Raw genomic sequence first — 57671 nt, forward strand, 5'->3', positions numbered from 1 at the left:
AACTATTAATTTTAGAGAGGAATGGGTTTTTTGACTAAAAGCTTTTTTATAGCCTAATTTGAGATCCCCCCTTCAAAAACCCCCTCAAAATCTCAATTACTTCATCTTTTCGCTCGACCTGACCCATATGGCCGACACCATTTAATTCATGGTATTGTGTAAATAAGTGTTGCTGAATTCTGCTGGCTTCTATTTTGACCGCTCCGTCTTCCGTGCCTGCAATCATTAACTTAGGTCCTTTGAAGTCCTCTAGTATAGCTATTCTTGATTTTCGGTCACGCATCGCATGTGTGAAAGCGATAAGTCCGTGAAGGGTAGACTTTTTAGCCTGATCTACGGCAAGTATTATTTCTTTTTCAAAAAGGTTGCTGGTCTTTTGAGTAAATAGTTGGGGAACAAAAGCGGTGACGAACTTTTCTACGCCTTGCTTTTTTAGGAAAGCGATTGTCTTGTTTCGGGCTTGCTTTTTTTCTTCATCATCGGCCAATGCCGTGGAATGGATTAATCCGATTCCTTTGATCTGATTTCCCATAAGCTCTAAAAGGGCTAAAGCAACATAACCTCCCAAAGAATGACCGATTATAAATGGTTTTTTAATTTTATTCTCATCCATCCATTCTTCAAGCATCACTGCTACTTCTTCCAAAGTCATGTGATCTTGTTCTAATGGACTTCTTCCAAATCCAGGTAAATCCGGATAATAAACATGAAACTCATCAGAGAGAGCAGTGGCTATGCCTTCCCACATGTCTCCAATTTCACAGAAACCATGGATAAAGACAACGGGCTGACCTTTTCCGGTTTCAGAAAAATGAATTTGAGACATGTAATTTGATGGTTAAGCGATCTTTGAAACTTCCGATAAGTCTCGAACTGCTTCTGCAATTCCTTCAGGATCAAAGCCACATTCACGATGCAATTCAATCTGCTCGCCATGCTCAATTACTTCGTCAGGAATACCCAATCTTTTCACCTGGGCTTGATATCCATGATCAGTCATCCACTCGATTACTGCAGAGCCGAAACCGCCCATCAGACAACCGTCTTCTACGGTGATTACTTTTTTGAATTTACCGAAAATCTCATGAAGCAATTCTCCATCCAATGGCTTTACGAATCGCATGTCATAGTGAGCAGGATTTAAACCATCTTTTTCAAATAATTTATTTGCTTCGACGACATAGTTACCGATATGCCCTATTGTTAAGATGGCGATCTCCTCTCCTTCTTTGACGATTCTGCCTTGTCCAGTCGGGATTTGCTCAAAAGGCGTTCTCCATTCCGGCATCACTCCAGCTCCTCTTGGGTATCGAATGGAGTATGGTCCTTCGTGAAGGGAACCTGAATACATCATGTTTCGAAGTTCTTCCTCGTTCATAGGTGCAGCAACTACCAGATTCGGAATACATCTAAAATATGCAATATCATAAGCTCCATGATGCGTAGGTCCATCTGCGCCCGCAAATCCAGCTCTGTCCAGACATAACACTACCGAAAGATTCTGAAGACAAACATCATGAACTACCTGATCATAAGCCCGCTGCATGAATGTCGAATAAATATTACAGAAAGGAATTAAGCCTTGTGTAGCCAATCCCGCTGAAAAAGTGACCGCATGCTGCTCAGCAATTCCCACGTCAAAAGCGCGATCTGGCATTGCTTTCATCATGATATTCATCGATGAACCTGATGGCATAGCAGGAGTTACTCCCATTATTTTATTGTTCATCTCAGCAAGTTCTAATAGCGTATGACCGAAAACATCCTGGTATTTTGGTGCCTGTGGTTTGCTTGGTGTCTTCTTATATATTTCGCCAGTTACTTTATCAAAAGTACCTGGTGCATGCCAAGTAGTTTTATTTCCGTTTTCTGCTGGGGCATAGCCCTTACCTTTTACTGTAACACAATGAAGGATTTTTGGTCCTGGAATATCTTTTAGATCTTTCAGAATTTCTGCCAAATGATTCACATCGTGGCCATCTACTGGACCAAAATACCTCAGGTTTAATGATTCAAATAGGTTACTTTGATTGAGTAAAGCAGATTTGATTCCTCCTTCTACCTTTGAAATAACCTCCTGTGCACTGCTTCCAAACTTGCTTAGCTTGCCGAGTAGTTTCCAGACTTCATCTTTTACTTTATTATAAGTATGCGAAGTGGTGATGTCTGTCAAATAATCTTTTAGCGCACCGACATTTGGGTCGATGGACATGCAGTTATCATTCAGGATAATCAGCAAATTCGTATCACTGACACCGGCATGATTCATAGCTTCAAATGCCATTCCTCCCGTCATGGATCCATCTCCTATGACTGCCACGTGCTGAATTCCTGATTTTTTGTATTTGGATCCAACAGCCATACCTAGGGCTGCTGAAATTGAAGTACTGGAATGTCCTACTCCGAATGTATCGTACTCACTTTCTTTTCGCTTTGGAAAACCGGATAAACCGCCATAAATCCGATTGGTGTGAAACTGATCTCTTCGACCAGTAAGAATTTTGTGGCCATAGGCTTGATGTCCCACATCCCATACAAGTTGATCTTCTGGGGTATTTAAGACATAATGAAGAGCCACGGTAAGCTCAACCACTCCTAAACTTGCCCCAAAATGACCTCCATAGACAGAAACATTGTCCACTATGAATTGGCGCAGCTCATCACAAATTTGAACCAACTTTTCCTTGGGAAACTTTTTAAGGTCAGCCGGACTGTTGATTTGGGCTAATAATTCTCCTGGTTGTATCAGCATTCGGATTATTCAATTTCAAAAAAAGATAACATAACTATTGGAACTTTGTTTTTCCGCTAGTGTAAGTATCTACTGTCTTTGTTCTTTCAACAGTCATACCAATTAATTTTTACCTTTATTGGATATCTTTGACTGCAATGTGGCAAAATTAACCATTAATTTAAATATCCTTTGAGTTTCGAAATCAAATTACCCCTATTCGAAGGTCCTTTCGATTTGATGCTGTTCTTTATAGAGCGGGATGAATTGGATATTTATGATATTCCTATCTCTAAGATTACCAATGATTTTCTGGATTACATTCACCATTTGGAGAAAATGGAAATTGAAGTGGCCAGTGATTTTATCCTCTTTGCAGCAACCCTAATGAAGATTAAATCCCGAATGCTCCTGCCTCGGCCTGAGCTGAATGAAGCAGGGGAAGAAATTGACCCTAGGGAAGAGTTGATTAGAAATCTATTGGAATACAAGAAATATAAATCAGTAATTGAAGACCTTTCAGCAATGGAAGGAGAACAACTTTCTAAAGAAAAACGAGGAAATATTTTGGCAGAACTACGTGCGCTAAGCAGTGTAGATGATGTAGATGCTGAAATGCAGCATGTGGATTTATATAAATTATTGAAGGTGTTTCAACGAACTATGGCCAAATTGGCCTCGAGAGAAGACCAAACTACCCATACGGTAATTCAATATCCTTACACCATTACCCAACAAAAAGACTTTGTCTTGGAAAAAATCAGTTTTAAAAAGCAAGTACCTTTTACAGACTTCATTGCATATAAAGCAGATAAAATTTTTGTGATCTATACCTTCCTGGCCATATTGGAGCTTCTTCAACTGGAGATGGTAACCATTGTAATTGGTGAAGGCTTCAACAATTTTTGGGTAGAAAAGACTGAACCGTTGGCAATCGCTTAGGTATGAAGTTGGATAACAAAAAAATCTTTCAAACGCTCAATCCTAACAAGGTTTGGGTTCCAGTCATTATCGGCCTTGCAATTGTATTTGGGATGTTTTTCTTTGACCCCTCTGTCAATGCCAATAGTTTGAAGGGTATTTTTGATGCCTCAATTCCCTGGGTTATAGTTGCCGTCTTGTTTATCTTAATTCGAGATGCGGGTTATGTATTTCGAATTCGAGAAATTACCGGTAAGCAACTTACCTGGACTCGAGCTATTTATGTAATTATTCTCTGGGAGTTTGCATCTGCAGTCACGCCATCGGTGGTTGGGGGTACAGCTGTGGCGATGTTCATCCTGAATAAAGAAGGAATCAAGCTTGGAAGAGCAATTGCCTATGTAATGGTCACTGCTATTTTGGACAATCTTTTCTTTGTGATAGGAGCTCCAATTATTCTCTTTTTTGCACAAGGGAATATTTTTCCTTCGAGCAAGGTTTTGGAATCCCAGCTTGAAAATAGTCTTCAGGCAATATTCTGGATTAGTTATGCCCTTTATGCTTCTTACAGTTTGGTGATGGCATTGGCTCTATTCTATAGACCTCGTGTATTTAAGTGGTTGTTGATTAAACTCTTTTCGATCAAGTTTCTTAGTAAATGGAAACATGATGCTGATGAATATGGAAATCAAATTATCGAAGCCTCAAAAGAGCTGGCAGGAAAAAATCTTCGCTGGTGGCTTCCCTTAGTTGGTGCGACCCTATTGATCTGGTGCTCTAGGTATTTTATGTTGAATGCTTTGATTTCGGCTTTTGTCCCTTTATCAATCGAGCAAAATATTATTGTTTTTGCAAGACAAGTCATCATGTGGATCGTGATGATGATCTCTCCTACTCCTGGAAGCAGCGGAACTGCCGAGTTTTTCTTTGGGCAGTTTTTCACTCAATTCCTTGAGGGATATACTTTTATCACGAGTATTCTGTGGAGATTGCTCTCCTACTATCCATACTTGATTTTAGGTGCAGTTTTTCTGCCGCGGTGGATAAAGCAGGTGTTTTTCAAAAAGAAGAAGAAACAATCGTCGAAAGATGCTGAATAGTTTTAGCCTCAAACAGCTGGTGGAAATCACCAAAGGCAAGCTTATCCAAGGGGATAAGAGTCGAATGATTGAGCAGATTAGTATTGATTCAAGACAAATTTTCAACCCTGGGAAAACACTTTTTGTCGCTTTACAAGGTGCAAAAGCCAAAGGGGAAAATTTCATTCCAGCCTTGATTGAGCTTGGTGTGGAGGTATTTTTGGTGCCGAAGGAGTCAGGAGAAAAGCTTGCTGCTTCCTTTGGATCACAGGCATTCCTGGCTGTATCGGATACGAGGTTAGCCCTACAGCAGATCGCAAAATATACACGCGAGCAATTCAAATCCCCAGTTGTTGGAATCACTGGAAGCAATGGAAAAACTATCGTGAAGGAGTGGCTGGCTCAAATCCTAAGTCAAAGCTATGCTGTAGCAAAAAGCCCAAAAAGCTATAATTCACAGGTAGGCGTTCCGCTATCAATTTTTGGAATAAAACCAGATCATCAGGTCGCAATTTTGGAAGCAGGAATCTCCAAATCAGGTGAAATGGCTGCTTTGGCTGGCATGATCCAACCAAATTTGGGGATTTTTACCAACATCGGGACAGCACATCAGGAAGGTTTCCCTGATCTTAAAACCAAGCTTTCTGAAAAGCTCTCTCTATTTCAATCAGCGGAACTAATTATTTATTGTGAGGATCAGGAGTTAGTCAAAAGTGAAATGGAGGAACATTTCCCTCCTTATAGAAGAGTTTCTTGGTCTGATCACCCCGGTTCAGCTTACACCAGATCTCTGAAGCTTCAGGTAGGTCATTCGCGCCTGATTTTAGTGAAGGAAGACCTAAGTACTCATACTTTTCAACTTCCTTTTTCAGATGCGGCATCGGTAGAGAATATCACGCATGTGATCGTCGCTGCACTTACTTTAGGCCAGGATCCGGCACTGATCCAAAAAGGAATCAGTCATCTGAAGCCAGTGGATATGCGACTCACACTTAAGCCAGGAATCAATGATTCGCTGATTATTGATGATACCTATACCAATGACTTGGCAGGATTGAAAGTTGCGCTGGACTTTATGCAGCAGCAGCGGCCTAAGCGAAAAAAAATCCTCATCACTTCAGATATGCTTCAGCAAGGAAATGCCAAATCACTCTATGAAGAAGTTTTGGAGCTAATTGAGCGCTACCAATTTGATGAAGTTTATGGAGTTGGAGATGATATTAAGCTCTTGGAAAAAGGGCTAGCTTCTAAATTTAGGTTCTTCAATTCGACCGAAGAACTGCTTTCTGAGCTTGATCCAAATTCATTTGCCAATGATTTGATCCTGATTACTGGAGCTAGGTCTTTTGGCTTCGAGCGGATAGTAAATCGATTGCAGCAACGAATCCATGGAACTTCTCTCGAGATCAATCTCAATGCACTTACTCATAATTTCAACTTTTATAAACGGCAATTAAAATCCAGCACCAAGGTCATGGTCATGGTGAAAGCCTTCGCTTATGGAGGCGGGGCGGCAGAGATCGCCAATCACTTACAAACTTTGGGGGCGGATTACCTCGCCGTCGCATTTACGGATGAGGGAGTTTCCTTACGAAAAGAAGGAATACGACTTCCGATCATGGTTTTGAATCCTGCAGAGGAGTCGTTTTCCTTGTGTCAGGAATTTGATCTAGAGCCAGTCGTATTTTCTATTCCTTTTTTCCAAAACCTAGCGGCCTGGTGCAGCCGTCAAGATTCCTGGCTGAAAATCCATTTAGACTTGGATACTGGAATGCATAGACTTGGTTTTGAACCGGAGCATCTGGCTGAACTCGGCAGATTGATCCAAACTTATCCACAGTTGGAAATTGCCTCTGTTTATACGCATTTGGTCGGTGCAGATGAATCTATTCATCAAGACTTTTCGCTGAAGCAGTTTGCGGTTTTTAATGAGATGAAGGAAAAAATCTTTCAATCTCTAGCCTATAAGCCGATTTGCCATGCTTTGAATTCGGCAGGGATTATTGCTTTTCCAGATTATCAGTTTGATATGGTCCGCTTGGGAATAGGTCTCTATGGAGTGGAGGTTACCGGAAGATTCGATACTTCTTTACAACCAATTTCCACTTTAAAAACGACGATTTCACAGGTAAAAACCTTAGCTCCAGGGGAGACTGTTGGGTATTCACGAAAGGGGTCACTACCTAATGGAGGGAAAATCGCCACGCTTTCCATTGGTTATGCAGATGGGTATGATCGGCGATTTAGTAATGGCAAAGGCTATGTCCTTATCCAAGGAAAAAAAGCCCCAGTTATCGGTAATGTGTGCATGGATATGTTGATGGTGGACATTACAGAAATAGAGGCACAAGCAGGAGATGAAGCCATCATTTATGGTCCGGAGATTTCGCTCAAAGAACTGGCAGATCAAATCGGGACGATTCCTTATGAATTGCTCACCAATATCAGCACCCGCGTGAAGCGAGTCTATTACCTCGATTAGCAGAAAGGATAATAGTTTTCTAAATTAATGCTTGAAATCGAGTTTATCCCAAGCGACACATAGCAAGATCATCATCAACTTTGCGAGATTCTCCTGAGATCCATTGGGCAACTTAGAAAATCAAATTATTAACAAATGAAAATCACCAAAAAGCGGTTGGCCCATATTGTTTTTGAGTCGGATGATTGGGCATCCCGAACGTTTGATATCGTCTTGTTGATTTTAATTTTTGGGAGTATTCTCATTGTTATTTTGGATTCCGTAGCTAGTCTACGAATGGAATATGGAGATCTGTTTAAGACATTGGAATGGATTTCTACCATACTATTCACCATTGAATACTTACTTCGCGTCTGGCTTTCCCGCAAACCAAGGGGATATATTTTCAGCTTTTATGGCTTAGTTGATTTGCTAGCGATCCTTCCCACATACCTAAGTTTCTTCGTACTTAATTCTCAATTACTCTCTGTCGTGCGAGCGCTGAGATTACTCCGGGTAATCCGGATTTTGAAACTTGGAAGATATGTGGTCGAGGCAGAATACCTTACGCGTTCTCTGAAGGCCAGTTTTCATAAAATCTTGATTTTTATAGGCTTCGTGATCACTATTGTTTTGATCATGGGGACGCTGATGTTTATTATCGAGGGTCCCGAGCATGGATTTACAAGTATTCCTGTTGGAATGTATTGGGCCATTGTCACGCTGACTACCGTTGGGTTTGGAGATATTTACCCAGTGACACCTTTGGGTCAGCTGGTGAGTTCTCTGATCATGCTTTTAGGATATGCGATTATCGCCGTTCCAACTGGAATCGTCTCTTCGGAAATGGCTGCGCAAAAGAAGCGTCAAGATGCAGAAGCGGATATGCAATGCCCTTTCTGTGCAAAAAAAGGGATTTCCCACTTGGATCATTATTGCCGCTCCTGTGGGGAGCGACTACCTTAATAGCGGATAAAAATCTTCAGTGTTTTAAAGCTGTTTTCTTTTTGGCCAGCTCGAAATGTCTGCAAAAAATTTCCCTTCAAGATTCTGGGAAGAATAAATACTGGATTTCCCGCTGAAGAAGTAAGCAATCAGACATGCAATTCCCAGATAAATTCCAGACTCATAACCAAAAAGTTCCATACCCATTACGGTACATGCCAAAGGCGTATTTGTGGCCCCTGAGAAAACAGCGACGAATCCCATTCCAGCTAGGAGTGCGAGTGGCAGAGGAATCCAGGTCGTTAAAGCATTCCCCAAGGTAGCTCCGGTAAAGAAAAGTGGAGTCACTTCCCCTCCCTTAAAACCTGCTCCAAGTGTAAATCCTGTTAAACCGGTTTTAGCAATCCAATCATACCAAGGCAGTGGAGTCTCAAATGCCTCCAGAATTCTGGGAACTCCCAAGCCGATGTAAGTAGTGCTGTCCGAAAACCAAACAAAAGCGGCAATCAGTAGTCCGCCTATGACCGGTCTGAGCGGAGGGTATGAAATCCATTTGGAAAATTGATAAGAAAAAAAATGGGTAGTCTGGGCAAATAATCTACCGGATAATCCAAAGGCAATTCCCGCTGGAACGATCCAAAGTAAATTGATCAAGGTATGTGGGGCAACTTCTGGAATGGAATAGGCGGTATGACCTACCCCCCATAAGTACATGCAAACCCAATGAGCCACAAAAGCGGTCCATAATGCCGGAAAGAGGGATTTCCAATTGAATTTGCGATGGAGCATCCATTCTAATGCGAAAATCGCCCCAGCAAGCGGAGTTCCAAAAACTGATGCAAATCCTCCGGCAACTCCAGCGATTAATATTAGTTTTCGGTCGTTTTTTGCTAATGAAAAAATCTTGGTAAGCTGATCTGCCAAAGATCCCCCCATCTGCACGGCAGTACCCTCACGGCCCGCTGATCCTCCAAATAAATGAGTAAAAATAGTCCCAAAAAGCACCAAAGGGGTCATTCGAAGAGGAATTGGTGCTTGGCTTTGGTAGAGTTCTTCCAAAAGCAAATTGTTTCCACGCACTGATTTTTCGCCATATTTATAATATGTCCAGCCAATTACAAATCCTGCTAAAGGAAGGAAAGCGATGATCAAAAGATGATTTTCCCGATAATTTGTCGCCCAGTCAAGTCCAATTAAAAAAATTGCAGACGCAGACCCTGAAAGAAGACCTACAAGTCCTCCCAAGCCAAGCCAACGAAATAAGTATTTTATTAGAAATTGAAATTTCAATTCTTCTTTTTAAAAGTTTGAGACAAATTAGGAATAGAAATTGGAATTCATCAAACTGTGAATTGGATGGCGGAAAGGATTTGTCCAACTATTTCAATTCTTAGAAGTTATCACCTCGAATTTGAATACAATGAAAAATATCTTAATAACCGGAGGATCTGGACTGATAGGAAAACGCATAACCCAACTTTTGGAACAAAAAGGCTACAAGGTTGCTTGGCTTAGCAGAAGTCATCAAGGTCAAAAGTCTTTCTTATGGGATGTTGCCAAAAAACAGCTAGACCAGGAAAGCATCGAATGGGCGGATGGGATTATTCATCTGGCTGGAGCGGGTGTCGCAGACAAACGATGGACGGACAGTCGAAAAAAGGAAATTTTAGATTCTCGAACGCACAGCACCCAACTGCTTTATGACGGGATTGCCAAGGCAGCTTCCAAACCGGATGTTTTTATCTCCGCTTCGGCTGTTGGCTATTATGGCTTCAATACCGGGACGGCTTTGGTGGATGAGACAAGCAAAGCAGGCAATGATTTTTTAGCTCAGGTCGTGGTCGCTTGGGAAAATGAAGTGAAAAAAATCGAAGAGTTACACCTTCGAACCGTTTTGCTACGAATAGGAATTGTGCTCGATGCTCATGGAGGCGCATTAGGTGAAATGCTCAAGCCTCCAGTTGCTGCTCCCCTTGGCAAAGGAGATCAGTGGATGAGTTGGATTCACATCGAAGATCTTGCAAATCTTTTTGTTTTTGCAGTGGAAAAAACTACGCTTCAGGGAATTTATAATGCTGTATCTCCTAATCCTGCCACAAACTATCACTTGACAAAAGTAGCGGCCAAAGCAAAAGGAAAGCCTTTTGTTGGAATCGGAGTGCCTGGTTTTGGGCTGAAATTGATTCTGGGAGAAATGGCGGCGATGGTACTCGGAGGGAATCGAGTATCGGCCAATAAAATTCAAAAGGCTGGATTTGAGTTTGAATTTCCTGTGTTGGAGGGAGCTGTGAAGGAGATTTTCAGCTAAGACCACTAGCTAATCCTTTTGCCTCTTCCTACCAAGAACCACAGAATCGTTCCTAAGAACGGAACTAAAATTACTATCAGGATCCAGATCAACTTATCCGTATCGCTCGCAAAGTTGCTGATGACTACATCGTAGATCGTGTAGGCGTAGATTGCTAACCCAATTATTCCTATTCCAAACATATCAGTAAGTTAATTTTTTAGTGCTTTTTCCAATCACCAAATAGACTAAAGTGCCTATCAATTGAGCAAAAAGAATAATTATAATCCAGATCAATTTCATGTTGGGGTCTTTGAACTCAGACCTGATGATATCAACCAGACAATAAATCATAAGTATTAAATAAATGAAGCTGATGATGGATAATATGATTAAAAAACTTCCACCGATATTTTGAATAAAGGATAAGATCATAGACTTTTTGGTTTAGAAATTTTTGAAAAGTCGGGTTTGAAGCCTCGCTTTTTGTCCCTTCGGGAAAAGCCTAGATATAAAAAGCAGCCAAATGGTGCGAATAGGATAATTAATACCCAGACTAACTTGGAATTTTGATCTTTAAAATCCGCACGGACCAAATCAATTAAAGCATAAATCCAAAATGCGATATAGGCAAAGCCTGCGATTTGCCAATAAATCAACCCATATCCTGGTACTATCAAATCCATATCTGTTCTTCAATTATTTTTACCACTGAAACTAAAATAAGTGATTGGATCGGAAAAATGTAAGAATTTAGGAAAAGTTTAACTATTTATTTCTATGAAGCGCATTCTGTTCTCTTTGATTTTATCCCTCATGACCCTTGTGGGCTATGCTCAGGTGGATCTTTCATACTACCTACCAAAAGGATACACTTACAATCCTGCTATTCCTACCCCGGAGGAAGTATTGGGTTATCAAGTAGGTGATTGGCATGTCACACATGATCAGCTTTACATGTATATGAAGGCTGTAGCTGCTGCATCGGACCGGGTAATGATCCAGGAAACTGGCCGTACCTATGAGAAAAGACCTCAGGTGGTATTGACGATTAGTACTCCAGCCAACCTTGCCAAGCTAGATCAAATCAAAGCTGATCGGGCTAAACTCCGGGATCCTAATGCAACTGTAGATATTCAGAAAATGCCAGTGGTGATGTTTATGGGCTATTCTGTCCATGGTAATGAGCCTAGTGGCGCAAATGCTTCCCTTCTGGCAGCCTATCATTTTGCGGCAGCGAATGAGATTGAAGCAGAACTGGAAAACATCGTGCTGTTGCTTGATCCGGCGATTAATCCTGATGGATTGAATCGATTTGCTTCTTGGGTGAATTCGCATAAAGCTTACAATCTAAATGGAGACCCAAATGGTGCAGAATATAATGAGGCTTGGCCAAGAGGACGTACCAATCATTATTGGTTTGACTTGAATCGTGACTGGCTTCCCGTGCAGCATCCTGAGTCTAGAAACCGGGTAAAAGTTTTCCAAGACTGGCTTCCAAATATTCATTTGGATTTTCATGAAATGGGCACCAACAGTACCTTCTTTTTCCAACCTGGAGTACCTTCTCGTGTCCACCCGCTTACTCCGACGAAGAACTTTGAGCTAACCGAAAAGATCGGAACCTATCATGCGAAAGCCTTGGATCAGATTGGATCACTTTATTACAACCAAGAAGGCTACGATGATTTTTATTATGGCAAAGGATCAACCTATCCAGATGTTCAGGGCTCGATCGGGATTCTTTTTGAGCAGGCAAGTTCGCGTGGACACTTGCAGGAAAGTGCAAACGGGATGCTGAGCTTTCCTTTCACAATTCGAAATCAATTCACCGCAAACCTGTCATCCTATCAGGCAGCGAAGGAAATGCGCATTGAGCTTAATCAGTGGATGAAAGATTTCTACAAAGGAATCGCTACTGAAACTGCCGCAGATATGAATAAGGCATATATTTTCGGAAGCAAAGAAGACGATGCACGAAGCTTCCACCTTGCTGATTTGATTCTACAGCACAACATCAAAGTTTTCACGCTCAATGAGGATATTACACTTAACGGCACAGAGTTTAAAGGTAAAAATGCCTACATCGTCCCAGCGGATCAGCCGCAGTATCGCTTGATTAAGGCGATGTTTGAAACTCGAACTACCTTTCAGGATAGTCTTTTCTATGATATTTCGGCTTGGACTTATCCGATGGCTTTCAATCTGGACTACATGGCGTTGAATAGCAAAATTCTTAACCTCGCCAATGTCACTGAAGTAACCAAATCTTCCTTGGAATTAGCTCCGGGAAAAGTAATTGGAAATGCCGGCGCTTACCAATATGCGATGGAGTGGGCAGATTACTATGCTCCAAAAGCAGCCTATGACTTAATGGAAGCCGGATTCTTAGTTCGATTATCCAATGCTGGATTTTCTGTTCCAGATGGAAAGACCTTTGGAAGAGGAACACTTCTTATCGGCACTGGAGAGAGTAAATTGGATGCTCAACAAATGCATCAAAAGCTTACGGAAATAGCTCAGGTTGCTCATGTGGATATTTATGCATTAACTAGCGGCTATACTTCTGGAGCGAATCTTGGTTCGACAACCATTTCACCTTTAGAGATTCCAAAAATTGCGCTATTGGTTGAGGGCGGAGTGGATAGCTATGAGGCAGGTGAAATTTGGCACTTACTCGATCAACGGTATGAGATGCCAGTTACCTTGTTACCTATGGACGCGATTGGAGGAAATACTTTAGACCGATACAATGTGATTTTGATGCCGGATGGTCGCTATAATTCCTTGGGCAAATCCGGTGCTGCGACACTGAAAAGCTGGGTTTCTGAAGGAGGAACGCTCATAGCCAAAGGAGGTGCATTGCAATTCTTAGCGCAAAATGAAGTTGGTGATTTTACGTTTAGAGAAGGAGCACCGGCAGAAAAAGGTTTGCAAAAAAGCTATGCTGACTATGAAAATACCATGGGAGCGAAAGTAACCGGCGGAGCGATTTTCAATGCCAAATTGGATATCACCCACCCGATTGGTTATGGTTATGAAAGTTCAGCAATCCATACCTTCCGAAATGATAACCTATTTATGGAGCCTTCTGAAAACCCCTATGCAAATCCCCTCGTCTACACAGACAGTCCTTTAGCATCAGGATACCTTCACCCTTCTAATCTCGATGGACTTAAGAACGGAGGAGTTGTTCGAATTTCTGGTGTAGGAAGGGGAAGGATTATCGGATTCGCAGACAATATGAATTTCAGAGCTTTCTGGTTTGGTACAAATAAATTGTATGCAAATGCAATCTTTTTCGGTCAGACTATAAATGGAGGAACGGCTCGATAACAAATCAAAGGCTTCTAGATAAATAGAAGCCTTTTTTTCTATTTTTAAAGACTTAACCTAGACTATATGAACTTATTGAAATCAACAACGCTTGCACTCCTGGCTTTACTTTTGGCAAACCAAAGCATCGCTCAGGAAATGAGTTTTGAGGAGTATAATCCACCTTCTACATTGAAAGTGCCTGAACATATCGTTACTCGAGCCAAGTTTCCTTTTGTAGATATTCATAGCCATCAAGGCGGAATCAATAAGGAGCGAATTGATCAATTGCTCGGTGAGATGAATGAGATCAATATGGGCGTAATGGTCAATCTAAGTGGTCGTGGTTTTGGTAGAGGGGATAGCAATTCACAGCAAGAATATATTAAAGCCATGCTAGGCGAATTTGAAACGCATGCGCCAGGTCGATTTATGGTTTTTACCAACATCAATTTTGCTGGAATAGGTGATGAAAACTGGAGCCGTTTGGCAGTCAAAGAATTGGAAGAAGACGTAGCTGCAGGAGCAGTCGGTCTGAAAATATACAAGAGTCTGGGATTTTCGGTGAAGGATGTACAGGGGAATCGGGTACCCGTAGATCATCCTGCGCTTGACCCTGTTTGGGCGAAAGCCGGTGAATTGGGAATTCCGGTAATTATCCATTCGGCAGATCCTGCACAGTTTTGGCAGCCGATGGATGCCAATAATGAGCGCTGGTTGGAACTGAAATTAAACCCAAACCGGAAGCGATCGGATACCAATCCAGTACCTTTTGAGCAGATTATTGCGGAGCAGCATTCCGTTTTTGCGAAGCATCCTAAGACCATATTTATAAATGCCCACATGGGTTGGATGGCGAATGATCTGGACGCTGCCAGTGCCCATCTGGAGAAATATCCAAATGTGAATTTTGGTATCGGAGCAGTAATCGCCGAGTTTGGCCGTCAGCCGAGAAGAGCCAAAGAATTCTTCACCAAATATCAGGACCGCTTACTTTTTGGAAAAGATGCTTATAACAAGGAAGAGTTTTACACCTATTTCCGAGTGCTGGAGACCGAGGATGAGTATTTTCCATACTACAAAAAGTACCATGCTTTTTGGTCCATGTATGGCTTAGGCTTGTCCGATGAAGTCTTAAAAAAGGTCTATTACAAAAATGCCTTGCGAATCGTACCGGGGATGGATAAGACTTTATTTCCGGATTAAGTGTAAAGTTGCTTTACATACTTTAAGCTATATGTAAAGAAAATCGACAAATCTTTACATTGTTTCTCATATATGTAAAGAAAATGAGATTTCTTTAACAGACAAGGTTATCTTTGTAAAGAAAATCAATAAATCTTTACATAGCTATGAGCTGGAGCTTGGTGCCTTTACCTTATGATTTGGATTTGGAGAGCAAGTCTATCTTGAAGCGTCTTCCGGCTGCACATGCCGCTTTGGCTGAGCTGAAGGGTTTAGTCCATTCCATTCCAAATCAGCAGATACTTTTGAACACGCTTGCAATTCAGGAAGCAAAGGATAGCTCAGCGGTGGAGAATATTATCACCACACATGATGAATTGTACAAGTCTGATTTAGAATTTGAAAATTTGTCTCCGGCTATCAAAGAAGTTCAAAACTATGTATCTGCGATAAAGCAGGGCTTTGGATTAGTTGAAAATCAAGGATTAATAACCAATCAAACCATTCTAAAAATTCAGGAAACGCTGGAAGGAAACAATGCGGGATTTCGAAAAATCCCCGGAACAGCCTTGAAAAATACGCAGACAGGTGAGACCATCTATTTGCCACCTCAGGATCCGGCTGAGATTTTGGATTTGATGAGTAATCTGGAGCGATTCATCAACGAACCCGAATTGAGTGATTTGGATCCATTGGTGAAAATGGCGCTCATCCACTTTCAGTTTGAAAGTATTCACCCATTCTATGACGGCAACGGGCGGACTGGCCGAATTATCAATCTCTTGTATTTGATTCTTTCAGGTTTGCAAAAGCTGCCGATTCTCTATCTCAGCAGTCATATCATTAGAAATAAGCCAGATTACTACCGCTTGCTTCAAGGAGTTCGGGAGAATGGTGATTGGGAAAGTTGGTTGATTTATATGATCGAAGGCGTGGAAAACACAGCCCGGGAAACCATTCAATTGATTGAAGATTTAAAAGTTTTGATGGCGGACATGAAGATCCTACTCCGAGATAATTACAAGTTTTACTCACAGGAGCTGCTGAACAATCTCTTCACTCACCCTTATACCAAGATTGAGTTTATTGTCAGGGATTTGGGAGTTTCGAGAATCACTGCTGCCAATTATTTGAATAAGTTGGCCGATGATGGAGTCCTTCGAAAGGAAAAGCTGGGAACTGGAAATTACTATGTAAATGAGCGCTTGTATCACTTGCTCTCCAGCAGGTAAATAAATAAAAAATATGGTCTGTGAAGACACCGACCAGGTGGCATGGTAAAAAATGAAAAATTCAAAAATCTATACTTACAGAGATTCCAGCGCTTCGATCTCCGGACCGAGGCTACTAGGATTTATTTTAGCAGGTGCTGGGATATTGGTTTTGATCAGCCCATGGGTAATTGAAAGCGGGAGTTCGATGGAGAAGACGATTGCAGTAGGTATTACCGCAGGATTGATTGGGCTGATTTTGATATCACTATCCTCAGGAATTTTGTTGGATTTTGGGGGAAATCGGATCAAACATTTCCAGAATGTGGGCTGGATGAAGTTTGGAGATTGGGAGCGGATTCCTCAAGTTCTAGAGATCGAACTGATTCACCATTCGTTTCAATCCAAAAATATTCCGAATGGAATTACCCCGACGATGTCAGGCAAGATGACGATGTATAAATGCGTATTGAAGTCTTCGGATGAGGTTATTCTGAGTTTGGATTTTTCAAAAGAAAAGGAAGCGATCGTGGCTATGGAAGAAATCCAGGTGATGATCCAGTAATTAAAAGATGGGTCTGTGAGATCACAGATCAGCGAATTGAAACAAGAACCTTTCACGACCTAGGGATTTGATCAAATAAAAAGGCCTAGGAACAGCTTGGATATTTAGATAAAAAAGGGTTAGTTCAAATAATTTAAAAATAGCCGCAACTATTGCGCTATGTATGCCATATGGCATACATAGCGCAATAGTTGCGTGAAGCAAACCGTTGTGCGTCAGCTTAAAGACACCCCCTCGCAGAAAATACTACCTTGACAAGATAGAATTGATTTATGAAGGGTGGAACTTTTCAGGGACAACTTTCAGCATTTCAATAAAACAATCTTTCCATTGACTTGGAGATAGATTCACGATTTTTAAGTTCAAATTAATTCCAAGTTTTTCGGAAATTTCATTAACCTGACTTTTTCTGAATATTAATTTTAAAGCCGTTCTGACAGGTAAATTAGGTTTTTGTAACAGAAAAGATAGAAATTTTAAATATTTGACTTTCTGATTAAAATCAATATGTAAAGGTTTTCGTTCAATTTTAAGAAAAGCAGACTTAACAGTTGGAGGAGGTATAAAACTATTAGGATTTATTTCGTAAACTATCTTCAAACTATAAAATGTATGATATAGGATAGTGTAAGGATTAAAGATTTTGTCTACAAATAACTTTTTAGCAGGTTCTAATTGCAGGAAAATTGAACCGCCCTGAAAACTTTCCATATTTTCAAACATCAATATTTTTAAGATTTCTGATGTTATACCAAATGGTATGTTAGAAACAACCTTAAACGAAAAATTAGGAATTTTATAATTTCTGAAATCACATCCAAAAACTTGAATGTTTTGAGTTTGTTTAAATTTGTGTTTTAGATGCGTTATTAACTCAAAATCATTCTCAATCGCAATGACAAATTTAGCCTTTTGTAGTAGTTGTACAGTTAGAAATCCTTTTCCTGCACCAATATCTAAGACCGTATCGTTTTGATTAATTCTTGATTGTTTTATTGCATCTTCAATTAGCACTTTGTCAATTGTAAAGTGCTGACCTGTAAATCTTACAGGCAATTTATTTTTATTCATATCGTTTTGATTAATTCTTGATTGTTTTATTGCATCTTCAATTAGCACTTTGTCAATTGTAAAGTGCTGACCTGTAAATCTTACAGGCAATTTATTTTTATTCATTATGACTTCTTACAGGTGAATACTTGAATTCAAATCGTAGCGATGTGAAAGACAGTATTACCTGACAGAGCAACTATGACAAAGAAATGCCTTCATTAAAAATGACGACACACTAAAGCATAGACTGTTTGTCTTGCCAAAAAGATTATGGGAAATTTATTTGGGACTGTCTATCACTTAGATAGTCGTCCAAGGTCTGCTGTAATACATAATGAAAAAAATCTAAATAATTGAATGCAAAATTAGTAACTTTGCTTCAATTTACAATAAGAAAATGAAATAAATAAAAGCCGAACGCACAACACGCGGTATAGTTAATTGCCGGTGCAGTGCGTATTCGAGCGGCACAGCCCGTATCAAAAGTAGTTGTAACTTGACAGGAAAGTGCTTCGAAATCGGCAACTAACCATACCGCCATCCGTTATGCGGCAGCTTAACAGACGACACTATAGACAACTAACAAGACAATAAAATGGGATTTGGTTTTAATTTATTCTTTGTTTTTATCCTTGTTCCATTGACAGGTATTCTCTTGGTGACTTGGTTGCTGACAAGAAAGAAAATATTTGGAAAGACGCTCGGACTGATTTGGCTTGGAATATTTGGCCTTGCCTTTCTATCAGGTATTGCTCAGTGGCTATCTGCAAAGACACTTTTAGAAAAAAAAGACTATTACGGAGAGTATATCGTTAACCGTGACTATTTCCCTGGCAGACAAGCAGACTGGCAATACAACAATTTCAGATTTGAAATAAAAGACAACGACTCTATTTTATTTTACGTGACAGACAAGAAAAAAATATTAAAAACGTATCGGGGGACAATTACAACGACCAAACCTTATAGTTCGGAACGACTGATAATAAATATGGAGCAACCAACTCACCACATTATGACAAGTAACCCGACAACTTATCGAAGTGCTTGGAACTTTTATTTAGTATTTTACTCACCGAAATTTAACAATGTTTATTTCAAAAAAGGAAAGTGGACACCATTAGACAAATAGACAACAGAAAAGAAAGCCGACCGCATAACAGGCGTTTGGCTCAATGGCGGGTGACGTGGTTAATTGAACATTCTACCTCGCATCAACTTTTGTGGTTAAATGAAAGTTTTGTGCTCCGAAATCCGCCACTGCGCCAAGCGCCAAAACGTTATAAATTTTCCCCACAGATCTAAAAAATCTTTTACTACCATCAGTGCGGTAATACTATAAACTCCAGCCCATGAGGATACAGACCAAGGTTTAATTTAAAAAAAGCCGTTCGTATTTCACGAACGGCTCTAATCAAAAACCCTTAAAACTTCATCACCACACCCATCAGGAAGTTGGTACCGGCTTGCGGATAGTAGAAATTCTCGGTGATTAATTCTCTTCCGGAAGTTTCCCCCGGCACGAAATAGCTGAAGGTATAGCCATTCGGCTCATATAGCTCATTGAAGATATTGTTGATCATCAGATTCAACTCCAGACTTTTGAAAAATCGGGGTTGAGCTTTATAGCTGATTCGGAGGTCATTGGTAAAGAAAGCATCCAGCGATCGCGCATCATTCGAGGTATTATCCAAGAATTGCTGACCTACATATTTACTCATCCAATTGATCGAAAGATTCTCCACAGGTTTGAATTCGATGATGGCCGAGGCAACTGTATTTGGAGAGAATGCGATATCCGTATCAGTATACGTAATCGCTTCCTGCACAAAATCCGCTACACTGTAATCATCGATGTATTCTGTGAACTCAGCAATCTTGTTTTGGCTGAAGGCAATATTTCCCCCTAAAACCCAAGCTTTGGATAGCTGGAAAGCACCATCCAATTCGATTCCCGCCCGGTATGAATTGGCTACGTTTTCACGGATGTATGCGCCTACATCGTTGATCTGCCCAGTCAAGATCAGTTGGTCTTTGTAGTCCATGTAGTAAAAGTTCGCATTGTAGGAGAATCTTCCAGTTTTGGCTCGAACCCCCGCTTCAATGTTATTTAAGCGCTCTGGTCTTGGCACTTCTGTGATCGGATTGTCTGTGAAGTCCGAACGGGTTGGTTCACGATTTGCGATGGCATAGCTCGCATACCAGGTTTTACCATTCTTCTCATAGCTAAAACCAAACTTTGGATTGAAGAAAGTATAGGACTCCTGCCCATCCACAATTCGCCGGTCATCATTCACCCCGAAGAAGGAATAGTCGATACCCCTGACCTGAAGATCTCCAAATAGGTTAAGTCCAGAACTCAGTTCATAGGTTGCTTTGGCGTAGATATTTCGATCGTCTTTTACGGCATTGTTGTCATAGTAGCGATCTCGGATATTGGTAGCACCGGCCACTCTTGCCCAGATGATTTCTCCGAAGTGATCTCCATCGTAGCGATTGGCACCGCCCCCTAGGATCAAATCCAATTTCCCATTGTCTGAGATATAATTTACCGAACCCACAAATCCAAAGAAGTCATTATCCAGCCATCTTCGGCGGATGATATCAGTACTGCTGATGGTCTCTTCGCCAATTACTACATCTGGCAAACCATAACTTTCGAAATCATCATCTTCTCGATACTGCTCATAGTAGCCACGACCGTAAGTGTAATGTAGCGCCAGATTGGTCTTCCAATTGCTTCCTATTTTTCCAGTGTAGATGAGTTGGTAGTGATCCTGCTGATAGTTATCCGTTTCATTTTCGTAGGTATAGTAATTATCAGTCCGATCAGTTTCCAACTTCGATTCCGGAAGTCCCCACCAAGACTGGTAGGTTTGCTCTGCTCCCGAGAAAATGTTCAGCTTGATGACAGCGTTTTCCCCATAATAACCACCCGAAACAAAGAAGCTTTTCAAGTCAGAAAATGCCTGATCCACATAGCCATCCGAAGTGATCTTGGAAAGGCGCGCATCTACGGCAAAGCGATTATTCAGTAATCCGGTTCCTGCTTTCACAGTGTTTCGAAGCGTATTGAAGGAACCAAAGCCAGATTGAACTTCCGCATAAGCTTCATCCCGGCGGGTATCCGTTTGGAAATTGAGGCTTGCACCAAAGGTCGCCGCTCCATTGGTGGAAGTTCCGACTCCCCGTTGAATCTGCACATTCTCTACTGAGGAGGCAAAATCCGGCATATTCACCCAAAAGACCCCATGGGATTCTGCATCGTTGAGCGGAATTCCGTTTACGGTCGCATTGATTCGGGTTTGGTCCGTGCCTCGGATTCGGAGTCCGGTGTATCCAACACCAGCTCCGGCATCGGAATGGGTCACGACGGATGGGGTAAAATTCAAGAGAATCGGGATATCCTGACCGAGATTTCGCTTAGCGATTTCTTCTTTGGAGATCGTTTGGAAGGTAGTCGGAGTGCTTTCTGATGCCCGAGTTGCGGAGACTACAAATTCCTCAGTCAGTAAATCTCTTGCCTGAAGACTGACAAGCAGTTCTCCCGAAAAAGGAAGGATCACTGTTCGTTCAAACTCCTCAAATCCGAGATAAGAGACTTTGATTTGAATTTCACCAGTTGGTAGTTTTCCTAGCGTAAAAACTCCCTTTTCATCGGTAACAGCCCCTTTTCCGATTTTCTGGAACCAGACAGAAGCGCCGACTAATGGTTGATTGCTTTCTGCATCAAGCACTTTTCCGCTAAGGCTTTCTTGTGCCAAAGCTGCAAAACTTGCCAAGCAGAAGACGAGGCAAAGAATTAAATTTTTCATGGTACATATTCCCTTTCGGGAGATTTGAGTTAAACATGAGAAAACTCAAGGGAAGCTTTCCGTGATTGTTTACCCGATTTGCAGAATGAAAATAGGAGATAGCCGAAGGGTACCGCTTCGGAATTCTTATACTATTTTTATTCTACTGGTTCATTTCCCTTCGCCGGCATTACCCGGATCAGGTAGTATGGGTATGATCTCAGCCCGTTTTGTTAAGGCACCCCTTATGATCTGACAGCAAATGTAGGTGGGAAAAGTTTGAAATCAAGTAATCACGAGTTTTTTACCGCAAAGGTCACGAAGGTTTATACTAAAGAGACAAAGGCTATAAATCAGAAAGCTTAATTCAGAAATCTGAAAATTTCAACCACTGAGCAGTTGAAGGGTTTTACCGCAAAGTCCACGAAGGTCTCGCAAAGACACAAAGGTTTTTGGGACTAGGACAAAAAAATGGACTCCATCACTTCCTTATTTTTTCTTAGCGCTCTTAGCCGTAAAATGATTCCTAATAAAATTTCGATTCTTCCATTTCAGGATTTTGGCTAACTTCCAAATTAAACCTATCAATCCATGAAACTTTACAAACTCAAATCCGGAACACTTCTCCAATCTGATTCTTCTTTCAAAATAGGGCCTAGCTTCGACTGGGATCAGCTTTTGGGTCAAGAAGAGTTGAAAAGTTTTTTGGAAAATGAATCGAAAAGCTGGAAGTCAATTGCCGAGTCTGAAGCCAATAGTTTAATCCAATCCGAGCTATTTGCTCCGATGGGAAATCAGGAAGTTTGGGCTGCTGGAGTGACGTATTATCGAAGTCGAACTGCTCGAATGGAGGAGTCGGAGGATTCTGGTGGAGCCACCTTTTATGATAAGGTTTACAATGCAGATCGTCCGGAGCTTTTCTTCAAGGCCACAGCATCCAGGGTTTCAGCGCCGGGAGGAATAGTAAATATTCGTAAAGATTCGACTTGGGATGTACCCGAGCCAGAGTTAACTCTGGTGATTTCTCCCAAAGGGAAAATCCAAGGCTTTACCATCGGGAATGATATGAGTAGCCGAAGCATAGAAGGCGAAAACCCACTTTACTTGCCCCAGGCAAAAGTTTATGAAGGTTGTGCCGCCATCGGGCCTTGTATTTTGATTCAGGAGGAAATTCCAGAAAGCACAAAAATAAATCTCGAAATCCATCGTGACGGCAACCTGGCTGCAAGTGGAGATACCGATTTGACGCAATTGAAGCGCAAGCCTAAGGAATTGGCAGAATGGCTTTTTCGAGCAAACACCTTCCCAATCGGATGTCTGATGATGACCGGGACGGGAATCGTGCCGGATGGATTTACCCTAAAAGAAGGCGATCAGGTGAAAATCTCGATTGAGGGAATAGGCCTGTTGGAGAATACGGTGGGAATGATTTAAATAATTTGAATAAATCACCTAATTATGGGTGATAGCGAGACGTTGAGCTTAATAAGAAAAATGACACTCGAAGATTTAGGATATAATAATGAATTAGAAGAGGCTAGAAAAGCACGAGGCCTTGATTCCTTTATTATTGGTAGGGTTATTTTAAAGCATAGAGATCGTTTCTTTGTAAGAACTGAATCAGAAGAATATGATTGTGAACTTGTTGGGAATTTACGATTCACAGTTTCTGATCAGAGCGAATTACCTTTTGTTGGAGATTGGGTCGCAATTTCTGAATATGATGAAGGCAAAGCTCTGATTCATGCTGTCTTTCAGAGGAGCTCAATTTTAGAAAGAAAAGCAATTGGAAAATTTGGGCAAACTCAAATTATTGCTACAAATATTGACGTCGGTATTATTATTCAATCTGTTAATAGAGATTTCAGTATCAATCGACTTGAGCGATACTTAACTATCTGCAATACCTCCAAAATTGATCCAATTATCGTTCTAAGTAAAATAGATTTAATTGAAGAATCGGAATTAAAAGAACTGCTAACCCAAGTAAGAAAAAGAATCAAAAACGTCCCTATAATTCCCATTAGCAACCAAACTCATTTGGGAATTGAGGAAATCAAATCAAAACTAACGAAAGGAAAAACCTATTGCTTATTGGGCTCTTCGGGTGTGGGTAAGTCCACACTAATCAACACAATAGTTGGAAGAACATTGGTAAAAACAGGAGAGATAAGTGAAAGCATAGACAGAGGAAAGCACGTCACGACTCATAGAGAATTAATAGTCTTTGAAAACGGTGTTCTCATCGACAATCCAGGAATGAGGGAAGTGGGCATAACTGATGATCCTGAAGGGTTAGAAATGACTTTTGAGGAAATATTGAATCTTTCTCAAGAGTGCAAGTACAGTGACTGCACTCACACTACTGAAGATGGATGTGCGGTATTAACTGCTTTAAAAAACAATACCCTGAGCCCTGAATTATATGAGAATTTCCTCAAGATGGAAAAAGAGCGAATATATTTCGAGTCAAATGCTCTGGATAGAAAAAAGAAAGGTAAAGACTTAGGGAAATTGATAAAAAATATGAAAAAGAATAATAATAAATACTGAGCACCACTAAATCAAAAAGCAATGGAGCTCTGCAGGATGCTACCCCTCATAGCCAAATCATTAGGCTACAAAAAGTAGGACCTTCACTCATTGATTTTTCTCTCCAATCATTTTCCGCCTTAGAAAAGAATAAAACCAGCCCATTTGGGCTGGTTTTATTGCTAGAAATCATTATTGCTTTTAATACTATTTATAAATTAAATCAAACCTATCCAGTTTCATTACCTTTTCCCATGCCTTGACAAAGTCTTTTACGAATTTCTCATTTGCATTGCTGCCTCCATAAACCTCAGCCAAAGCCCTCAATTCGGAATTTGAACCAAAGATCAAATCTGCACGGGTAGCGGTGTATTTTAGCTCACCGGTTTTTCTGTCTTTCCCTTCAAACTCTTCTTTTGTGTTTGAAGTAGCTTTCCACTCTGTACTCATATCCAAAAGGTTCACAAAGAAATCGTTGTTTAACTCATCCTTACTAGTAGTAAATATACCGTGCTTGGACCCATCGTAATTTGCATTTAGTGCGCGCATACCACCTACTAAAACAGTCATTTCAGGAGGAGTTAGGGTGAGTAATTGTGCTTTATCGATCAGCAATTCTTCAGTGGATATAGTATACCGTGTTTTTAAATAATTTCGGAAACCATCCGCCATAGGTTCCAGCAATTCAAAGGAAGCCACATCTGTTTGCTCTTGGCTGGCGTCCATACGTCCGGGAGTAAATGGCACTTCAATAGGATATCCTGCATTTGCTGCTGCTTTCTCTACTCCGGTATTTCCTGCTAAAACAATCAAGTCAGCCAAGGATACTTTCTTAGCCCCTGATTTAGCATTGAAGTCACTTTGAATTTTTTCAAGTACTCCCAATACTTTTGCCAATTGTTTTGGATTATTTACTTCCCAATCTTTTTGAGGCGCCAAGCGTATTCTTGCTCCATTGGCACCACCTCTTCGGTCAGATCCCCGGTAGGTAGAGGCCGAAGCCCAAGCCGTAGAAACCATTTCACTTATAGAAAGGCCTGAATTTAAAAGCGATGTTTTCAAGGAAGCTATATCTCTACTATTGATCAACTCATGATTTACAGCAGGGATAGGATCTTGCCAGATCATATCTTCTGTCGGTGCCTCAGGTCCTAGATAAGTAGTCTTTGGTCCCATATCCCGGTGAGTCAACTTAAACCAAGCACGTGCAAAAGCATCATTAAATTTCTCTGGATGCTCATAGAAGTCCCTTGAGATTTTTTCGTAAACAGGATCAAATCTCAATGACAAATCTGTGGTCAGCATCGTAGGATTATGCATTTTCTCTGAATCAAACGCATCCGGAACCATCATTTTTGGGTTTTTAGCTTCCCATTGATGTGCTCCCGCTGGACTTTTTGTGAGCTCCCATTCATTTTCAAATAAATTAAAAAAGAACAATTGGCTCCACTGCGTAGGTGTAGAAGTCCAAATAACTTCTAGGCCAGAACTGATCGCATCAGCTCCTTTTCCAGATTTATAGGTACTCTTCCAGCCAAACCCTTGCTCTTCAATGTCTGCGGCTTCAGGTTCAGGCCCAACATTCGAGGCAGGTCCTGCACCGTGAGTTTTTCCAAGGGTGTGTCCACCAGCGATCAAGGCAACTGTTTCTTCATCATTCATTCCCATTCTGCCGAAAGTTTCCCGAATATCTTTTGCAGCAAGAACGGGATCAGGATTTCCATTTGGTCCTTCGGGATTGACATAAATCAGTCCCATTTGCACAGCAGCTAAAGGGTTTTCAAGTTCACGGTCTCCCTTGTAGCGCTCATCATCCAACCATTTGGTTTCTTTACCCCAGTAGACATCCATGTTGGGCTCATAAACATCCTCTCTTCCACCAGCAAAACCGATAGTTTTAAAGCCCATGGATTCCAGGGCAACATTACCCGTTAGAATCAATAAGTCAGCCCATGAAATTTTGTCTCCATATTTTTGTTTAATAGGCCAAAGAAGTCGCCTCGCCTTATCCAAATTCACGTTATCAGGCCAGCTATTGAGAGGTGCAAAACGCTGCTGTCCTGAGCGTGAACCTCCTCGACCATCACCCGTGCGATAGGTGCCCGCACTATGCCAAGCCATTCTAATAAACAAGCCCCCATAGTTCCCATAATCCGCAGGCCACCAATCTTGTGATTCTGTCAACACTGCACTAATGTCTTTTTTCAGTGCTTCGTAGTCTAGGCTATTAAACTCTTCGATATAATTAAATTCTTCTCCCATGGGGTTAGACAATGAAGAATTCTGACGAAGCATGCTTAGGTTTAACTGATTAGGCCACCAATCGCTATTACTGGTAGCTTTCATATTGGAAACGCTTTTTGTGGTAGCTCCCGAATAGCCATCTACAGTTTCACTTTTTTCTTGACATGCTGTAAACAGCGCGCTTGAGAACACGATCAAGAAGAATAAAATAAAATTTTTCATACACCTGGATTTTTAATTAATACTATAAAAGTCTATTAACTCACGGAATATAGGATAAGTGAAACAGCGATAAAATGACTTCTGTCACTTAATAGATAATTTCATATCATGCAGAATTTCTGATTCTTAGCGCATGGAATGATTTACTCTCTACTTATGTTCGTATATTTACGAACAATAGATTTTAACAGATTATGCCAAGCATTATCAAAACTGATTATTTCACCGCTGATCAAGAACAAACAGCCCGATTTGCTAAAGCATTGGGGCATCCTGTTCGCATCGCTATTCTGGAATTGCTCAATTCACAGTCCTGCTGCTATCATGGTGATATGGCGGAAGAACTTCCGATCGCAAAGTCGACGCTTTCACAGCATTTAAAAGAGCTTAAAGAAGCAGGACTTATACAAGGTGACATTACACCTCCAACAACCAAATACTGCATTAACCGGGAAAATTTCACTTTCGCTAAGTCCCTATTAAACAAAGTATTGGAATAACCTTTTTAAAATAAAATTCAGAATATTTCAAAAGCCAACTGAATATAAAACATCAAAAATATGACAGAAATAAAAGTGTTAGGCCCGGGATGCCCAAAGTGTAAAACCACCTACAGCAATGTGCTTGAAGCCCTAAAAAAAACCAACATGGAAGCCAATGTGGAAAAAGTAGAAGACATTGAAGAAATGATGAAATACAATGTGCTTACTACTCCTGTGCTCATGATCAATGGCGAGATGAAAGTAAAAGGACGTATTGCTCAGGTATCCGAAATTGTTGATTTCTTAAAAAAATAAGACCATGGAAAGTCAAACTTTAGTAAAAGAGATCTGCCCAACAACCACTCAAGAGTGGGTAAAAAAGGGAGCGCTGTTAGTTGATGTCCGAGAAAAAGAGGAAGAGGACCAATTGGCGTGCGATGTTCCAGCTATTCTCAATATTCCTTTAAGTGAATTTGAAGAACGCTTCCATGAAATCCCAAAAGACAGAGATGTGGTTATGGTTTGCAAAAATGGAAGCAGGAGTTTAAGAGCTGCTGGTTTTTTGATAAACCACGGATACGATAAAGTTGTGAATATGCAACATGGGATTACTCGCTGGGTACAAAAAGGATTTCCTACAAAAGGCGATACTACAATTGTAACTGGTAATGGCGCTAGCCCGAGTTGCTGTTAAAAGAATAATATATGTTTGATTGGTTACAACATTTTGCCGACTGGCTGATCTACTCTGTTTTCAATATCGGAGCAGAGACCCATTTGGGTACAGCCTTAAATTTCTTTGTGTACGACACATTGAAAATCCTTATTCTGTTGTTTCTGATTGTTTTTTTAATGGGAATTGTAAACGCCTATTTCCCAATTGAGAGGCTTAAAAACTACCTCAACCGAAAAAAGCTCTACGGATTAGAATACCTTTTTGCTTCCATTTTCGGAGCCATTACACCTTTCTGTTCCTGTTCTTCCGTTCCTTTATTTATTGGCTTTGTGCAAGGAGGGATTCCATTGGGGGTGACTTTTGCTTTCCTGATCACTTCACCCTTAGTAAATGAAGTGGCCATTGCGATGTTCATCGGCATGTTTGGCATTAAAGCCACTCTTATTTATGCTACCTCGGGTATTTTGTTGGGTACAATTGGCGGCTGGTTATTAGGCAAATTCAATCTTGAGCCTTTGCTTTCGGATTGGGTGAAGAAGATTTTGGAAAGCAAAATGCAGCAAGGCGAATACGAAGCGGAAAAATCGACTTTTCGCCAGCGTCTACCAGGGATTAGTCGTGGAGCTTGGGACATTGTAAAGGGTGTGGTCCTTTATGTGATTATCGGTATCGCCATTGGAGCAGTTATGCACGGGTATGTTCCGGATAACTTTTTTGGTCAATACTTAGGTGGTGGACAATGGTGGACTGTTCCATTTGCAGTAATTCTTGCGGTGCCAATGTATACCAATGCCGCTGGGATAGTCCCAGTAATTCAGGTTTTTGTTGCCAAAGGTGTGCCTCTTGGTACTGCAATAGCCTTTATGATGGCGACCGTCGGTTTATCCATCCCAGAAGCAACTTTGCTCAAAAAAGTGATGAGTATGAAATTGATTTCCATCTACTTCGGAATTGTCACACTCTTTATCATTCTATCAGGATTCTTATTTAATCTAATACTATAAAAAAACATCTATGCATCTCAACTTCAATTTCACTGAAAAGAAACCCTTGCAAACAAAGAAAATATTTAGTCCAACAGAAGGCTCAATAATTTCTATTAAACTGGAGGCTAATGCTGAAATGAAAGAGCATACCACTAAAACTCCAGCATTATTGATGGGGATAATTGGCGAGGTGATTTTTGAAAATGAAAAAGGTATTAAAGAAATGATTGGTCCGGGAGATTATATCGAAATCGAACCCGATGTAAAACATTGGCTATTTGCCAAAACTGACAGCAACTTAATCTTGATCAAATGATGAAAACGAAAGCTGAAATACTCCTTGAACTTTGGATAGAAGCGCGAACAAGGTTCACCAATCAACTGGAAAAGATTACTTCGGAAGATTTAAGAAAAAAACTGGGTGACTGTCCAAATTCGGTGGGTTTTCTAATTCGACATATCGGTGATGTTGAGTTACTTTTTGCTAAAAATGTTTTTGGGGACAACACCGTAAAAGTGACTGCCAAAACCGTGATTGATCAAAGAGATACAGGCGAATGGACAGATTTGGAAGTTTTAAAAAGCTACGTGACCGAATCCTTTGAAAAGCTTAAATCCATCGTGGAAAAACAAACCGATGAAGACTGGGAAATGACTATTTCTACCAAAGAGTTTGGCAGCAAAACCAAATCTGAAGCCTTCGGAAGAATCGTTTCACATACGACTTACCACGCAGGACAATTGGCAATTATTAAAAAATACGGTTCATAAAATGAAATCGAGCATGACGCAAGCGCCACATTTGCCTAATCCATAAGAATATCGGGATGACCCATAAAAATGAAATTATTGACAGATGAAATCGAGCATGACAATAACGTCACACAGTGGGATGTCCCGATGGCTATCTGGATCGAAATGCGAGATTCCATGTGGCCAAATAGAAAAATTATAAACACATGAAATCGAGCATGACTAAAAAGTCACACACTGGGATGATTAAGTGCTGCGAGATTCCATATGGCCTATAAAAATCAAAATATAATCATATGAAACTAATTACAAGCCTACTAGTATCGCTTCTTATTTCCTTGAATTTAGAAGCGCAAGTAATGCACTCAGGCTCAATGAGCCAGATGGGACAGAATGGGTTTTCTCCTAGCATCAGCATTGACAGTTTACTTACTAAAGATCATCTCTATGGAATGGGGCCGTATGGCAAAATGCAGGGTGAGCTTACCGTGTTGAATGGCGTACCTTTGATCGCTTTTGCTGATGAAGAAGGAATGCTTACAGTTAGTACTGACAAGCAAGCCAAAGCTCCATTCTTTGTTTATGCCTATGTGAAGGAGTGGAAAACTTTTGAAATAGAGATGAAAGCTGAAAGTGATGCAGAAATACAAGAAGCCATAGAAAGCTTGGCCATAGCACAAGGCTATGATATTGCCAATCCATTTCCATTTAGAATACTTGGGAAATTTGATGGACTAACTATCCATGTGGTTGCTCCACGCTCTCCCGAAGTATCCGGGTACAAAGCAGGTGTGCCTAGTTATAAATACATCTATACGGCTATAGACGGTGAAATCTTCGGTTTCTATTCCCAATCAGGCCAAGGCATTTATACGCACAAAGACAGTTTTGTCCATCTTCATTTTAGCACGGCGGATCAGTCAAAAATGGGTCACATTGACGCGATATCAATTAAACCTAAAAAAGTTAAAATTCTATTACCGGCACAACTTTCGGAGTATTGAGAACATTTGTCTAAAACCACAAATAGAATTCTCAAAAAGCAAGCTTGCGCGTAAACAGTAGGGAAATTTGGAGGGCCTGGAAAAATTTTTACAATCATTAATCTGATGGTTTGATATTCTAGGGCTTTGCCTTAAAATCAGCAATACTTGAATCCAAAATATTCAGCGAACAGATAATTTTAGACTTTTTCTGTTTCTCTAAATTTGGTTTAAAACCAATGCAATTGTATAAAACACGATAGAAAAGAAGGAGGAAAGCATTAAAGGGACTAGCCAAAAGAAGCATTTCAGTACTTAGGCAGTTTAGCATTACGAAATTCGCTTGCTGGCCATGTAGCAAGACGTTGTGGGAAACCTACGGATTTTTACTCCCTCCTTAAATTAATCGTATCTTCGCAGGTCAATTTCCCCAAATCTAATTGAAGGGCTGGTTTGCCATTGCAAGTGGACGTCAAATAGCCCTGATAAAAGACCATTCATGTCCAAATTACCAGAAGCGTACCAGTTCCTTGATTTATCAGATTACGGAAGACCAAGTGCAAGATGGATTGCCAATGCACTAAAAAACACCTCGGTGACACCCATTCAAGTCACCACTTGGTTTATTCTTTCAGGAGCTCTAGCGATAGCCTGTATCTTGCTTCAGTTTTATGCAGCAGCGGCATTTTTTCTGATTCTGAAGTCTATTTTAGATGCTGCAGATGGGGAGCTTTCACGAATAAAAAATACCCCATCTTATATTGGAAGGTACTATGATTCCATCGCTGATATAATCCTGAATTTCCTCTTTTTTCTTGCGTTTTGGCATATTACCGACGGCAAAATAGGGTACATGCTACTCGCTTTTATTGGGGTACAATTGCAAGGAACGCTGTATAATTACTACTATGTCATTCTTAGAAATTCGGTAAATGGTGACCAGACCAGCCGGATCTTTGAGGACGTAGCACCCATTGCCATGGAAGGAGAAAAACAAAGTACTGTCAACCGGTTTTATAAGATCTATGACCTACTCTACATTTCTTTTGACAAGACGATCTATCACCTCGACCGAAATGCAATGAATAGTGAGCCATTTCCCAGATGGTTTATGACTATGCTTTCAACGTTCGGGCTGGGTTTTCAACTTCTCATCATGGCAATTATGTTGTCTTTTAATTTGGAGGCATACATTATTCCATTTTTCATAGCATATTCATGTTTGATTTTAGTCTTTGTGGCTATCAGGAGGATTATACTGGATTAACGATTAAGAGGAATTATGAATAATAATGCGCCAAAAAAAAGAATAGCAATTCTTGGAGCAGGTGGACTTGGCGTTTGTACCGCCTTAGAACTAGCCAATCGAGGCTATCAGGTAGATTTATATGAAGAGCATTCTGCTCCAGTCAAAAAAGCAAGCTATGTCCAAGAAGGGAAAATCCACTTAGGCCTTATTTACGCTTTGGACAAGGAGCTTCATACTGCAAAGGAGATGATCAATGGAGCACTCCATTTCATCACTTACCTCAAACGATGGATTGAAATCAATCCGGAGGAAATTATTTCTACACCATTTTACTATGGCGTGCATAAAGGTTCCCTGATGTCGCCTGAAGAGGTAGCTGTTCATTACAAGCGGTGTAGCAACTATTTTAAAGAAGCTAGGGATCATTTCAAAAAAGATTATCTGGATCTCTTCGAGTCGCTCGAGATTTCCAGACTTTCAGATTCGGAAATAGAATCTGTTGCCAATCCTGAATACATGGAGGCAATTTTCAAAACAACAGAATATGCAGTTGAGCCTAGAATCATCTCCGAAAAGCTTACCGAAGCAGTACTGGCACATCCACAAATTAATCTGTTTTTAAATACCATGATCACAGCCGTTTCGGATCAAGGAAATGGATTGAAGGTTCATTTTACCCACGACCAAAACCCCGCTGCTGAAGTCTATCCTGAGGTCATCAATGCCACTTGGAATGGACTTCTTGCCATAGATAAAACCATGGGTATCGAACCTCCCCAAAAGTGGTCGCATCGGTACAAGTTCGGGAACAAGGTGTTTATTCCTTTAAAAAATGAAGATTTACCATCCTTGACAATTGTGCAAGGCCCCTTTGGTGACACTGTGAATTTCAGAGACCGGGGAATGTTTATGTCTTGGTATCCAATCGGCCGAACTGGCTGGTCTGAAGATTATCGAGCTCCCGAATGGGACAATCAATATTCTACAGCAGAGCGGATGGATGTATTCGAGAAAAGTTTGGAGGAAATCGCTTTACGTATTCCTTCTTTGCGAAATTTAAAATTCAAGCGGGAAGATATCAGCCCAGTAGGTGGAGTAATCTATGCACATGGCAATCAGGATGTGGATTTAGCTGATTCGAGACTCCATACTAGATTTGAGGTAGGAATGCGTTCGTTCGGCAATTACCATACTGTCAATACTGGCAAATACACAATTATTCCTTTGCTGGCAGTCAGTATTGCGAATCAGATTTCTGGAAAGACATTATTCTAAAGATTTTGGAAAACCCACTGATTTCAATCATTGTAGCTACTTACAACTCCAGTTATGTGCTTCGCTATGCCATACAAAGCGTATTGGATTCGGATTTTCAAAACTGGGAAATGATTATCGTAGGAGATTGCTGCACCGATGACACCGAGGCTGTGGTGCGGAATTTTGGTGACTCGAGAATATCCTTTACCAATTTGGACGAAAATAGTGGGCAGCAAGCGAAGCCAACGAATGTAGCCTTGGGAAAAGTAAAGGGTGAGTACATTACTTTTCTCAATCAGGATGATCTTTTTTTCAAGGATCATCTCAGTAGCTGTGTTGAAGAAATGCAAAAATCTGGGGCGGAGTTTATGGTTGTTCCAGGAATAAAAATTTCTCCCTCAACTCAACAGGAGCTGGAAACGAATTCTTTTGCAGCCGAGATGTATGCAGTGCACCCCAAAGGGAAATTTTCGCCCCATATTTTTAGCATTGCCTCTACTTGGTTTATTCACAGCTCTGTCCCTGAGAAAATAGAATTATGGAAAATGGAGAAAGATGTCTTTGTCACTCCATCTCAGGAGTGGCTTTTCCGGGCATACACACAAAATATCAGCTTTCATTTTCCAAAAAAAATAGGTTTAATAATTATACATAGCGCTGAACGAAAGGGGTTTTACACTGAAAATTCAAGTTATGAGCATGATTATTTTTTCCCAAGATTAAACACCTTGGAATTAAAATCAGACCTTCTGGAAAAGGCAGCTTTAAAAGCAGCCGGAGATTATAATTATTTAGTGTTCAAATCACCTCATACCCTATTCAGAAGAATTATAGGGGCTCCGTTCCACCGTATTTTGGAACGCTTAAAAATCCACCCCACCTCTTTCCGGCTTTATTTGAAATGGAGAAAAAAGGGAAAATTCATCAGCCATCTAAAAAATATTGCTGAGCAACCAAAAGAGGATTAGAACGGTTTTATTTGGATCATTTAATCGGAGCTATCTTTTCGATCATAGCCGTTTATTTTATCTTTAAAAAATAACCTAGCTCCTCACCTCAGTGATCAATTTTCTTCTTCGAAGCTCTGTCTATTTTCTTTTGATTTTCTTTTTTGCCTGTGAAGCAAAATCTCCAGAAAAGAAGCCCAACGTCATCCTTATTCTTACTGATGACCAAGGCTACGGAGACTTAGGAATTCATGGAAATACAGCTATAAATACCCCTGTTTTGGATCAACTGGGTAGGGAATCTGCACGGTTTGATCGTTTCTATGTAAGCCCTCTTTGTGCACCTACTCGAGCGAGTATTCTGACCGGACGCTATCATTTGCGGACTGGTACCATATCCGTTTCAAATGGATTAGAAGTTATGGATGCTTCAGAATACACGCTAGCGGAGCTTTTCAAGGCTAATGGCTTTTCCACAGGCATGTTTGGCAAATGGCATAACGGGCAACATTATCCCAATCATCCATTAGCTCAGGGTTTTGATGAATTCACAGGATTTTTGGCAGGGCACTGGTCTAATTATTTTGACACCCAGCTGGAAAAAGACAAAAAAACGCAGAAAGTCGAAGGATACCTTCCGGATATACTGACCGACGAGGCAATCGCTTTTATAGAAAAAAATCAGTCGAAGCCCTTTTTCACCTACCTCCCCTACAATACTCCACATAGTCCGCACCAAGTACCCGACAAGTATTTTGACCCTTACAAAAAACAAGGACTTTCAAATGAATTGGCCGCTATACATGGGATGGTTAGTAATATTGATTCAAATATTGGTCGCTTATTAGCCAAAGTGAAGGAGATGGGTCTTGAAGAAAACACGCTGATCATCTTCTTGACTGATAATGGTCCAAATGGGAATCGATACAACGCCGATATGAAAGGCATCAAAGGAAGTGTTCACGAAGGGCGAGTGCGGGTACCATCTTTTTGGAAATGGCCTGAGAAAATAAGTCCTGGTTTGAGGAAGGTTTCTGGAGCACATATTGACATTCTGCCCACTTTGGTCGAATTGCTTGGGCTTGAGTTTGTCGAAAAGAAAAAACTTGACGGAGTAAGTCTGGCTCCAACGCTAAGAGGCGAAGTTCAGGAAATCAACCGGGCGATTTATTCACAAGTTGCTTTCCCACAGCAAGAGATTACCGCAGAACCTGGAGCAATCCGGAAGGATTCCATGCTTTTGGTCCTTTTGAAGGAAGGAGTAGAATTATACGATTTGAAAAATGACCCAAACCAAACCCAAAATTTAGCTGAAAGCCAACCAGAAATAACTGCTGATTTGAAAGCTGATTACAGGACTTGGTGGGAAGATGTGAGTTCGGATATCAATCTTGACAGACCTATTCCGATTTCCAATGAGGCTCCACAAATCTTATTGGCCGGTTACGAGGCGACATTTTCCGGAGGAATCAAATTCTATGAAGGACATGGCTGGGCCCAGGATTGGTTGACAAACTGGAAAAATCCGGATGACAGAATTTCCTGGAATCTCGATGTAATCAACCCAGGTAATTATGATGTTATTCTTGAGTACAGTGCGAGCAAAGAACAAATCGGATCGGAACTCATTTTACAGCAGTCAGGAGAAGAAATTACCTTTGAAATTAGGGAAGCTTATGAAGGAAAATTGATTCCCAGCCCTGATCGAATCCCGAGAAAAGAAGCTCCTGAAAAAACCTGGAAACAGATTCCAATTGGAAAAATTGACTTAAAAATGGGGAAAACCAGATTGGATTTATTCGCTAAAAATATTTCTCCAGAAGGTGTAGGCGAACTTTATAGCCTTCGGTTGATACCTTCCAAAGACTAAATAATCCCAACTATGACCGAAAAAAAACACGAAAACCATACTTTGGATCCGGAGAATTGGGATGAAATAAGAGCTTTGGGTCATCAAATGATCGATGATTTAGTCAATTATTGGCAAGGGATCCGCGAAGAACCAACTTGGAAACCCATCCCAGAGGAGATAAAATCAACATTTGATACTGTTGTTCCAAAACAGGGTTTAGCTCCAGCCCAAGTTTACGAACAATTCAAAACAACTATTTTCCCTTACAACAAGGGAAATGTTCATCCTAGGTTTTTTGCCTGGATTCAAGGGACTGGGAATCCCATGGGAGTTTGGGGAGATCTACTCGCATCAGGAATGAATCCAAATGTGGCCATTGGGGAGCATGCTCCCATGTATGTAGATCAACAAGTGGTGAGCTGGTGTAAGGAAATCATGGGGTTTCCGGAAAATTCTTCCGGCATACTGGTAAGTGGAGGAAGTATGGCAAATATCACTGCACTGACCGTGGCTAGAAACTCTTTCAGAGATCGTGAGATAAGAAAAAAAGGATTGCAGCAAACCGCTGAAAAGCTACTAATCTACTGCTCAGTCGAAACACATAGCTGCATTCAAAAAGCAGCAGAGATCATCGGTCTAGGAACAGATGCAGTACGAAAAATCGGAGTGAATAAGCATTTTGAGATGCTGACAGATGAATTGGAAGATCAAATTCGCATGGATATATCTGAAGGATTTACCCCCTTTTGCATTGTAGGAACTTCCGGAACTGTAAATACCGGTGCGATTGATCCCATGGAGAAGCTTCTTTCACTCAGCAAAAAGTACGATTTATGGTTTCATGTCGATGGAGCTTACGGTGCGCTTTGCAAGCTGGACCCCATTTATTCCGATAGATTAAAGGCAATCGAAGAAGCTGACAGTTTAGCTTTTGATCTTCACAAATGGCTTTATGTACCTTATGAGGTCGGTTGTACGCTGATCCGGGACAAGAAAAAACACCGAGATTCCTTTGCCGTCAATCCTAATTATCTCCTTCAGGAGAGCAGAGGACTTGCAGGAGGGTTAGACTCGATCAATAATTATGGATTTGAGCTATCAAGGGGATTCAAGGCATTGAAAGTATGGATGTCACTCAAAGAGCATGGTCTGGAAAAGTATCGAAAGATGATCGCTCAGAATAACCGCCAGGCTGAATACTTAGCAGAACTGGTAAAATCTGAACCTCTTCTGGAATTGACTGCCCCTGTTTCGATGAGCATAACCTGTTTTAGAAGGATTGAACCTGGTTTTTCTGAGGAGCAACTTAAGGAGTTGAACAGGGAAATTTTACTTCGACTTCAAGAGTCAGGAATCGCATCTCCAAGCTCTACTATTCTAAATGGAAAATATACATTTCGAATTGCCAATGTCAACCAACGGACTCGCTTTGAAGACATGGATCTATTGGTAAAGGAAGTATTGAGAATAGGACATGAGATTTTGAAAACTGAATCATTCTAAATATTTAACGAATTAATTTCACCTAATTAATCTAAATCAATTGTTCCGATTCAATCAATATATGCCAAATAATCAACTTTAATATTCTAAAAATCAAGGTTTAATTTTTATTTTGATAGGATTAACCAATTTAACCTTAATCAAAATGAAAAAACTTGTAGCAGAATTTATCGGAACGTTCTGGCTGGTGCTAGGAGGTTGTGGCAGTGCGGTCTTAGCAGCTGGCTATCCTGAGCTAGGAATTGGATTTGTAGGGGTTTCGCTTGCCTTCGGACTTACAATATTGACTATGGCGTATGCAATAGGCCATATTTCAGGTTGTCACCTGAATCCTGCGGTAACCATTGGGCTTTGGACGGGAGGAAGATTTGAAGGTAAAGATGTAATAGGATACATCATCGCCCAGGTTTTAGGAGGATTAGCCGGGGCAAGTATCCTTTATTTTATTGTCACAGGAAAAGCCGGAGCGGAGATCGGTGGATTTGCGTCTAATGGCTATGGAGAGGCCTCTCCTGATGGTTATAATATGACTGCTGCCTTAATCACTGAAATCGTGATGACATTTATGTTTTTGATGATTATTCTCGGGTCCACTTATCCGGAAGCGCCTGCAGGTTTTGCAGGAATAGCTATTGGCTTGGGTTTGGTATTGATTCACCTAATAAGTATTCCCGTGACAAATACTTCTGTAAATCCTGCCAGGAGTACTTCTCAGGCTATATTTGCTGGAGGAATTTATTTACAACAGCTGTGGTTATTCTGGCTCGCTCCGATTGTTGGCGCAGCTCTTGCAGGGATAATTCATAAAAATTTTCTATCCAGATCGGACACTAAGTCCTAAATTTGAGCAACCAAAAATTAATTTATGAAACATTTAAAGATTCTTTCAATTGTTATTCTCCTCTTTGCAGCAGGAAATTTTGAACTACGGGCGCAGGAAGTCGGTATTCGGTTTGGTGATTTCTATGGTAATAATGTCGCCATCGATGGGGTTTTTGCACTGGGTGACTTTAGCAGAATCCATGCTGATGTCAGTTTTGGAGGAAATGGATTGGGAATCGATGCACTTTGGAATCCAATCTATGATGATATTCCCGATACAGATTTGCAATGGTATGCAGGATTTGGTCCAGCGATTTATCTTGGAGACGACTTCCGTTTTGGGGCTGCAGGTGAAGTGGGTGCTGAGTATGCATTCGCAGATGTTCCAATCACGATTGGACTGGACTTTAGACCCTATTTATTCTTGATCGAAGAAACTGAATTTCGAGCTGGATTTGGCCTAAATGTGCGTTGGAGACTAAATTAAATAATCTATTAATCCATAACTTGGAGCCGACTAGTCTAGATTAGTCGGCTTTTTTATGGAACAGATCGTATCGGGTGAGTTTTTTATGGAAAGATTTCCTGGGAAGGGAGGTTGGACTTTTATCAAACTCCCAATCTCTATTTTCCCTTCCGGGAAAGCATTTGGGATGCTGAAAGTATCCGGATCAATAGACTCTTTCACTTTCGAAGGAAAACATCTCATGCCTATGGGAGATGGCTCACTTTTCATTCCAGTGGCCAAATCTATTAGAACAATAATCAAGAAAGAAGCCGGCGATCGAGTCCATTTGAAATTACTACGTGACGAAATTCCATCAGAAGCTCCTCAAGAATTGATTGACTGTCTCAAGGATGACCCCGGCAAGTATCAACTTTTTCGAAACCTCTCTAAAGAAGATCAGAAGAAATGGGTTGAATATATTTATGCTACGAGCTCCATTGCCGGAAAAACAGAACGAATCATAAAGCTTCTTTCAGAATTAGAAAATCTTTAAAACTCAACAATTATCCCAACTGTTGGTAAAAGTGATCCAGCTGTATTCTCTAGAAAGCGCAACTGATATCTGCTCGGGTCGTTGGGGTCTACCAAAATATTTCCTGCATCATCCCGAACTGGCACTAGCAAGGGTGGTTGCTCTGCTTGGAAGTTATAAACATTTTGGATATCCACATACCAGTTTAAATTCCAGTTCTCGAAGAAATATTTCTTATCGATCCGCAAGTCTAGCTGGTGAAAGGCAGGTAATCTAATCGCATTGATTTGTGTAAAATCCAATATCGGCTGACCTCTCAAATCCCAGTTACTGATCAAGGAAGACTCTTCGACATCGTATGGAGTATATGGCGTACCGCCAAGAAATCTCCATCTAGCTCCAATTTCCCAATTTTTCCCAAATCGCTTGCCGGCTGTCAAGCTGACTATAAATCGATTATCCCAAGAAGAAGGTACAAATCCCTCGGTATTCGGATTGGTGAATTCACTTCTCACCAAAGTCAATGCGGCGATACCATAAAAATTATTAAAGAGTCGCTGCTGTGCCAAAAACTCAATTCCATAGGCTTTCCCTTCAGCATTTGATTCGACAGGCTCATTTCCAATGACTCCAAAATCAGCGCCTAAATTTGCCAAGGCTATTCCATTACGAATTGAAGAAGGGTAATTATTGTAACGCTTGTAAAATGCTTCAGCGGTAAATCTTCGGTTTTTCTCCGGAACCAAAAACTCAATGCCCGCTATTAACTGAGAGTTTCGAATAAAACGTACATCATTTTCCTGATTTACCAGCACACCATCATTATCTTGGAATCCAAGAACAGTATAGGCCGGCTTCTGATAATAGATTCCGGCATTTGCGGTGGCATATAGATTCGGCTTTAGCTGGTAGGAAAAAGATACCCGTGGACTGATTTGATTCAAGGGATTGGAAGCTGTTTCTGCAAAGTCAGCACCATCCATTCTTATTCCACCGGTGACTAATAACCTGTCATTACTAAAATTCTTTGATCCTGAGATAAAGGCTCCATACTGATTAAAATTGGATGTTGACTCTATATCAATGATCTGACCGGAGGCTGCTAAGGTAGACCGGTCAAAGTTGTTGATGAAATACCTGGAATATTGATAGTTAACCCCGTATTTGAGAGTATATCCTTTTCCAAAAATACTGTTCTCAGCCCTAAATTTATTTTCAGATTCTTGAGAAACATACCTAAACAGCAAATTGGCCTCGTTGCTTTCGTCATTTCCGGCGTATTTAAACGATTCATTATTAAGCATATTCCTGCTCAAAATAAAAGTCCAAAAGCCATTTTCTCGGAAGCGTTTCAACTTTAATCCAGTGGCATAATTCCACTGATTTTGAATGGGCAGGACATCCAGTAAATAAAGTCTATCTGCCCGCTCATCAGGAGTCTCATCATCAGGTACATCCTGATTCAAGACAAAATTATCGATTGCCCCTACTCCGATAAAAGTCAATTCCGTTTTATCATTAAGCTTGGTGGTGGTTTTCACCTGAAAATCATTGAAGGTAGGAAGGAACGGCAAGCCAATCAATCTGAAAAGTCCTTGTAAATACGAACGCCTCGCAGAAACCAGATAAGTGGTTTTTTCGCCAATAGGACCCTCGTTGGATAAGGTGAGTTCCGATGCACCCAGAGTCAACTGAGTAGCCATTTTATCCCGACGGCCTTCTTTCAAAGTAAACTCGAAAAATGAACTCATTGCATCCATACGATTGGCCGGAAAACCACCAGCAATCAAATCCACATTTTTGATGAGATTCACATTGAGAATCCCAACTGGCCCTCCAGAAGACCCTTGCGTAGCGAAGTGGTTGATGACAGGTACTTCAATCTCATCCACAAAAAACTTGTTTTCGTTTGGCGCTCCACCTCGGATGATGATGTCATTTCTAAAACTAGCGGTACTGGCTACTCCTGGCAATGATTGGATAACTCTGGAAATGTCCCTGTTTCCACCTGGATAGCGTTCGATCTCATTTGAATTCAACTTTCTCACCGATAGAGGAGTCTCTTCCGACCTTGAAAACTCTGAGCTTACTACCACCTCACTAAGTTCCGAGGCGTCTTCTTGCAGTTCAAAATCCAATTGCACCGGACGAGCCAAGGTCACTTGCACTTCGTAAGCTGTAGCTGTCTTATATCCTACAAAGCTTGCTCGCACATTGTATAATCCCGGCGGGACATTCTTTATTTCATAAAATCCGTCTTCATTGGAAATTGCACCAAACTCCGTTTCCAATACCAAAACATTAGCGAACGGCACCGGCTCATTGTTTACCGGATTGAAAATTCTCCCACTGATAATTCCCTGGGAAAATGTCTGAATTGAAAAAAGTGCAAGAAATAGAGTAAGTAGATGTTTTCTCATATGGAATAATTGATACCTAGAAAAACAATTACTACTCAAAAGGTTTCCAGATTTAGTAGATATTGACAAAAATCAACGGAATTATGCCGTTTGTTTCTCTTTTTCTCGCCAAAGTCTCCACCATGGAGTACCTGGCGAGTCATGATGCTCATAGTGGTACCCAAAAAAGTAACAGGAAATAAAAGCCCAAAGGTGATTTTTAGATTGGCTATTTGAGTGATGTGAATTATCGCTTTCCCCTTTATGCGGGAGATAAGTTCCGAAGTAGAATAACTGAAGTGTGGAAAGCACAGCTGGTAGCATCCAAAAAAGAATCAAATTTTCTGTAGGTAGAAAAAGCTTCAAAATATTGAAAGTCACTGCCATCAATAAGATCTGCCAAATGGTAACATATTGCTTGACAAAGCTAAAATACCAGACTATGAAATTATCAGAAGCATGGTAATCAGGATCCTTATCTGTTGCTACATAGCGATGGTGTTCGTGATGTTTAGGAAAAAGCTTCCAGTAAAAATTATAGGAAAAGAGAATTGCCGAAAACCAGCCAAGTGCATGGTTGACCTTTTTATTCGAGGAGACCAAGCCATGCATGGCGTCATGGGCAGTGATAAATAATCCGGTATAGAGATGCGTTTGAAGTAAAATCCCTAAATAAACCAGCGGATTTTTCCAGGAAACTTCCATTTGGAGGAGCAGAAAAAGTGATACTGACCAGATCACAATGATCGTAATCGCAATAAGGATTCCCTTCGGATCGATGGAAGATTTTGATACTGCCGAATTCATGAATGTAAGTTCGGAATGTTTTCTTAGAAAGTAAGGATTCGCTCCTTTACTTGCTCCATAAGCCACATCGGCGTAGATGTTGCCCCGCAGATTCCTACTTTATCATTTTGCTCAAACCAAGCGTCTTCGATTTGATCAGCATTTGATACGAAATAGGTGTTTTCATTTTTCTCTTTGCAGACATTGTAGAGCACTTTCCCATTCGAGGACTTGGTGCCACTGACAAAAATGATTTTATCAAATTTCTCTGCAAAAGCTCTTAGCTCCTTGTCTCGATTGGATACTTGTCGACAGATAGTATCATTCGTATTTACAGTGATCCCGTTTTGTCTAAGTATCTCATTGATCTCATAGAATTTATCTGTGCTCTTGGTGGTCTGGCTGTATAGCGTAATATTTTTTGGAAGACTTGGCAAATCAAGCTCGGAAATATCCTGAAATACAACCGCTTTGTTACTAGTCTGACCCAATAGACCGATTACCTCTGCATGCCCATGCTTGCCGTAGATGTAGATCGTTTCATCCTTGTCAAAGGAGTTTTTGATTCGATTTTGAAGCTTTAGAACTACTGGGCAACTGGCGTCTATTAGCGTAAGATTGTTTTTTATAGATAACTCATAGGTGGAAGGTGGCTCACCATGTGCGCGGATCAAAACCCGCTCGTTTTTCAATTCATGAAGCTCAGTATGATCAATAATTCTTAGACCTTTTCGAGTTAAGCGACTAACCTCCTCATCATTGTGAACGATATCTCCTAAGCAATAAAGGTAGCCTTGCTCATCAAGAATTTCCTCCGCCATTTCAATAGCGTAGACTACTCCAAAGCAGAATCCAGAATGATCATCAATTGATACTTGAAGGTTTTTCATAGCCTATAAACTTTTGGATGAATGAAATGTTTTACGGCTTCGAATGAATTCGAATATACTGATATTCAACAGTAAAAGCGAAAGGTTATATACCGTGTCTTCAATAGGAACGGTCCAAATTCGGATTCCCAGATTTTCAGAATTGTTATAAATTACCACCGGTTCCTCAGTCATTCCACCGGTCAGGATTCCATTGCAAAGGAAAAATGGGATTAGAACCACTAGGTATGCAAATATGAATCTTCCTAAATATTTGTCTCCAAAGATTACAAAATGAAGGATCAGCACAGCCGCAGCAAAAAAAGCATTTACCGAAGTGTACATTTTGTCTAAATGCAAAAATCCAAAGCCAATTAGTAATGGGACTAAAACGAAAACAAGAGGTTTACCTGCAGGCTTGAATATGTCTTTGGGGAAAAAGTAAATCAGTACCTCGTAGATAAATATACAGGCATAAGGCACCGTAAGAAAAAACAACCATTCCTCTAAAGGCAGCCCAAAAAACGAGTAGCCTAGATTATACCTCGGATTAAATTCCCAAACACCCCAAAGCGTGAAGTAATGATCCCAAATTAGAAATATGACCCCAGTGATAAGAATTGCAGGGAAGAGGGCGTACCATTGCTTGGAGTATTTTACCCTAGACTCAAATGATCTCGCCAAAGGGTATGAAATAGCAAATAGGTTCAGAGATAAATAAAGGAACTTTTCCATGCTCAGCTGATTCCCAATTTATTGCCAAAATATGTTCCTAGAAGCAAGGTGATTTTTTTTGAGTTTGGGATTCGGATTCGCTCCTGAATTATCGTTTCAGGCGGGAGGCTTTTGATTTTATCAAACAGTTTTTGATAATACAGATATGCGACTTTTACACCAAGTTTTGCTCCAGCCGGCAATCCGGCAATTCCTACCAATGAATCATTGAAATCCTTCTGAATATCTTCCTCGATCAGACTTTTCGCTGATTTATCAAATTGATTAAAATCAACTCCAGGGAAATAAACTCTACCTCTTTCCTCGTAATCGCTTTTTATGTCTCTCAGAAAATTCACTTTTTGAAAGGCTGCACCCAACTTACAAGCAGGACTTTTTAGCTGATCGTACATCTTCTGATCTCCTTCCACAAAAACTTTCAAGCACATTAATCCAACTACCTCAGCAGAACCATAGATATATTCTTGATACTTACTGTCATTGTAGAGCTGATAGTCAAGGTCCATCTCCATACTATGCAGGAAGGCTTCAATTAGATCGAGATCAATTTTATACTGATTGACAATTAACTGAAAAGCATGAAGTACGGGATTCAAAGAAAGCTTAGTCTCGATCGCCTCGTAGGTATCTTTTTTGAATCTGGCCAAAAGGCCAGCTTTATCTTGATCATGAAAGGTATCCACAATCTCATCCGCATAACGGACAAAACCATAAATCGCATAGATGGGAAGATGAAACTTCTTGTCCAGTGTTTTAATTCCCAAAGTAAAGCTGGTGCTATACCGCTGGGTGATCAATCTACTGCACTCCAGAGTGGTCTGATCAAAAAGCTCAATCGCATTCATATACTGAAGGTACCTTTTTATTTACGAATTGTTTTCTTTAAGCACCTCTTTGGCTACCACATATCCTGAAATAAGTGATGGAGGAACCCCTGGACCGGGCACGGTAAGCTGTCCTGTGTAGTAGAGGTTTTTTACTTTTTTATTTTTTAAGGAAGGTTTCAATATCGCTGTCTGGGTCAGTGTATTTGCCAAACCATACGCATTCCCTTTGAATGCATGATAATCAGATTTGAAATCACTGTGAGCATAAGATCTTTTATAAACCACATGCGAACGAATTTCTTGGCCTGAGATGCGCTCCAATCGCTCCATGATAATATCAAAATACTTCTCCCGCATTTCTTCCGAATCCTCCAAATCTGGCGCAAGCGGAATCAACAAGAATAGATTTTCCATTCCCTCAGGCGCAACAGTCGGATCTGTAATCGAAGGAACAGAGGCATAGAACAATGGCTTCTCCGGCCAGCGTGGATTCTTATAGATTGCATCAGCATGAGGTCCTAATGGCTCATCAAAGAATAAATTATGATGGCGAAGGTTCTTCAATCGCTTATTCACTCCAAGGTAGAATAGCAAACTGGATGGAGCCATCACACGCTTATCCCAATACTCCTCAGAGTAATTGCTGTATTTTGGATTGACAAGATGTCGATCCACATGATGATAATCTGCCCCAGCGACTACAATGTCAGCTTTGATTCGCTCGCCGGATTTCAACCGAACCGTATGAGCAACGCCATTCAGGATTTCGATTTCCTCCACCTCTGAATTATATCGGATTTTTACCCCTTTTTCTTCGGCAAGTTTGACCATGCCTTTGATGATCTCATGCATACCTCCTTTTGGATACCAAGTACCCAGCGCGATGTCGGCATAATTCATCAAACTATAAAGAGCTGGAATATTATCAGCAGTTTCTCCCAAGAAAAGAACAGGGAATTCCATTAATCGGATGATTTTATCCGACTTGAAAAACTTCCGAACATGCTTTGACATGGATTGAAATATATCCATTCGAAGCATATCAACAAGTAATCCCGGAGAAGTGAATTCGAAAAGAGAACGACTCGGTTTTTGAACCAAATCATGAATCCCTACTTCATATTTATATTTCGCCTGCTCTAAAAATTTATCGAGCTGAATGCCTGCACCAGGTTCGATCTTTTCAAGCATAGCTTTGAATTCATCCAGATTTGCAGGGATATTCAGTGTATCCTCTTCCCCATAAATAACAGCATAGGAAGGATCCAGACGAATTAGATCATAATAATCTGAAACCTTTTTATCAAAGTGGGAGAAATAGGTATCAAAAACATCCGGCATCCAATACCAGCTGGGACCCATATCAAAAACAAACCCCTGATGTTCGAACTTACGAGCTCTTCCACCTGGGGATTCATTTTTTTCTAGAAGGGTGACTGAACAACTATTTGCTGCGAGATGTGTGGCTGCGGATAATCCGGCAAAGCCAGAACCGATAACCACGACATGTTTTTTACTCATTTATTAATTATTATGCTTGTAAACCATTAGGTCTTCTTTCAAAAACTTACGAGCAATATGAATTCTATTTTTAACAGTTCCAATAGGAATCTGAAGCTTGTCTGCAATCTCATGATATTTGAAACCTCTGAAATGCATCATGAAAGGAGTCTTGTATACATCATCCAGGTTATCGATAGCTTCATTGATATCATCCATAGTGAAATTACCAAAGACACCATTCTCTACCAATGACCCACTTGAGTTGATATAGTGAAGGTTATCTGTAGTATCTACGAATGTTCCTCTTCTCACCATACGCTGATAGTTAGTGATAAAGGTATTTTTCATAATGGTGTAAAGCCAAGCTTTAAGGTTAGTACCTTCAGTAAACTTGTCTTTATTTGTGAAGGCTTTCACCATAGTATCTTGTAATAGATCATTGGCGTCATCCATATCACGAGTCAACTTCAACGCAAAAGGTTTCAGTGTACTGGATAACTGGTTTAATGAGTAGCTAAATTCTAGAGTCGTCATGGCTTTTGGTTTTTGTTTAATCAAATGTAGCAAGGCTTAAACAAAATCCAAATGTTTTGTTGAATTATTTTTCATTTTTATTAAACAAAAAATACAAAACAGCCTATTTGCTCCATAAACGGCAACAACAACAATCTGGAAGGCAAAAAAAAAGCACTTTTCGAAAAGTGCTTTTGTTTAAGATAGTCTCAATAAGTATAAACTATTTCTCCAGAGGTACTGCTTCCAGCTCTTCCAGGAAATCTTTAATATCCTTAATGTAGTTTAATTGTCTGACGTTGGCAGGAAACTTTAAGTCCTGACCAATCACCTGATATCCTGTCACCAAGATTTCTGCATTTGCAAATCGCTTTGACAAGCCATTAAGGTATTCTTCTACATACTCAACAGCTGGAGAGGTGGTAATCACAGTCATCATGAATTCAGGACGATGAATATCATACACTTGGCTGAGATCCTCATTTGGTGTGTTTTGACCAAGATAGATCACTTTATGACCTTTATTTTTAATCAAAAATGTCGCAAATAAGATCGAAATCTCATGAAGCTCCCCTTCTGGAAGAAACAGCAAAAACTTTTTACCATTTGCTGCCAGCACCTGTCCGTCTATTGCGACGATTAATTTTTGTCTTACCAGATTGGAGATAAAGTGCTCTTGTGCAGGATTTATAGCACCAGTTTGCCAAAGCACTCCTATTTTTGACATGAACGGATAAATAATATTCATCATGGTCTGCTCGAAACCAAGCTTGATGATATTAGAAGACAGGATTTTTTCAAATCGCTCTTCATCCATTTCTATCATACAGATGGTCAAAGCATGAATCTGATCATCATGAGTCAGAGAGCGTTCGGTAAGTTTCATCACTTCCTCTCGCATCTCGGGTCTATCCATGGATGCGATTTTGCTAATCTTAAAACCGTTGTCATTTAACAAGGCCACGTTTAAGATCAATTTCAAATCATCATCATCGTAAAAACGAATATTTGTATCAGTCCTTTTTGGACTTAACAAATTGTATCGTTGTTCCCAGATTCTAAGCGTATGTGCTTTGATACCCGACAATTGCTCCAGATCTTTTATAGAATATGTGCTCACTAGTCTTTTTCTTTAAAATATTCCTTGGGTACTACAAATAAGCCAAATGACACAGCATCATCTTTTTCATTGGTACGATGATGAGCCTGATGAGCTCTAAAGATTCCTTTTAAGAACCCATTTTTCGGCTTTTGAAACCATTTCATCCTGCGATGAATCAACACATCATGAAGAAAGAAATACAGCATACCGTACAAACTGATGCCTATTCCCATCCAAAAGCGATAGTCAAGCTCGGCCACTCCTTTTATAATCAATATCACTGCTATACTTCCAAACAGTAATGAAAACAAGTCATTCAATTCGAAGAAGTACTTCGAAGGTTGATGATGTGTCTTATGAATCGACCAAAGTGGCCCATGCATGATATACTTGTGGATTGCCCATCCAAATACTTCCATCAGGGCAAAACCTAATGCGATAAATCCTATTGCTTCGATCATCTGCTATACAACCTCTTGCGAGTGATTTTTGTTATAATCCTTCTTTCCTTATGTTTTGTTTATCAATCACTAAACCAAACTATATCGTTAAAGTGAAATTTAAAGCCGCAAAAAACAAGATCATACATAGGAGTAAAATGTTGGCTAGTTCATTCCCTTTTTGAAATTTAGCTTTCCTAAAAATCAGGTGAATCAAAAATGCAACCCCAAACCATCCTGCATAATTACTCAATGGAATAATCTCAAACTTCCAATACCACATGTCCAGAGCTACAGCCACCGGCTCCATGATATAATCGATGGCCGTCATTGCAGTAGCGCCCAATAAAGCCGCGTAGTAATCATTCGGTACTTTATGAAAAATCGTACCGGTCAGATAGACTAAAATAAACCAGTTTACTCCGATGATAATCGGGACTTCCCAAAGCTGTGGTCCCAAAGTAGGCCCATAGACATAGTCCCCATAGAGATATCCTGTATGAATCCCAATCAGCTCCGAACCGAAACCAATCCAAAAAGCTGCTGCTGCAAAAATCGGAAACACATCTGACCAGCCTCTGTGAAAAGCCAAAATCAAAAACAATGAAGTCAGTAACTGCAAGGGCGTCAGTCGAAGAAAAAGGTCACGATATTCAGGTATACTCAAGCCGATAATCCCAACTACATGAAGGGCGATTACCACTATTTTGGCAATCAGAAGCTTCGTGTTTCGTTCAGGAATTTCTTCTGTCAGTACTTTATGCATAGGTATTTGGAGAATACGCGGCGGGAAATTGAAGATTTCAGTTTGGGATTCCTAACTTTGCCTCGCTACAATTGTTGGCAAAAAAAGTAAATTTCAATCAAAATCCATGGGTATGATTCTCTATAATATCACCTTTACTGTTGCCACTGACATCGAAGATGACTTTGTCACTTGGATGAAAGCAGATCATATCCCGGCTATTTTCGCCACAGGAATGTTTTTCGATCATAAGTTTTATCGTTTGATGAACAGTACAGCCGATGGTTTTACGAATTATAGTATTCAATTTTTTGCAGAATCTACCGCCAAACTGATCGAATACGAAAATCGCTTTGCCAATGCGCTTCGCTACGAAACCCAAGCTCGATACGGAGAAAAAGCATTAGCCTTTCGAAGTCTTTTGGAAGCTGTAGTTTAATTTAAAATTATTTAACAGTACGAATCCTACGTTTTTGTAGAAATCATTTAGTTTAGGGAGCTAAATGAACGATCTATGAAAAACCAAGGCCTTTTCCCATTACTACCATTTTTTTTGAGTTGTCTATTCTCCTGCGGAGAAAGCGATACTGCTGAAAATAGCGGCTCCCAAAATATTCTGGAAAACTTCAGTTTTACTACCGATACGCTGGTCGTAAATCCTGGTGAGGAAATCATCAATCTTTCACAGGGTGTGCGCAGCGGTTCCTTAGATAAATCCAAAACCTATTTTTATCTATTTGATGAGGTGACTGGTCAGATGAATAAAATTAATCTGGATAAGTTGATTCTTGAAGAACAGCTTCCCTTCGAAAAGGAGGGACCAAACGGCATTGGTGCAAATTATATCTCGACTTCACGCTATCTTCCAGGAGAGGAATTCCTGTTTTCCAACTTCCAAAGCACTGGTATTTTTAATAAAAAAGGGGAAAAAGTACTGGATCTGACACTGAAGCCTGGAGATATTCAGGTAGAAGGTTTGAGTGAAAATGCGCAATATAATTTGACGAATCAAATTCAGTTTTCTCCAGATAAGAAATGGATGTATTCTCTTCCCGGAGATTTTATGGAGGGGACTAATCAGCTGGCAAAAATCAACTTAGAAAGCAAAAGCGGTAATGTCATTCCCATCCCCGCTCTTGACAAGGTCGGTGAATATCACATCCTACTCCAATCGGATGAAATGATGTCTGTTTACGTGGAGGAGCTCTTTTTACAGCAAATAGGAGAAGCTTTCTTTCAGGAGGCACAACCAATTCCATCTACCGCTTTGAGGCAGGTCAGGATTCTTTGCAGCTTTTTGAGTTTGACTTTTCTCTAGTTCCAAATGAAAAGGAAATCCCGATAAACAATAAAGTTTCATCTCAGGATCAATTCCAGGCAGAAATGGAAAAAGCCCGTGGCCAGATTGGCTTTGATAAGCTGCTTTTCGATGAGGAAACCAACCATTTTTACCGCTTTGGGAGAATTTACCTACCAAGGGAGGACAAAGAAGCTCCATTAAAAGCCCAGGTTTTTCTTTTTGCTTTTGATGAAAATCTTAACCTGATCGGAGAGACCGAAATCCCAGACTTGGATAAAGTGCCATCCAGTGCCTTCTTCAAAGACGGCAAGCTCTGGTCCTATGTCAATGTGGAGGATGAGTTGGGATTTGCGGTATTCACTTTTGATTTTTAGAAACTATGAGAAAACTAATCCCTATTCTATTCGTGATTGCTTTAGCCTCTTGCGGAAAAAAAGGCAATTCCGAAGAAGTTAAATCAGAAAATATCTTAGAGAATTTGACTTACTCGGTAGATACCGTGGTCGTAGATTCAGGAGACGAGTTCATAAACCTAAAATTAGGGAGTCTCTTTTCTTTTTTAAGTCCAGATCACCGCCTTTTTTACAAATATGATATTTCCAGCATGCAACTTAAAGAAGTTGATTTGGATCAGTTAGCACTCACTGGCAGCTATTCCTTTGAAAGGGAAGGCCCTAATGGTGTTGAAGTGTACGGGAGAACAATAGCTCCATTAAGCAATGGTGATTTTATTTTTAGTGGCCAGCAAAGGATAGGTAGGTTTTCGAAGGCTGGTGAGCTAATTCCTCCCTTTGACTATAAGTTGAATGACTTGATTGACGAAAGCCAATCCCAAGGAGATAACTTAATTCAGTTTACCTATACCGAGAAAAATAATATGGGATACTTCTTGGAGACTCATTCTTCCGAACCGGTGTTCAATCTTATTTTTATCAACTTGGATGAAAAAAGCTCAAAAGTGATCGACTTACCAGAAATGGACAGAACTAACGAGTATAGAATTGTCTTAGAGAAGGATGGATTTAGAATAAATTGGGCGCAGGTGTTGACTGTTCAAGCTATTGATTCCAAAATCTATATTACTACACCCGTACATGATGGCATTTACCGCTTCGAACCTGTTGGAAACAGGCTAGATTACTTTTCATTTCCACTTACGCTGACAGCTAAAGAAAAGACCAAAGAAATCAAAAACGAGGTCAGTTCTGAAGGTGCGATGAATGAACAAATAGAGATAATGAACTCTGAAGTTAGGTTTTACGAACTGCTTTGGGATGAGGAATCGAATCGGTTTTATCGCTTCAGCTCTATCGCAATCCCGAGTAATTCTTCTGAGCTCAGTACAAAAAATGAAGTGTATTTCTCTGCTTTTGATTCAGAACTAAACCTGATCGGCGAGACCCAACTGGAAGAAATAACTAAAATTCCCGAAAATCCCTTCTTCAAAGATGGCAAGCTCTGGTCCTATGTCAATGTGGAGGATGAGTTGGGATTTGCGGTATTCACTTTTGATTTTTAACGCCGATGAGATTCCTCCTTGTTTTACTTTTGGCGCTTACAATTTTCTCTTGTTCTGAAAAGGAGGAGGAGATCACTAATTCTAATATCCTGGAGAATCTTTCTCTATCTATCGATACGCTTATGGTAGATTCAAAAGGAGAACTCTTTAATCTGAGAAGGGGATATAGTGGTCATTTGGTTTCAGATGATCGAGAGTTTGTATTGCTGTATAATCCCGATCTAAGTCAGGTGCAGCAAATCAGTTTAGAAACCTTGTCTTGGGAAAAATCTTATGATTTTGAAGTCGAAGGCCCGAATGGAATTAGCGATGTTGTATTTTCAGTTAAACCTCTGGAAAACCAACAACTCTTAATTACCTTTTACCAAAAACTGGGGATTTTCGATACCTCAGGAACAAAAATTAAAGACCTCTCCATTCCCTCACTTCCAATAGCTTCGGACTTAGACGAATTAGATAATGGAGTTATCTTATCTAAGAATCAAAAAAATCTCTTTTCTCTACCTGGGACACGATTTGTAGGAACTCGATCCTTGGCGAAAATCAATTTAGTAGAATCCAAATTAATTACATTTCCAATTTCTGAGTTGGACTGGGTCTTAGATCTGAAGGTAGTGTATATGGGTGGCTATTCGTATCAGGAGTACATCTACCTGAAAGATCTGAATGATCAAATCATGATTTCTAGTCCCTCAACCAGTTCATTCTACATTTTTGACCCACAATCCGATTCCTTAACCTACCATTCCTTTGTTCATCGGTTGAGTCCGGTCAATAATGACCAACAACTTCAGACGAAGGTAGAGTCTATGGAAGCATATGAGGAGGAGATGAAAAAGTTTAACATGGCAGTCAATTTTAGTGGACTTATTTGGGACGAAACTAGCCAACATTATTTTCGGTTTTCCGGAAAACCGCTCGCCATAGAGGGTTCATTTGGTATAAAAGCAAGTCAAGTATTTATGTATGCTTACGATCAAGAGTTTAATTTGATAGGAGAGAAGGAATTGACCGAAATCTCCCAAGTGCCAGAATATCCCTTCTTCAAAGACGGCAAGCTCTGGTCTTATGTCAATGTCGAAGATGAGTTGGGATTCGCTGTTTTCACTTTGGATTTTTAGAAACTATGAGAAAACTACTACCCATTCTCTTTCTAATTGCTTTTGCCTCCTGCGGGGAAAAAGGTGTTTCTGAAAAAGGGTATTTCGACCGTAAGATTAAAAGTCTGAGCTATACTGTGGATACTGTTTTGGTCGATCCGGGAGATAGTATTCTTTTTGCCAACAGACTAGCGATCTCTTTGGATAAAAAAACCCTTTTTAACTTTAACTCAAGAAAGGCTGAACTAGATATCATAGACCTAGATCAGCTAGTTATCCGCGATCGGATTTCGTTTGAAAAAGAAGGGCCTCTGGGCATAGGTAAATATGCGTCAAGCATCCAAGAAACAAATTCGGGAGAGCTATTTATTTTCGGTTTCTCGGATCTTCGAAAACTAAATAAGCAAAAAGATTCATTGACTATTTTCCAGTTTGCTACAGCGGAGTTTGGAGGGGATGGTTTGGAAGAAATCGAGGAACTCAAGTTTAGTTTTTTGGTATCAGAGGACGGGAGCAAGTATTTTGCACCTTACGGGGAACAAGGTTTTCAAAAGGCAAATACCGGGATTGTAATCGTGGAGTTAGCCACTATGGATCTGAAAAAAGTGCCTTTAGATCTATTTGAGAGGAGTAACCAATATGTTCGCAGATTTATTGAAGATGGTAAACTTCAATCTCAAAGCAATGAAATGATTGATATTTACCCCCTTAAAAATAAACTGATTATCTCCTCCCACAATTTTAATGAAGCATACCTATATGAGCTGGGTACTGGATTGCTGACGCATAAAGTCTTCCAATCTGAACTGACTTCAAATGCAAAAAAAGTAAGTGAAAAGAATACTGGAAATACCTTTGAAGAAATGCTTGAAATTGCCTCCGAAGCCGAAAAGGAGGTGGATTTTGGGACTTTTTTATACGACGACAAAAGCGATAGAGTAGTTAGATTTACTAGAGATTTAGACCACATGATAGGTGATTCGGTCACCTACAAAAATGTCCTTACGATCTTTGACACAGACCTAAATCAACTCTATGAACAGGAAGTAGATTTTAAAAGACCAGGCTTCTCCTTCTTCAAAGACGGCAAGCTCTGGTCTTATGTCAATGTTGAAGATGAGCTCGGCTTTGCAGTATTCACTTTTGATTTTTAGAAACTATGAGAAAACTACTACCCATTCTCTTTCTAATTGCTTTTGCCTCCTGCGGGGAAAAAGGGGTTTCTGAAAAATATAAATCCGACAATATTCTGGAGAAGCTAACCTATTCGGTGGATACCGTGGTGGTGGATTCAGGCGAAGAGCTACTTGTCCTTGGAAATGAATACATCGGCAATTGGAGCCTTTCATCAGATCTAAGCAGGATCTTTACCTTTTCCGAAAAAGGGAATGCCATTCAAGAAGTTGACTTGGACAATTTAAGTGTAATCGGTCAATACACCTTTGAGAAAGAAGGTCCAGACGGGACTGGTGATAGAGTAATGGGAATTCAAGAGCTGGATAATCACCAATTCGCTTTTTCAACCTATTTCGCTACCTATGTTTTTGACAGGTCGGGAAAGAAGATCAAGGAGTATAAGCTTACATCCAAAGAGATCGAAGGGATTGACTTGGAAGATGATTTCGTGCTTAATAACAATGCAAAAATCTATGGGGTTGGAAAAAATCTGTATGCAATCCAACAATCTTCCATAGAATCACAACTAATCAAGGTGGATCTCAATGAAATGAAAGCCGATACGCTTTCTTTAGCTAAGCTGAGTAAAACCAGGAATTTTGCCACCATGTTTCTGAAACCCGGAGCCATGCGTTTTTATAGTCTATCGATTCAGATGCAATTCCTCCGGGACCAAGTCTTGCTCTTCAGCCCAGTCACCAACACGATTTATGTATTTAATCCTAATACTAATCTCATCGAAGAAAAAAGCTTTGCCCATAAGCTGGTTCCTCTGGAAAAAGAATGGGGTGATTATCCAAGGGAAGCAAATTCTCTGGAGGAATTCAATGCGATTATGGCTGCAGTAAATGCCCAAATACATTTTGGAAGATTTTTCTGGGACGATACACGAAAACTTTACTTCCGGCTTAGTCAAAAAGGAAAAGAAATAGCGAGTCCTGATCAAAAGATGAACCATGAGACATTCATCCATGCCTACGATGAGAATTTGCATTTGGTGGGCGAGGCTAAATTAGATGAACTACAAGAAAAGCTATACGATCAATTCTTCAAAGACGGCAAACTCTGGTCTTATGTCAATGTGGAAGATGAGTTGGGTTTTGCGGTTTTCACTTTTGATTTTTAGAAACTATGAGAAAGCAACTGGCCATTTTCGTTCTCGCCATTCTTGTTTCCTGCGGAGGAAAGCAAGTGAATGAAAAAGTTGACAAGAAGACCTTCACTTTTTCAGCTGAGATTGATACAGTAAAAATTGATTTCAAGGATCGATTCTACTTTATGGAGATTTACTTGGGAACGGCCGCAGTCTCTCCAGATAAAAAGACGCTTTATAATCTAAATGATTTCGCCCCAAACTTGGAGATTATTGACTTGGATCAACAAGAAATGAGCAGTATTGAGCCTATGGATAAAGAAGGTCCTCTAGGTATTGGTCCAGTCACCTTTTCGATTGCTATTACTCCATCGGATGAATTGGTGCTAAAAGGCATGGATGAGGTAAGGATTTTCGACAAATCAAGAACCCAGCTAAAAATCATAAAAATAAGTTCAAAGCATTTGGAAGGAGAGGTTCTTGAGGTTGGCGAACGTTACGGATTCGATGGAATTTTTACTGAAAAAGCCGACTATTTCTTTACAATTTATCAAAATGAAGCTGGGATGTCACAAGGTGAATTGAAAGGACTGACTATAATTGATTTGAATACTTCGACCATCCGAAAGATTCCGATTCCAGAACTCGATCGAATCAAAGACTTCTACCTCCAAGATCAATATGGCAATTTTCGGGGTGATGATGTGCTGCTCACTTCCTTTCAAAACAAGGTAATTGTCTCTACAAGTGCCATCAACGAAGCTTTTGTTTACGATTCAGCTTTGGATACCTTGATTCAGAAAAAGTTTCATTCTAAGCTGACAGCGGATACCAAGCGAGGTGACTATCCAAGAAATTTCAGCTATGAATCAAATTGGCGTGCCGTTTTTGCCGAGCGCTCCAAGGAAGTGGAGTTTGGCAAATTCATTTATGACGAGGAAAATGATAAGTTTTGGAGATTCAGCTACGAATTGGATCGAATGATCGGAGATTCTATCGTGCGAAAGACGGTATTGACTGTTTTCGATTCGAAGCTAAATCAACTTCATGAAGAAAAGGTACCCTTTGATTATTCCTATTATCAGTCCTTTTTCAAGGATGGCATGTTGTATTCCTATATCAACTTGGAAGACGAAATGGCTTTTATAAGGGTCAAGCCAATCTATTAAGAATTATGTCAACCTTGAAAAATCTAAGCCCACTTCTATTCATTATCCTTCTTCTTTCTTGCGGGGAAAAAGGCAATTCTGGATCCACCGAACCGAAAAACATCCTGGAAAACCTCACTTTTTCTGTAGATACTGTGGTGGTTGATTCTGGCGACGACTTTTTTGTAATTCCCTATGGTCTTGGAAGAATTGGGTTCACTCAAAACAAGAAGAACTTATGGTTTTTTGAAAATGACCCTTTGAAACTCGTCCAAGTGGATTTGAATGAACTGAAATTGCTCAGCAAAACAGAATTTCAGAAAGAAGGGCCTAACGGCATTGGCCCTTACATTTCAGATTTTCAAGTTGGCCCAACTAATGAACTGGCAATCCAGAGCTATGTCAGTTATGCCAAATTCAATACTTCAGGAGAACTAACCGAAAATCTAAAAATAGTCCCAGAAGGAATTGATTCTGAACTGGCGAATGATTACCAAAAACTCTATCAGCGAGCGTTTTATGATTTTGAAAAAAATCGAATTTACACCCAGCCATACCGAGATGGAGATGGAGACAAGCAGCTTTTTATCATCGATCCTCAAAGCAAAAAAGCCAGCTCATATCCGATTCCGAAGATGAGATCTGTAGGCGATTTTAGCCGAACCCACGTAGAAGAATCAGACGGCAATGGCATGATATACTTTTTTGCTGCGTTTGACTATATCGAAAAAGAAAACGAGCAATTGTTGATCTCTGCAGCTCCTATGAGCGGTTTTTACCGATTGGATCCGAAAACAGATAGTCTTGAATATATTGCTATTCAGCACAAGACTGTACCAAATGACTGGAATATCAGCCTGATGGAGGCTTATAGTGATGCTTCTGCATTTGAGGAAGACGAGCGAAAAGTGAACGAGCAGCTGAATTACATGGCAATCAAATGGGATGATACTAGGAAGCTGTATTTGAGGATGGGGAAAAAGACCTACTTGGCTGAAAACCGTGCAGATCCCTCCACTTATGAAGTTTATCTCTTTGCTTACGATACCGACTTTAATGTAGTCGGGGAAACCAAGATCGAAGGGCTGAAGGAACCGCCCTCTACGTACTTTTGGAAAAACGGCAAGCTCTGGTCTTATGTCAATGTGGAAGATGAGTTGAGATTCGCAGTATTCACTTTAAATTTTTAAATAATCGTGAAATCGAGCCTGACTAAAAAGTCACACACTGGTATGATTATCAGCTTTGCGAGATTCCAAATGACCTATAAAAATCAAATTAAAAACAGATGAAAAAATTATTACCAATTCTACTACTTTCTATTCTTGCTTCTTGCGGGGGGAAAGGCAATTCTGAAAAGGCAGGATCTAAAAATATCCTT

General features: G+C 40.3%; 57 protein-coding genes and 1 riboswitch (1 of these 58 only partly in view). Of the genes, 38 read left to right on the forward strand and 19 right to left on the reverse strand.

What is annotated here, in order from left to right; genetic code table 11:
* Nucleotides 1-46: 46 nt before the first annotated feature.
* Nucleotides 47-826 (reverse strand): alpha/beta fold hydrolase, encoded by a 780-nt coding sequence (locus BVC88_RS01190; protein ID WP_075348815.1) that lies wholly within the window; start codon nt 824-826, stop codon nt 47-49.
* A gap of 12 nt (nt 827-838) precedes the next feature.
* Entirely contained in the window at nt 839-2752 is a 1914-nt protein-coding gene (gene dxs / locus BVC88_RS01195; protein WP_075348816.1) for a 1-deoxy-D-xylulose-5-phosphate synthase, read from the reverse strand.
* 171 nt (nt 2753-2923) lie between these two features.
* Between dxs and BVC88_RS01200 the strand changes: the two genes are divergently transcribed.
* The 4 genes from BVC88_RS01200 (at nt 2924) to BVC88_RS01215 (ending at nt 8158) form a co-directional block, all read left to right on the forward strand.
* A complete protein-coding gene (locus BVC88_RS01200; protein WP_075348817.1) occupies nt 2924-3673 on the forward strand; it encodes a segregation and condensation protein A in 750 nt (249 codons plus the stop codon).
* Nucleotides 3674-3675: 2 nt separating this feature from the next.
* A complete protein-coding gene (locus BVC88_RS01205; RefSeq protein ID WP_075349412.1) occupies nt 3676-4752 on the forward strand; it encodes a lysylphosphatidylglycerol synthase transmembrane domain-containing protein in 1077 nt (358 codons plus the stop codon).
* Entirely contained in the window at nt 4742-7213 is a 2472-nt protein-coding gene (locus BVC88_RS01210; RefSeq protein ID WP_075348818.1) for a bifunctional UDP-N-acetylmuramoyl-tripeptide:D-alanyl-D-alanine ligase/alanine racemase, read from the forward strand. Before BVC88_RS01205 ends, BVC88_RS01210 begins: the two co-directional genes overlap by 11 nt.
* A gap of 135 nt (nt 7214-7348) precedes the next feature.
* Nucleotides 7349-8158 carry an ion transporter gene (locus BVC88_RS01215; RefSeq protein WP_075348819.1) on the forward strand — a complete coding sequence of 270 codons (810 nt, stop codon included), beginning with the start codon at nt 7349-7351 and terminating at the stop codon, nt 8156-8158.
* Nucleotides 8159-8182: 24 nt separating this feature from the next.
* Here BVC88_RS01215 and BVC88_RS01220 read toward each other — a convergent pair whose 3' ends face one another.
* Entirely contained in the window at nt 8183-9427 is a 1245-nt protein-coding gene (locus tag BVC88_RS01220; protein WP_075348820.1) for a voltage-gated chloride channel family protein, read from the reverse strand.
* Nucleotides 9428-9557: 130 nt separating this feature from the next.
* Here BVC88_RS01220 and BVC88_RS01225 point away from each other — a divergent pair, with 130 nt between their 5' ends.
* On the forward strand, nt 9558-10445 hold the full coding sequence (locus BVC88_RS01225) for a TIGR01777 family oxidoreductase (protein WP_075348821.1): 888 nt from the start codon (nt 9558-9560) through the stop codon (nt 10443-10445).
* Between the two features lie 5 nt (nt 10446-10450).
* Here the strand turns inward: BVC88_RS01225 and BVC88_RS01230 are convergent, their stop codons facing one another.
* From BVC88_RS01230 to BVC88_RS01240, 3 genes are read right to left on the reverse strand one after another with little or no spacing between them, the layout of a single operon-like run.
* Complete coding sequence (locus BVC88_RS01230; protein WP_075348822.1) at nt 10451-10627, reverse strand: PLDc N-terminal domain-containing protein; 177 nt, start codon at nt 10625-10627, stop codon at nt 10451-10453.
* Between the two features lies 1 nt (nt 10628).
* Nucleotides 10629-10859: a PLDc N-terminal domain-containing protein gene (locus BVC88_RS21725; protein WP_083638973.1), complete on the reverse strand. Its 231-nt coding sequence runs from the start codon at nt 10857-10859 to the stop codon at nt 10629-10631.
* Nucleotides 10856-11110 carry a PLDc N-terminal domain-containing protein gene (locus BVC88_RS01240; protein WP_075348823.1) on the reverse strand — a complete coding sequence of 85 codons (255 nt, stop codon included), beginning with the start codon at nt 11108-11110 and terminating at the stop codon, nt 10856-10858. The genes BVC88_RS21725 and BVC88_RS01240 overlap by 4 nt, the downstream gene beginning before the upstream one ends.
* Before the next feature lie 94 nt (nt 11111-11204).
* Here BVC88_RS01240 and BVC88_RS01245 point away from each other — a divergent pair, with 94 nt between their 5' ends.
* The 4 genes from BVC88_RS01245 to BVC88_RS01260 all read left to right on the forward strand — a co-directional run bounded on the left by BVC88_RS01245 (nt 11205) and on the right by BVC88_RS01260 (nt 16700).
* A complete protein-coding gene (locus tag BVC88_RS01245; protein ID WP_075348824.1) occupies nt 11205-13760 on the forward strand; it encodes a M14 family metallopeptidase in 2556 nt (851 codons plus the stop codon).
* Nucleotides 13761-13826: 66 nt separating this feature from the next.
* The gene (locus BVC88_RS01250) at nt 13827-14945 is read left to right on the forward strand and encodes an amidohydrolase family protein (RefSeq protein ID WP_075348825.1); all 1119 of its coding nucleotides are present in this window, start codon (nt 13827-13829) and stop codon (nt 14943-14945) included.
* A 146-nt stretch (nt 14946-15091) separates the two neighbouring features.
* Nucleotides 15092-16156 (forward strand): Fic family protein, encoded by a 1065-nt coding sequence (locus BVC88_RS01255; RefSeq protein ID WP_089153048.1) that lies wholly within the window; start codon nt 15092-15094, stop codon nt 16154-16156.
* Between the two features lie 52 nt (nt 16157-16208).
* Nucleotides 16209-16700: a hypothetical protein gene (locus tag BVC88_RS01260; RefSeq protein WP_075348827.1), complete on the forward strand. Its 492-nt coding sequence runs from the start codon at nt 16209-16211 to the stop codon at nt 16698-16700.
* Nucleotides 16701-16970: 270 nt separating this feature from the next.
* Here BVC88_RS01260 and erm read toward each other — a convergent pair whose 3' ends face one another.
* A complete protein-coding gene (gene erm, locus BVC88_RS01265) occupies nt 16971-17876 on the reverse strand; it encodes a 23S ribosomal RNA methyltransferase Erm (protein ID WP_394332873.1) in 906 nt (301 codons plus the stop codon).
* 472 nt (nt 17877-18348) lie between these two features.
* Here erm and BVC88_RS01270 point away from each other — a divergent pair, with 472 nt between their 5' ends.
* Nucleotides 18349-18885 (forward strand): hypothetical protein, encoded by a 537-nt coding sequence (locus BVC88_RS01270; protein ID WP_075348828.1) that lies wholly within the window; start codon nt 18349-18351, stop codon nt 18883-18885.
* Nucleotides 18886-19177: 292 nt separating this feature from the next.
* Here BVC88_RS01270 and BVC88_RS01275 read toward each other — a convergent pair whose 3' ends face one another.
* Entirely contained in the window at nt 19178-21568 is a 2391-nt protein-coding gene (locus BVC88_RS01275; RefSeq protein ID WP_075348829.1) for a TonB-dependent receptor, read from the reverse strand.
* Nucleotides 21569-21706: 138 nt separating this feature from the next.
* Nucleotides 21707-21803, reverse strand: a riboswitch (TPP riboswitch).
* Between the two features lie 335 nt (nt 21804-22138).
* On the opposite strand from BVC88_RS01275, the gene BVC88_RS01280 reads away from it, so the two are divergent.
* On the forward strand, nt 22139-22981 hold the full coding sequence (locus BVC88_RS01280; protein ID WP_075348830.1) for a fumarylacetoacetate hydrolase family protein: 843 nt from the start codon (nt 22139-22141) through the stop codon (nt 22979-22981).
* A gap of 24 nt (nt 22982-23005) precedes the next feature.
* Nucleotides 23006-24100, forward strand: a complete 1095-nt coding sequence (gene rsgA, locus BVC88_RS01285; protein ID WP_245803570.1) for a ribosome small subunit-dependent GTPase A — start codon at nt 23006-23008, stop codon at nt 24098-24100.
* Nucleotides 24101-24286: 186 nt separating this feature from the next.
* Here the strand turns inward: rsgA and katG are convergent, their stop codons facing one another.
* On the reverse strand, nt 24287-26545 hold the full coding sequence (katG, locus tag BVC88_RS01290) for a catalase/peroxidase HPI (RefSeq protein ID WP_075348831.1): 2259 nt from the start codon (nt 26543-26545) through the stop codon (nt 24287-24289).
* Between the two features lie 194 nt (nt 26546-26739).
* Here katG and BVC88_RS01295 point away from each other — a divergent pair, with 194 nt between their 5' ends.
* The 16 genes from BVC88_RS01295 (at nt 26740) to BVC88_RS01365 (ending at nt 39056) form a co-directional block, all read left to right on the forward strand.
* Nucleotides 26740-27045, forward strand: a complete 306-nt coding sequence (locus BVC88_RS01295; RefSeq protein ID WP_075348832.1) for an ArsR/SmtB family transcription factor — start codon at nt 26740-26742, stop codon at nt 27043-27045.
* Between the two features lie 60 nt (nt 27046-27105).
* Nucleotides 27106-27342 carry a thioredoxin family protein gene (locus tag BVC88_RS01300; RefSeq protein ID WP_075348833.1) on the forward strand — a complete coding sequence of 79 codons (237 nt, stop codon included), beginning with the start codon at nt 27106-27108 and terminating at the stop codon, nt 27340-27342.
* Nucleotides 27343-27346: 4 nt separating this feature from the next.
* Nucleotides 27347-27721, forward strand: coding sequence for a rhodanese-like domain-containing protein (locus BVC88_RS01305; protein ID WP_075348834.1), 375 nt, complete (start codon nt 27347-27349; stop codon nt 27719-27721).
* An 11-nt stretch (nt 27722-27732) separates the two neighbouring features.
* Entirely contained in the window at nt 27733-28707 is a 975-nt protein-coding gene (locus BVC88_RS01310; protein ID WP_075348835.1) for a permease, read from the forward strand.
* Between the two features lie 10 nt (nt 28708-28717).
* Complete coding sequence (locus BVC88_RS01315) at nt 28718-29005, forward strand: cupin domain-containing protein (protein ID WP_075348836.1); 288 nt, start codon at nt 28718-28720, stop codon at nt 29003-29005.
* Complete coding sequence (locus BVC88_RS01320; RefSeq protein ID WP_075349416.1) at nt 29005-29460, forward strand: DinB family protein; 456 nt, start codon at nt 29005-29007, stop codon at nt 29458-29460. The genes BVC88_RS01315 and BVC88_RS01320 overlap by 1 nt, the downstream gene beginning before the upstream one ends.
* Nucleotides 29461-29529: 69 nt before the next feature.
* A complete protein-coding gene (locus BVC88_RS21650; protein ID WP_262481232.1) occupies nt 29530-29652 on the forward strand; it encodes a hypothetical protein in 123 nt (40 codons plus the stop codon).
* Nucleotides 29653-29738: 86 nt separating this feature from the next.
* The gene (locus BVC88_RS01325) at nt 29739-30446 is read left to right on the forward strand and encodes an acetolactate decarboxylase (RefSeq protein WP_083638974.1); all 708 of its coding nucleotides are present in this window, start codon (nt 29739-29741) and stop codon (nt 30444-30446) included.
* A 478-nt stretch (nt 30447-30924) separates the two neighbouring features.
* Nucleotides 30925-31692, forward strand: coding sequence for a CDP-alcohol phosphatidyltransferase family protein (locus BVC88_RS01330; protein WP_075348838.1), 768 nt, complete (start codon nt 30925-30927; stop codon nt 31690-31692).
* A 15-nt stretch (nt 31693-31707) separates the two neighbouring features.
* A complete protein-coding gene (locus BVC88_RS01335) occupies nt 31708-32949 on the forward strand; it encodes an FAD-dependent oxidoreductase (RefSeq protein WP_075348839.1) in 1242 nt (413 codons plus the stop codon).
* Nucleotides 32950-32954: 5 nt separating this feature from the next.
* Nucleotides 32955-33899 carry a glycosyltransferase family 2 protein gene (locus tag BVC88_RS01340; RefSeq protein ID WP_075348840.1) on the forward strand — a complete coding sequence of 315 codons (945 nt, stop codon included), beginning with the start codon at nt 32955-32957 and terminating at the stop codon, nt 33897-33899.
* A gap of 91 nt (nt 33900-33990) precedes the next feature.
* Nucleotides 33991-35748, forward strand: coding sequence for an arylsulfatase (locus tag BVC88_RS01345; RefSeq protein ID WP_083638976.1), 1758 nt, complete (start codon nt 33991-33993; stop codon nt 35746-35748).
* 12 nt (nt 35749-35760) lie between these two features.
* On the forward strand, nt 35761-37233 hold the full coding sequence (locus tag BVC88_RS01350; protein ID WP_075348841.1) for a pyridoxal phosphate-dependent decarboxylase family protein: 1473 nt from the start codon (nt 35761-35763) through the stop codon (nt 37231-37233).
* 145 nt (nt 37234-37378) lie between these two features.
* The gene (gene aqpZ, locus BVC88_RS01355) at nt 37379-38074 is read left to right on the forward strand and encodes an aquaporin Z (protein ID WP_075348842.1); all 696 of its coding nucleotides are present in this window, start codon (nt 37379-37381) and stop codon (nt 38072-38074) included.
* A gap of 24 nt (nt 38075-38098) precedes the next feature.
* Nucleotides 38099-38542 carry an outer membrane insertion C- signal gene (locus BVC88_RS01360; protein ID WP_075348843.1) on the forward strand — a complete coding sequence of 148 codons (444 nt, stop codon included), beginning with the start codon at nt 38099-38101 and terminating at the stop codon, nt 38540-38542.
* Nucleotides 38543-38597: 55 nt separating this feature from the next.
* Complete coding sequence (locus BVC88_RS01365) at nt 38598-39056, forward strand: DUF1905 domain-containing protein (RefSeq protein ID WP_075348844.1); 459 nt, start codon at nt 38598-38600, stop codon at nt 39054-39056.
* Here BVC88_RS01365 and BVC88_RS01370 read toward each other — a convergent pair.
* The 10 genes from BVC88_RS01370 to BVC88_RS01415 form a co-directional block, all read right to left on the reverse strand.
* Nucleotides 39053-41455: a TonB-dependent receptor gene (locus BVC88_RS01370; RefSeq protein ID WP_075348845.1), complete on the reverse strand. Its 2403-nt coding sequence runs from the start codon at nt 41453-41455 to the stop codon at nt 39053-39055. The two genes, BVC88_RS01365 and BVC88_RS01370, sit on opposite strands and share 4 nt — an antisense overlap.
* Nucleotides 41456-41536: 81 nt before the next feature.
* Nucleotides 41537-42241 (reverse strand): fatty acid desaturase, encoded by a 705-nt coding sequence (locus BVC88_RS01375; RefSeq protein WP_075348846.1) that lies wholly within the window; start codon nt 42239-42241, stop codon nt 41537-41539.
* A gap of 23 nt (nt 42242-42264) precedes the next feature.
* Nucleotides 42265-43110, reverse strand: a complete 846-nt coding sequence (locus tag BVC88_RS01380) for a 4-hydroxy-3-methylbut-2-enyl diphosphate reductase (RefSeq protein WP_075348847.1) — start codon at nt 43108-43110, stop codon at nt 42265-42267.
* Between the two features lie 3 nt (nt 43111-43113).
* Nucleotides 43114-43824 carry a lycopene cyclase domain-containing protein gene (locus BVC88_RS01385; RefSeq protein WP_075348848.1) on the reverse strand — a complete coding sequence of 237 codons (711 nt, stop codon included), beginning with the start codon at nt 43822-43824 and terminating at the stop codon, nt 43114-43116.
* A gap of 2 nt (nt 43825-43826) precedes the next feature.
* Nucleotides 43827-44669 carry a phytoene/squalene synthase family protein gene (locus BVC88_RS01390; protein ID WP_075348849.1) on the reverse strand — a complete coding sequence of 281 codons (843 nt, stop codon included), beginning with the start codon at nt 44667-44669 and terminating at the stop codon, nt 43827-43829.
* A gap of 21 nt (nt 44670-44690) precedes the next feature.
* Nucleotides 44691-46172: a phytoene desaturase family protein gene (locus tag BVC88_RS01395; RefSeq protein WP_075348850.1), complete on the reverse strand. Its 1482-nt coding sequence runs from the start codon at nt 46170-46172 to the stop codon at nt 44691-44693.
* Nucleotides 46173-46175: 3 nt separating this feature from the next.
* Complete coding sequence (locus tag BVC88_RS01400; RefSeq protein ID WP_075348851.1) at nt 46176-46688, reverse strand: RNA polymerase sigma factor; 513 nt, start codon at nt 46686-46688, stop codon at nt 46176-46178.
* A gap of 202 nt (nt 46689-46890) precedes the next feature.
* Nucleotides 46891-47787: a MerR family transcriptional regulator gene (locus BVC88_RS01405; RefSeq protein WP_075348852.1), complete on the reverse strand. Its 897-nt coding sequence runs from the start codon at nt 47785-47787 to the stop codon at nt 46891-46893.
* The gene (locus tag BVC88_RS01410; RefSeq protein WP_075348853.1) at nt 47787-48230 is read right to left on the reverse strand and encodes a sterol desaturase family protein; all 444 of its coding nucleotides are present in this window, start codon (nt 48228-48230) and stop codon (nt 47787-47789) included. Before BVC88_RS01410 ends, BVC88_RS01405 begins: the two co-directional genes overlap by 1 nt.
* Before the next feature lie 79 nt (nt 48231-48309).
* A complete protein-coding gene (locus tag BVC88_RS01415; RefSeq protein ID WP_075348854.1) occupies nt 48310-48975 on the reverse strand; it encodes a carotenoid biosynthesis protein in 666 nt (221 codons plus the stop codon).
* A 112-nt stretch (nt 48976-49087) separates the two neighbouring features.
* On the opposite strand from BVC88_RS01415, the gene BVC88_RS01420 reads away from it, so the two are divergent.
* From BVC88_RS01420 to BVC88_RS01465, 10 genes are all read left to right on the forward strand, one after another.
* Nucleotides 49088-49393 carry a DUF4286 family protein gene (locus BVC88_RS01420; RefSeq protein ID WP_075349418.1) on the forward strand — a complete coding sequence of 102 codons (306 nt, stop codon included), beginning with the start codon at nt 49088-49090 and terminating at the stop codon, nt 49391-49393.
* A 75-nt stretch (nt 49394-49468) separates the two neighbouring features.
* Entirely contained in the window at nt 49469-50272 is an 804-nt protein-coding gene (locus BVC88_RS01425; RefSeq protein ID WP_075348855.1) for a DUF4221 family protein, read from the forward strand.
* Nucleotides 50212-50628, forward strand: coding sequence for a DUF4221 family protein (locus tag BVC88_RS21655; protein ID WP_083638977.1), 417 nt, complete (start codon nt 50212-50214; stop codon nt 50626-50628). Before BVC88_RS01425 ends, BVC88_RS21655 begins: the two co-directional genes overlap by 61 nt.
* A 5-nt stretch (nt 50629-50633) precedes the next feature.
* Nucleotides 50634-51773 (forward strand): DUF4221 family protein, encoded by a 1140-nt coding sequence (locus tag BVC88_RS01435; RefSeq protein ID WP_075348857.1) that lies wholly within the window; start codon nt 50634-50636, stop codon nt 51771-51773.
* 5 nt (nt 51774-51778) lie between these two features.
* A complete protein-coding gene (locus BVC88_RS01440; protein WP_075348858.1) occupies nt 51779-52894 on the forward strand; it encodes a DUF4221 family protein in 1116 nt (371 codons plus the stop codon).
* A 5-nt stretch (nt 52895-52899) separates the two neighbouring features.
* Nucleotides 52900-54027 carry a DUF4221 family protein gene (locus tag BVC88_RS01445; protein WP_075348859.1) on the forward strand — a complete coding sequence of 376 codons (1128 nt, stop codon included), beginning with the start codon at nt 52900-52902 and terminating at the stop codon, nt 54025-54027.
* A gap of 5 nt (nt 54028-54032) precedes the next feature.
* Nucleotides 54033-55175: a DUF4221 family protein gene (locus tag BVC88_RS01450; protein ID WP_075348860.1), complete on the forward strand. Its 1143-nt coding sequence runs from the start codon at nt 54033-54035 to the stop codon at nt 55173-55175.
* 5 nt (nt 55176-55180) lie between these two features.
* Entirely contained in the window at nt 55181-56311 is a 1131-nt protein-coding gene (locus tag BVC88_RS01455) for a DUF4221 family protein (RefSeq protein ID WP_075348861.1), read from the forward strand.
* Between the two features lie 5 nt (nt 56312-56316).
* Nucleotides 56317-57480 (forward strand): DUF4221 family protein, encoded by a 1164-nt coding sequence (locus tag BVC88_RS01460; protein ID WP_075348862.1) that lies wholly within the window; start codon nt 56317-56319, stop codon nt 57478-57480.
* 98 nt (nt 57481-57578) lie between these two features.
* Nucleotides 57579-57671, forward strand: partial view of a DUF4221 family protein gene (locus tag BVC88_RS01465; RefSeq protein WP_075348863.1) — the 5' portion only. 1026 nt of this gene lie beyond the right edge of the window; 93 of the gene's 1119 nt are visible here — the first part of the coding sequence; its start codon is at nt 57579-57581; the stop codon falls past the right edge of the window.

This window comes from Algoriphagus marinus, assembly GCF_001936475.1.
In the GTDB taxonomy this organism is placed as follows: domain Bacteria; phylum Bacteroidota; class Bacteroidia; order Cytophagales; family Cyclobacteriaceae; genus Algoriphagus; species Algoriphagus marinus.

Excerpts from the sequence above, each read along its gene's own strand:
- BVC88_RS01190 (WP_075348815.1), bottom strand. The coding sequence starts at position 826 with ATGTCTCAAATTCATTTTTCTGAAACCGGAAAAGGTCAGCCCGTTGTC.
- dxs (WP_075348816.1), bottom strand. The coding sequence starts at position 2,752 with ATGCTGATACAACCAGGAGAATTATTAGCCCAAATCAACAGTCCGGCT.
- BVC88_RS01205 (WP_075349412.1), top strand. The coding sequence starts at position 3,676 with ATGAAGTTGGATAACAAAAAAATCTTTCAAACGCTCAATCCTAACAAG.
- BVC88_RS01210 (WP_075348818.1), top strand. The coding sequence starts at position 4,742 with ATGCTGAATAGTTTTAGCCTCAAACAGCTGGTGGAAATCACCAAAGGC.
- BVC88_RS01215 (WP_075348819.1), top strand. The coding sequence starts at position 7,349 with ATGAAAATCACCAAAAAGCGGTTGGCCCATATTGTTTTTGAGTCGGAT.
- BVC88_RS01225 (WP_075348821.1), top strand. The coding sequence starts at position 9,558 with ATGAAAAATATCTTAATAACCGGAGGATCTGGACTGATAGGAAAACGC.
- BVC88_RS01230 (WP_075348822.1), bottom strand. The coding sequence starts at position 10,627 with ATGTTTGGAATAGGAATAATTGGGTTAGCAATCTACGCCTACACGATC.
- BVC88_RS21725 (WP_083638973.1), bottom strand. The coding sequence starts at position 10,859 with ATGATCTTATCCTTTATTCAAAATATCGGTGGAAGTTTTTTAATCATA.
- BVC88_RS01240 (WP_075348823.1), bottom strand. The coding sequence starts at position 11,110 with ATGGATTTGATAGTACCAGGATATGGGTTGATTTATTGGCAAATCGCA.
- BVC88_RS01245 (WP_075348824.1), top strand. The coding sequence starts at position 11,205 with ATGAAGCGCATTCTGTTCTCTTTGATTTTATCCCTCATGACCCTTGTG.
- BVC88_RS01250 (WP_075348825.1), top strand. The coding sequence starts at position 13,827 with ATGAACTTATTGAAATCAACAACGCTTGCACTCCTGGCTTTACTTTTG.
- BVC88_RS01255 (WP_089153048.1), top strand. The coding sequence starts at position 15,092 with ATGAGCTGGAGCTTGGTGCCTTTACCTTATGATTTGGATTTGGAGAGC.
- BVC88_RS01260 (WP_075348827.1), top strand. The coding sequence starts at position 16,209 with ATGAAAAATTCAAAAATCTATACTTACAGAGATTCCAGCGCTTCGATC.
- erm (WP_394332873.1), bottom strand. The coding sequence starts at position 17,876 with ATGAATAAAAATAAATTGCCTGTAAGATTTACAGGTCAGCACTTTACA.
- BVC88_RS01270 (WP_075348828.1), top strand. The coding sequence starts at position 18,349 with ATGGGATTTGGTTTTAATTTATTCTTTGTTTTTATCCTTGTTCCATTG.
- BVC88_RS01275 (WP_075348829.1), bottom strand. The coding sequence starts at position 21,568 with ATGAAAAATTTAATTCTTTGCCTCGTCTTCTGCTTGGCAAGTTTTGCA.
- BVC88_RS01280 (WP_075348830.1), top strand. The coding sequence starts at position 22,139 with ATGAAACTTTACAAACTCAAATCCGGAACACTTCTCCAATCTGATTCT.
- rsgA (WP_245803570.1), top strand. The coding sequence starts at position 23,006 with ATGGGTGATAGCGAGACGTTGAGCTTAATAAGAAAAATGACACTCGAA.
- katG (WP_075348831.1), bottom strand. The coding sequence starts at position 26,545 with ATGAAAAATTTTATTTTATTCTTCTTGATCGTGTTCTCAAGCGCGCTG.
- BVC88_RS01295 (WP_075348832.1), top strand. The coding sequence starts at position 26,740 with ATGCCAAGCATTATCAAAACTGATTATTTCACCGCTGATCAAGAACAA.
- BVC88_RS01300 (WP_075348833.1), top strand. The coding sequence starts at position 27,106 with ATGACAGAAATAAAAGTGTTAGGCCCGGGATGCCCAAAGTGTAAAACC.
- BVC88_RS01305 (WP_075348834.1), top strand. The coding sequence starts at position 27,347 with ATGGAAAGTCAAACTTTAGTAAAAGAGATCTGCCCAACAACCACTCAA.
- BVC88_RS01310 (WP_075348835.1), top strand. The coding sequence starts at position 27,733 with ATGTTTGATTGGTTACAACATTTTGCCGACTGGCTGATCTACTCTGTT.
- BVC88_RS01315 (WP_075348836.1), top strand. The coding sequence starts at position 28,718 with ATGCATCTCAACTTCAATTTCACTGAAAAGAAACCCTTGCAAACAAAG.
- BVC88_RS01320 (WP_075349416.1), top strand. The coding sequence starts at position 29,005 with ATGAAAACGAAAGCTGAAATACTCCTTGAACTTTGGATAGAAGCGCGA.
- BVC88_RS21650 (WP_262481232.1), top strand. The coding sequence starts at position 29,530 with ATGAAATTATTGACAGATGAAATCGAGCATGACAATAACGTCACACAG.
- BVC88_RS01325 (WP_083638974.1), top strand. The coding sequence starts at position 29,739 with ATGAAACTAATTACAAGCCTACTAGTATCGCTTCTTATTTCCTTGAAT.
- BVC88_RS01330 (WP_075348838.1), top strand. The coding sequence starts at position 30,925 with ATGTCCAAATTACCAGAAGCGTACCAGTTCCTTGATTTATCAGATTAC.
- BVC88_RS01335 (WP_075348839.1), top strand. The coding sequence starts at position 31,708 with ATGAATAATAATGCGCCAAAAAAAAGAATAGCAATTCTTGGAGCAGGT.
- BVC88_RS01350 (WP_075348841.1), top strand. The coding sequence starts at position 35,761 with ATGACCGAAAAAAAACACGAAAACCATACTTTGGATCCGGAGAATTGG.
- aqpZ (WP_075348842.1), top strand. The coding sequence starts at position 37,379 with ATGAAAAAACTTGTAGCAGAATTTATCGGAACGTTCTGGCTGGTGCTA.
- BVC88_RS01360 (WP_075348843.1), top strand. The coding sequence starts at position 38,099 with ATGAAACATTTAAAGATTCTTTCAATTGTTATTCTCCTCTTTGCAGCA.
- BVC88_RS01365 (WP_075348844.1), top strand. The coding sequence starts at position 38,598 with ATGGAACAGATCGTATCGGGTGAGTTTTTTATGGAAAGATTTCCTGGG.
- BVC88_RS01370 (WP_075348845.1), bottom strand. The coding sequence starts at position 41,455 with ATGAGAAAACATCTACTTACTCTATTTCTTGCACTTTTTTCAATTCAG.
- BVC88_RS01375 (WP_075348846.1), bottom strand. The coding sequence starts at position 42,241 with ATGAATTCGGCAGTATCAAAATCTTCCATCGATCCGAAGGGAATCCTT.
- BVC88_RS01380 (WP_075348847.1), bottom strand. The coding sequence starts at position 43,110 with ATGAAAAACCTTCAAGTATCAATTGATGATCATTCTGGATTCTGCTTT.
- BVC88_RS01385 (WP_075348848.1), bottom strand. The coding sequence starts at position 43,824 with ATGGAAAAGTTCCTTTATTTATCTCTGAACCTATTTGCTATTTCATAC.
- BVC88_RS01390 (WP_075348849.1), bottom strand. The coding sequence starts at position 44,669 with ATGAATGCGATTGAGCTTTTTGATCAGACCACTCTGGAGTGCAGTAGA.
- BVC88_RS01395 (WP_075348850.1), bottom strand. The coding sequence starts at position 46,172 with ATGAGTAAAAAACATGTCGTGGTTATCGGTTCTGGCTTTGCCGGATTA.
- BVC88_RS01400 (WP_075348851.1), bottom strand. The coding sequence starts at position 46,688 with ATGACGACTCTAGAATTTAGCTACTCATTAAACCAGTTATCCAGTACA.
- BVC88_RS01410 (WP_075348853.1), bottom strand. The coding sequence starts at position 48,230 with ATGATCGAAGCAATAGGATTTATCGCATTAGGTTTTGCCCTGATGGAA.
- BVC88_RS01415 (WP_075348854.1), bottom strand. The coding sequence starts at position 48,975 with ATGCATAAAGTACTGACAGAAGAAATTCCTGAACGAAACACGAAGCTT.
- BVC88_RS01420 (WP_075349418.1), top strand. The coding sequence starts at position 49,088 with ATGATTCTCTATAATATCACCTTTACTGTTGCCACTGACATCGAAGAT.
- BVC88_RS01425 (WP_075348855.1), top strand. The coding sequence starts at position 49,469 with ATGAAAAACCAAGGCCTTTTCCCATTACTACCATTTTTTTTGAGTTGT.
- BVC88_RS01435 (WP_075348857.1), top strand. The coding sequence starts at position 50,634 with ATGAGAAAACTAATCCCTATTCTATTCGTGATTGCTTTAGCCTCTTGC.
- BVC88_RS01440 (WP_075348858.1), top strand. The coding sequence starts at position 51,779 with ATGAGATTCCTCCTTGTTTTACTTTTGGCGCTTACAATTTTCTCTTGT.
- BVC88_RS01445 (WP_075348859.1), top strand. The coding sequence starts at position 52,900 with ATGAGAAAACTACTACCCATTCTCTTTCTAATTGCTTTTGCCTCCTGC.
- BVC88_RS01450 (WP_075348860.1), top strand. The coding sequence starts at position 54,033 with ATGAGAAAACTACTACCCATTCTCTTTCTAATTGCTTTTGCCTCCTGC.
- BVC88_RS01455 (WP_075348861.1), top strand. The coding sequence starts at position 55,181 with ATGAGAAAGCAACTGGCCATTTTCGTTCTCGCCATTCTTGTTTCCTGC.
- BVC88_RS01460 (WP_075348862.1), top strand. The coding sequence starts at position 56,317 with ATGTCAACCTTGAAAAATCTAAGCCCACTTCTATTCATTATCCTTCTT.